The organism is Aneurinibacillus aneurinilyticus ATCC 12856 (assembly GCF_000466385.1).
GTDB classification, from domain to species: domain Bacteria; phylum Bacillota; class Bacilli; order Aneurinibacillales; family Aneurinibacillaceae; genus Aneurinibacillus; species Aneurinibacillus aneurinilyticus.
This window is the reverse complement of sequence record NZ_KE952728.1, coordinates 1-45,853: the sequence shown is the minus strand read 5'-3', so window position 1 is coordinate 45,853 and position 45,853 is coordinate 1. Positions and strand designations below refer to the sequence as shown.

Here is a 45,853-nt window from a genome sequence, read left to right as displayed (position 1 = left end):
ATCGACACATTTTTGTGGTGGGAGGTAAGAAAAGAAGGAAGGACGGGAGCTGTTGGAAAAAGACACGCTGGCCTTTCTTCTGCTGAAGCGCAGAGCGCATCTAACCTTTTCTCTTTTCCGAATCTTCTCCTTCCAACCACGTTACCCTGTTAAAATATCAAGTGTAATTTATATACATACTTGTAGATTACTTTTGTCGATATTTTATTGATTATATCATAGTCAGTGGAGACCGATCATTCGCAGAGGGAAGGTAGAGAATAGGAAGGGGCAGTTGCGGGCATAGCATCTGTGCCGCCAGTATGAGGAAGTCTGGCGGCACTCGTATAGGTTGTCTTATATCATAATACTTCCACAATCTGTACGTCCCGCTCTACATCTAGCTTCGTAAATGATCCTTTGTCTGTTTGAATGAGAGGGCGGAGTGGTTCCTGATGGTTGTACCGTACAATTACGCCTTCCTGACCGTTCGACAGCCGTACCTTTGAACCAATATATGATTCGATCATATACGTGACGAATGGTGTCACCACAGCTGGATTCATAAGTCCGGTGAACTGGGCATTCCAGAGCACGGCAGCCGCATCGAATGGAGATACCTTCTCCCGGTATACCCGATCGGATACGAGGGCATCGAATTTATCCGCTACGGACACAATTTGCACGGATAAAGGAATGTTTTCATGCCGTAGACCGAATGGATAGCCTGTTCCGTTTAGACGTTCATGATGCAATAGCGCCACATCAGCGAGTGACTTGGGGAGATTAGGGAATTTACGCAGCAATGCATATCCATACTGCGTATGCTTACGCATCATTTCCCGTTCTTCATTATTAAGCGTGGCCGGTTTATTCAGAATTTCATCGGGAATCTCCAGCTTGCCGATATCATGAAAGAGTCCGGCTTCGCCTACTTCTATGCACACTTCGTCAGGAAGCCCGAGCAGACGTGCAATGAGTGCTGATAGGAGACCAACGTTGATGCTGTGGCGGTATGTGTATTCGTCTTTTCCCTTAAGTGTATGGAGCGGATGGAAAACGTGGCGATGTTCTAAAGCATGCTTGATGAGAGGAAAGAATCGGGTGAGTATCTCCTGAATGTTCGCCTGTTCACCTTCTTGGATCTTACCTAATAAGTCTTTGATACCGGAGAGTGTTTCCTTATAGATAACGGCCATTTCTAGATCATAGTTCCATGCTTCGTCGATTTGATGCAGCAGCTCTGGTGCGATGTTGTCGATGGGCTTCATTTCATATGCGGTGCCTTTGACCGCAATTTCAAAAATCCGGTTGGTGAGCAGCGAATCGATGTCTTTGGCGGTCAGCATTTTCCCTGCGCCGAGCAGGAGCGTCCCTCGTTCATTGTATATGTCTGTGTATAGGATGCGCCCGATGAGTTCGTATGATGTGGATACCAGCCCCATGCGTTACCCTCCTTTTTTCAGAAAAAATATTCTTATTCCATTTATACCATATCCTGCCGTGTGATTTCGCCCTGAATTTCATCCTGTTTTTACCTTTAAAGCAAGCGGAGGCAGTGTTTTTGGAAACGAAGGAAATGTCACAAAAAGTTCGCAAAAGATGGTAAAAAAATGTTGGGCAAAGAAGGATTTTCAGCCGTGGAAGGGGAATATATAGATATAGATGAAAGGAGGAGTATTTATATGCAATACAACACCCGTGGTGAAAATATCGAAGTAACTCCTGCACTCCGAGACTATGTAGAGAAAAAAATCGGTCGCCTTGAGCGCTACTTTGAGAATACTTCCTCATTTTCCTGCAACGTTACGCTTCGCGTACTGCGAGGTGAACATACAGTGGAAGTGACTATTCCAATGCCGGGAGTTATCCTCCGAGCTGAAGATACGAACAGCGATATGTATGCGGCGATTGATCTGGTCGTTGAGAAATTAGAACGGCAAATCCGCAAGCATAAAACAAAAGTGAACCGCAAATACCGCCAGCAAGGCGCAGTGTTCGTGGAAGCCGATCCGTTAGCCGCCGACCACGAAGCGCAGGTGGAGGACGAAAGCGACCAGCTGGAAATTGTGAAGACAAAGCGCTTTAACCTGAAGCCGATGGATGCTGAAGAAGCCGTGCTGCAAATGGATATGCTGGGGCATAATTTCTTCGTATTCAGCAATGCGGAGACGGAAGAAGTGAACGTTGTGTACCGTCGCAAGGATGGCCGCTATGGACTGATTGAGCCGGAAAACGTGTAATCAAAATATATAAAACCGGAGAAGGCGCTCTTGAGCGCCTTTTTTGTATTGCGGTAGAAAAGGTTGCCATCTTATAGTATTTCCTATATTTCTTGTCAACCCCCTATGATACTGTTAAAATTAAAATTTAGAGCAGTCCTATTGCTCCACTAGCAAGAAGAGTGAAGATTGGAAGGGGATTGGATACCCGATGCTAGGAATAATCAAAAAAATTATAGGCGATTCCAATGAGCGTGACGTAAAAAAGCTGAATAAGCGCGTCGAAAAAATTAATGCTCTGGAACCGCAAATGCAGGCTTTAACAGACGAACAACTGCGAAATAAAACCGATGAATTCAAAGAACGGCTTGCCAAAGGCGAGACGCTGGATGATATCTTATATGAGGCGTTTGCGGTATGTCGCGAAGCCAGTCGCCGTGTTCACGGGATGCGTCACTATGACGTCCAGTTAATCGGTGGTATGGCGCTGCACGAAGGTAAAATCGCCGAGATGAGAACCGGTGAAGGGAAGACGCTCGTAGCAACGTTGCCATCGTATCTGAATGCACTCGCTGGCAAAGGCGTGCATGTTATCACGGTTAACGAATACTTAGCAGCACGCGATGCCGAAGAAATGGGACAGATCTACAATTTCCTCGGTTTGACCTGGGCGGTGAATTTGAACGGTATGTCGCCGGATGCCAAGCGTGAAGCATACGCGGCCGACATTACGTACGGAACGAACAATGAATTTGGCTTCGATTATTTGCGCGATAATATGGTGCTATATAAAGAGCAAATGGTACAGCGTCCGCTTAGCTATTGCATCGTCGATGAGGTGGACAGTATCCTGATTGATGAAGCGCGGACACCGTTGATTATCTCAGGTGAGGCAGAGAAATCGACCGAGCTTTATCATGTAGCAGCCCGTTTTGCTGTACGCTTGAAGGAAGAGGAACATTATACGATCGACATTAAGGCGAATTCCGTATCCTTGACAGAGAAAGGGGTCGCGGAAGTTGAACGTGCGTTCAATATCGAAAATTTGTATGACAATGATCATATTCTGTTGAATCACCATGTTAACATTGCGCTGAAAGCCCGTGCGCTGATGAAGCGAGATATCGATTATGTGGTGGACAACGGAGAAGTTGTCATCGTTGATGAATTTACCGGACGTCTTATGCAGGGACGCAGGTACAGCGACGGTTTGCATCAGGCGATTGAAGCGAAGGAAGGTCTGCAAGTACAGAACGAGAGCATGACGCTTGCGACGATCACTTTGCAGAATTATTTCCGCATGTATGAAAAGCTGGGCGGCATGACCGGTACAGCGAAGACAGAGGAAGAGGAGTTCCAGAAAATCTATGGCCTTCATGTGGTAGTTATCCCGACGAATAAGCCAGTTATTCGTGAGGATAAGCCAGATGCGATTTATAAAACAGAACGAGGCAAGTATCGTGCTGTAGTAGACGATGTGGAGATACATCATAAGGAAGGCCGTCCGGTGCTCGTAGGTACAACATCAATTGAGAAGTCGGAGCTTATCTCTGGCTTGTTGCGCAAAAAAGGCATCCGTCATGAAGTGCTGAACGCGAAGCAGCATGAACGTGAGGCGGAAATCGTTTCTTTGGCAGGGCAGCGTGGTGCGGTAACAATCGCAACCAACATGGCGGGCCGGGGTACGGACATTAAGCTGGGAGAAGGGGTAGCTGAAATCGGCGGCCTTCATATTATCGGTACGGAGCGTCATGAGAGCCGCCGGATCGATAACCAGTTGCGTGGACGTGCCGGCCGTCAAGGGGACCCGGGTTCCTCTCAATTTTTCATCTCATTGGAAGACGAGCTGATGCGCAAGTTCGGTTCCGAAAACATTATGGGTATGATGGATCGTCTAGGCATGGAAGAAGATATGCCGATCGAGAGCAAAATGGTGTCCCGGGCCATTGAATCGTCACAGAAGCGTGTGGAAGGTGCAAACTTCGACATGCGTCGTGTTGTTTTGCAATATGACGATGTGATGAATCAACAGCGTACGGTTATTTACAAACAACGTCGTGAAGTGCTTGAGTCTGAATCGCTGCGCGATGTGGTTATTGGTATGATTATGTCCCATGTTGAGCGCCTTATCGATGTTCATTGCCCTGATGAGGTTGTAGAGGAAGAGTGGGATCTTGAGGCGCTTATAAGTCATTGCAACGGTACATTCCTGCATGAAGGACAATTAGAAGCAAAAGATATTTGGGGCAAGGATCGCGAAGAAATCGTGGAAGTGTTCCGCGAGCTGGTTGAGCGTCTGTATGCCGAGCGTGAGCAATTAATGGATGAAGCGGAATTCCGTGAATTCGAGAAAGTTGTCGTATTGCGTGCGGTAGACAGCAAATGGATGGACCATATTGATGCGATGGATCAATTCCGTCAAGGTATCCATCTGCGGGCGTACGGTCAGACTGATCCGTTGCGTGAGTACCAGATGGAAGGCTATGAGATGTTCAATCAGATGATTGCAAGCATCGAGGAAGAGGTTGCGACATATATTATGAAAGCCAATATCGGCAACAATCTGCAGCGTCAAGAAGTAGCCAAGGGACAGGCAATTGCGCCGTCTGACTCCGGCGAACCAGCTCCGAAGAAGCCGGTCCGTCGCCAGGAACCGAAAATTGGGCGCAATGATCCGTGCTATTGCGGAAGCGGAAAAAAATATAAGAACTGCTGCGGTCAGGAGGAATAGAGCATGCCACTGACAGAAGCGAAACAGCATATGACAGCCATCGGCAAGCGATTGGCTGAAATTAGGGGGTCTCTTTGACCTCCCTGGCAAACAAAAACAAATTGCTGCGTTAGAAGAAAAGATGGCGATGCCGAATTTTTGGGACGATAACGAAGCCGCCCAGGCTGTTATCGGCGAGGTCAATGTGTTGAAAGATGCGGTTACTGCCATCCAGCAGATGGAGACGGCGTATGAGGATATCGAAGTAATGATGGACTTGTACGCCGAAGAGGAAGATGAATCACTCATCCCTGACATTGTGAAGGAGACAGAGGCATTGCAGGAGCGGTTGAACGAGTATGAGTTGCAGCTGCTGCTTAGCCAGCCGTACGACAGGAAGAATGCGATGCTTGAACTGCACCCTGGCGCAGGTGGTACAGAATCACAGGACTGGGCTGATATGCTGCTGCGCATGTATACTCGATGGGCTGAGAAGCAAGGCTTTAAGGTGGAAACGCTCGATTACTTGCCGGGTGAGGAAGCCGGGGTGAAAAGCGTCACCCTGTTAATCAAAGGACATAACGCTTATGGGTATTTAAAGGCGGAAAAAGGCGTTCACCGATTGGTGCGCATCTCTCCGTTTGACTCATCCGGACGTCGTCACACTTCGTTCGTATCGTGTGACGTCATGCCGGAGATTGACGACGATATCGAAATTGACATTAAGCCGGATGAATTGAAAATCGACACATACCGTTCCAGCGGTGCGGGCGGCCAGCACGTGAATACAACCGACTCCGCGGTACGGATTACGCATGTGCCGACAGGGGTTGTGGTGACTTGCCAAACGGAGCGCTCACAGATTAAGAACCGCGAGAGAGCGATGAAGATGCTTCGTTCCAAGCTGTATGAACGCAAAATTCAGGAGCAGGAGGAAGAGGCGGCTAAGCTGCGCGGCGAACAAAAAGAGATCGGCTGGGGCAGCCAGATTCGCTCCTACGTGTTCCATCCATACAGCATGGTGAAAGATCATCGCACAAACCACGAGACGGGAAATGTGCAGGCGGTAATGGATGGAGAGCTGACTCCGTTCATTGATGCCTATCTTCGTCAGCAGCTGGGACACACTGCACAATCATGATGGTGCGTAAGAAAAACTTGCGGGCATGTCGCCCATTGTGCGAAGCTTTCGCGCAGGCAACCGCCTTAGTTGCACTTATGCAGCTTTGTTTAGAAAAGCAACATTTGGCACATGCTTCGCAAGTTTTTTAAATAATATTCTCGGAAGAATAGATAAAAATGAATGGGTGAGTATGCGCTATTTAGACGGATAATAACGGTATACGAAACATTCGTGTTACCGTTATTTGTGCTGCTGATAGAAGGTTGGCAGACGAATGGCTCCGGCGCGGCTGGCGTATTCAATTTTACATATATCGTAAAACTTATGTTGTGGAGGAGAGGGAATGAGTACAGTTACAGAGGGAACACTCACAGAGCTTAAGCAGCACGCAAACAATATCCGTCAGGAAATCGTTAAGATGGTAGCAGCGGCCAATTCCGGACATCCTGGCGGTTCGCTGTCTGCGGCAGATATTCTGTCGGTTTTGTATTTCCATGAGATGAATGTGGGCCCGGATAAAGTCACTGATCCGGATCGTGATCGATTTGTGTTGAGTAAAGGACATGCGAGTCCGGTATTATATGCTTCACTGGCAGAGAAGGGCTACCTGCCCAAAGAGGAGCTGGCTACTTTCCGCAAAATCAATTCTCGTCTGCAAGGACACCCGAGCAAAAAGATGCTGCCAGGCGTGGAGCAGAGTACAGGTTCGCTCGGCCAGGGCCTATCGGCGGCGAACGGCATGGCATTAGCCGCACGTCTTGATAAGCGCGATTATCGTGTATATGCCCTGCTTGGTGATGGAGAAATTCAGGAAGGCATGGTGTGGGAAGCTGCTATGGCAGCCGGCCATTACAAGCTGGACAACCTGGTGGCGATTCTCGATTATAATCATCTGCAAATCGACGGTAATGTAGAAGACATCATGAATGTTGGGCCGGTTGCGGATAAATTCCGTGCGTTTAACTGGCATGTTATCGAAATCGACGGCCACAACCTGGAAGAGATTATTGCTGCTTTAGATGAAGCGAAATCAGTAAAAGGCATGCCGACATTCATCGTTGCCCATACGGTAAAAGGAAAAGGCGTATCATACATGGAGAATGCATGCGGATGGCACGGTACGGCACCGAATGCGGAGCAATTGGCACAGGCGCTTGAGGAACTGTGCGGGCAGGGGGGAGAGCAATAATGGAGAAAACAACGGTAAAAAAAATTGCGACACGTGATGCCTATGGCCAAGCTCTGGTAGAACTGGGACGTGAAAACCAGAATATCGTAGTATTGGATGCCGATTTGGCAAAATCGACGAAAACAGCGGATTTCGCTAAGGAATTTCCGGAGCGTTTTTTTGATGTGGGGATCGCCGAGGCGAATATGATTGGCATGGCGGCTGGTCTGGCAACCTGCGGCAAAATTCCATTCGCCAGCACGTTTGCTTTATTCGGTTCCTTGCGTGTAGCCGATATGATTCGCAACTCTGTATGCTATCCGAACCTGAACGTAAAAATTGCGGTCACGCATCAGGGATTGACGCTGGGCGAAGACGGCGCATCCCATCAAGCAGTAGAAGATATCGCGTTAATGCGTGCCATCCCGAATATGACGGTTATCGTTCCGGCAGATGCGACCGAAACGAAAAAGGCGATTCATGCAGCAGCGAACACATACGGTCCAATGTACATTCGGATGGGACGTCCGAGCGTACCGGTATTGTTCAGGGAGGATTATGAATTCGAGATCGGCAAAGGTGTACAAATCCGTGAAGGAAATGATGTGGCGATTATTGCGACCGGTGTTATGGTGCATATTGCTGTAGAAGCTGCTGAATTGCTGGCGCAAGAAGGTATTCAGGCACGTGTCATTAACATGGCCACCATTAAGCCAATCGATGAGGATATTATTGTAAAAGCTGCGCAGGAAACGAAAGGTATTGTGACGGCAGAAGAATGCAATATTTATGGTGGTCTTGGTGCTGCTGTGGCGGAAGTATTATGTGAGAAGCATCCGGCTAAGCTGCGCCGTGTCGGTGTAGAAGATACGTTCGGTGAGTCAGGTACGCCGGATGAGCTGCTGGAAAAATATGGTCTAACTGCCGAAAACATTGCCGCTAAAGCAAAAGAATTATTGTAATGCATAGGAAGCAGCTCCGTTGGTTTTGGCTTATGCAAGCTGATTAAAAATTGCCTCCCTTGATCATACTAAGCGTGTGACATGATTAAGGGAGGTTTTTCTTATGAAAAAATGGATGATGATAGTAAGCAGTATTCTGCTTGTGCTTGTACTGGCCGTAGGATGTGGCACAGCGAAGAAAGGAGAGGGCGGTGCAGCAGAAAAACCGGCACCGGCACAAAAGGGCGGGCAGGCTGGAGGTACGGCAGGCGGTGGAGGACAAGAAGCTCAAAAGGTCTTTCAGGCGAACTGCACTTCCTGTCATGGTCAAAATATGGAGGGCGGCGTTGGTCCAAATCTAACGAAAGTTGGTAGTAAATATAAGAGCGCTGATGAAATCAAAACGATTATCCTGAAGGGCCGGAACGGCATGCCGGGTGGGCTGGTTAGTGAAACAGACGCGAAAGCGTTAGCTGACTGGTTGATTACAAAAAAATAAGGAAAATTCACAGGCGCCTTCGCTTGTTTTTTCCACGAAAAAAGGACGTTTCTCTTGATGAAATAACAAGGGAGACGTCCTTTTATTGTTTTTTCTGGCGAAGTGCAAGAATTTAAATTCGTTCCTGAGCTTTACCGATGAGCAGTGTTTGTGCATCAAGACGCTCTTCTGACTGGATAAGCTCCTTTTTAGTAGCCATCGTATCTTTTATTTCTTTTACTTCACCATATACACTTTGTATATCACTAGACAATGCTTCGAGTCTTGCATCGGTTTCTTCCTGACAATCCAAGATAGCTTTCGTAATTTGTTGAAGCTCTTTTTGCCCGGATTCGAGTAGGTCTAGTCGCTGATTTATTTGTTTTTGTCCGGATTCGAGCGATTGCAGCTTATCTAGAATTAAATGAAGCGTTTTCTCCATCCCTTTTTTCTTCACCTTCTTTACTTGTATATATTCATTCTACCATGGCGTTTTTGACTTGTATATTCTGTTTGGGTGCAGGTTTCGAAAAATATCATTGAATTATTATTCCTTACATCGTATAATAATTCATAACTTAATTCAGACAGGAGCAAATGGAGGATTAAAACGTGAATATTTCCATTATTGGAGCAACAGGGTATAGCGGTGTGGAACTCGTTCGTCTGCTGTTAACCCACCCTGAAGCAAACATTGTAGCTGTATACTCTAATTCGCAAACCGGTAAAACGATGCAGGAAGTATATCCGCATCTCATGCATATTTTTACAGATGATCTGGCTGAAATTGATTGTGCACGTATCCGGGAAGAGGCGGACATCGTGTTCATCGCGACGCCGTCCGGTGTAAGCGGAAGGCTGGTACCGCAATTGCTCGATGGAAAGCTGAAGGTTATTGATGTATCCGGCGATTTTCGTCTTGCCACGCCAGATTTATATCAACAATGGTACGGAAAAGAGACGGCAGGGCAGGAATACATTGACAAGGCGGTTTACGGCCTTTCTGAATGGAATGCAGAAGCGATAAAAGAAACGAAGCTGCTTGCCAATCCGGGCTGTTATCCAACGGCGACGCTGTTAAGCCTGTTGCCGTTATTACAGGAAAATCTTATTGATGGCAAATCTATTATCGTAGACGCCAAATCGGGTGTCACTGGTGCGGGACGGGGCGCTTCTTTGGGCACGCATTTCTGTGAAGTGAACGAAAGCATCTCTGCCTATAAGGTTGGCAAACACCAGCATACACCGGAGATTGAACAGACGCTAACACAATTGACCGGACAGGATGTGCTACTCTCGTTTACTCCCCATCTTGTGCCGATGAATCGCGGCATTCTCACCACTTCATACGCTTCACTGAAAGACGGTGTAACCGTGGAAAAAATCGCTGGCGCTTATGCAAAGGCATATGAAGGCAAGCCGTTCGTACGGCTTCGTCCAGGAGAGTATCCAAAGACAAAAGAAGTGTATGGTTCTAATTATTGCGACATTGCCTGGCATGTTGATGAACGCACTGGTCGGGTTATCATACTTGCGGTTATCGACAATGTAGTGAAGGGAGCAGCCGGGCAGGCGGTACAAAATATGAACCTGATGTTTGGTCTTCCGGAGACAACAGGCCTTGCGTTTACACCGGTGTATCCTTAGACGACAGCCCGATGAAAAGGGGGAGAGAGAATGGAAAACCAGGTAGTTATTAAATGTGGTGGCAGTACACTGGAGGGCCTGCCAGCCTCTTTTTATACAGATATCAAGGAACTGCAAGATGAGGGAACAGCTGTTACGATTGTGCACGGCGGCGGTCCTGCTATCTCGGCGACACTGAAGCAAATGGGCATTGAGCCGCAATTTGTGGACGGATTGCGGGTGACGGATGCGGCGACATTGCAGGTGGCGCAAATGGTACTTATCGGCCAAACCAATAAGCAGATTGTCAGTCGTATTCAGGCAGCGGGGGGCCGGGCGGCTGGCATCAGTGGTATCGACGGGGCAACCATTCAGGTTGTACAGGGACCCGCACATCTTGGCTTCGTCGGAGATATTCATTGTGTGCATGGCGAGCTTATAGCAGCGCTTGGAGATGCCGGATTCATTCCTGTTATCGCCCCGCTTGGCATTGATGGTGACGGACAGATTTATAACATTAATGCAGATACAGCGGCAGGAGCAGTTGCAGGAGCAGCAGGTACAAAACGCCTGATTATGGTTACTGATGTACCTGGTGTTATGCAAGAGAAGGATGGCGTAAGGCAGGTACTGCCAGAACTTGATAAAGAAAAAATTGCGGAGCTAATTGCTGATGGAATCATTTACGGCGGTATGATTCCGAAAGTGAGGGCAGCGCTAGACGCGCTCGGTAATAACGTAGAGGAAGTATGGATTATTAACGGATATGAACCCGGCATTCTGAAAAAAGTAGCGGCCGGTGAAGCTGTAGGCACAAAAATTGTCAAGGAAGGCAAGGTGAATGCACAATGAGTCATCTGTTCCCCAATTACGGACGCTGGCCGATTCGCATCGTTAAGGGAAAGGGCAACTATTTGTGGGATGAAGCGGGCAATCGCTACCTCGATCTTGTTGCAGGCATCGCGGTTACCTCGCTTGGCAATGTGCCGTCCCAAGTAAAGGCGAAAGTACAGGAGCAGCTCGATACGCTATGGCATTGCTCGAACCTGTTTGAAATCCCGGTGCAAGAGCAAGCAGCGAAGAAGTTGACGTCATTGACATGCGGCAACCGGGCGTTTTTTTGCAACAGCGGTGCAGAGGCGAACGAAGCCGCAATTAAGCTGGCACGCAGATATATGCAGAAAATTAAACAGCAGCCCCGTTATGAAATCATTACGTTTGCGCAGTCGTTTCATGGGCGAACGTTAGCGACGCTGACCGCGACCGGTCAGGCGAAGGTAAAGGATGGATTCGATCCGCTGCCGGAAGGATTCATAACCGTACCATATAACGACAAGGAAGCACTGACGGCGGCTGTTACTGAGAAAACGTGCGCTATTATGCTGGAGCTCATACAGGGAGAAGGCGGTGTACATCCTGCATCAGTCGAGTTCGTTGACCATATTAAGGAAGCATGCGCAGAGCATGGCCTGCTGCTGATTGTCGACGAGGTGCAGACCGGTATAGGACGCACCGGCAAATGGTTCGCCTACCAGCATTATGATATTGAGCCGGATATTATTACGATGGCCAAGGGGCTTGGCAGCGGCTTTCCTATTGGCGCCATCGTCGGGAAAGAAGAGCTGGCCGAAGCGTTCGGTCCAGGCACGCATGGCACGACATTCGGCGGTAATCCGCTGGCGTGTGCGACAGCGCTGGCCACGCTGGAAACGATTGAAGATAATGACTATCTCGCCCGCGTAGAAGAGTTGGGTGCTTATTTCATAGAGAAATTGAACGGATTGGCGGAGCGCCGTGCAGACATTGTCAGCGTGCGCGGTAAAGGGCTAATGATAGGTGTAGAGCTTGTATCCGAAGCGGCACCTGTTGTTGAGAAAATGCGTGAGAGCCATATTCTACTGCTGCAGGCAGGGCCGAACGTATTGCGTCTGCTTCCGCCATTTACGATTGGGCAAGATGAGATAGACCATGCGATACAGACGCTTGAAGAAGCACTGGGTGCGGTAGCGCAGATGGTATAAGGACGGCATCCGACACAAAAGGAGTGGAAGCAATGAAAGGATATCTTGTGTTAAGTACGGGCGACGTATTTGAGGGAGAATGGTTTGGCAGCGTGCGGGACTGCACGGGAGAAGTCGTATTTAATACAGGAATGACAGGGTATCAGGAAGTTTTGTCCGACCCTTCGTATGCCGGCCAGATGATTACGTTTACGTATCCGCTTATCGGAAACTATGGAATAAATGAGCGCGATTTTGAAAGTATAAAGCCTGCATGCCGGGCATTATTAGTCGGCGATTTGTGCCAGAATCCGAGTCATTACGAATCAGATTATACTTTGTCAGAGGTTGCTGAAAGGTATGGCATCGGCGGCTTATCTGGTATTGATACGCGTGCGGTTACCCATATCGTACGTACCCATGGCGAAGTATACGGATTATTGACGACGGATCAGGAGAAGGTGGCATCATTCATCCCGCAACCGGTTCGGGATGTTGTACCAGGCGTTTCGGTAACAAGCGTTCAGGAATATGGACGAGAGGCGCAGGGGCCACATATCGTACTGATTGACTATGGCTATAAGAAATCGATATTACAAAGCCTGCTGGACGGTGGATGTCGCGTAACGGTGGTACCGTACAATGTCACACACAATCAGGTGCATGCCATCAGGCCAGACGGTGTGTTCCTGTCGAACGGTCCGGGAGATCCGAAAGAGATTACACCGTATTTAGGCGAGCTAAAAAAGATTGTAGAAAGCTATCCGACAATGGGGATCTGCCTCGGCCATCAGCTTATCTCGCTCATTTATGGCTGCGATACAGAGCGCTTGCCGTACGGTCACCGTGGCAGCAATCATCCGGTGAAAGACTTACGCACTGGGAAGGTATATATGACATCACAAAACCACGGATATGTAGTGAAAGAAGATTCCCTTTCCAAAACGCCACTTTTGCTTACGTTTAGTAACGTCAACGACAAATCTGTTGAAGGCGTGCGTCATAAGGAACTCCCTATCTGGTCCGTGCAATTCCATCCAGAAGCACATGCCGGCCCACAGGATACGGGACATTTGTTCACTGAGTTCATTCAACAATGCCAGGTTACAGGAGAGAAAAGCTATGCCTAAATTACCCGACATTACTAAAGTGCTTGTGCTCGGCTCCGGTCCGATTGTTATCGGGCAGGCGGCCGAATTCGATTACGCCGGTGCTCAGGCCTGCTTGGCCTTGCGCGAAGAGGGCGTAGAAGTTATTCTGGTCAACAATAATCCGGCTACCATCATGACGGATGATGAAGTGGCAGATCGCATATACATGGAGCCGCTGACAGTAGAGTCGGTGGAGAAAATCATTGCCAAGGAGCGTCCGGACGGTGTTCTGCCGACGCTTGGTGGTCAGACGGGGCTTAACCTGGCAGTTGAGCTATCTAAAGCAGGCGTGCTTGCGAAGTATAACGTGAAGCTGCTTGGCACACCGCTTGATACGATTATCCGGGGAGAGGACCGCGAAGAGTTCAAAAAGATGATGCAGGAAATCGGGGAGCCGATTCCAGAGAGTGAGACGGTGACGACTGTAGACGCCGCGGTCGCATTCGCAAATAAAATCGGCTATCCGGTTATCGTGCGTCCCGCCTATACGCTTGGCGGCGCTGGTGGGGGCTTCGCGAATAATGAAGAAGAACTGCGTATCGTAGCAAAGCGAGGTCTACACGCAAGCCCGATTAGCCAGGTATTAATTGAGAGAAGCATTAAAGGCTGGAAAGAGATTGAATATGAAGTTATGCGCGACGCGAATGATACGTGCATTATTGTATGCAATATGGAGAACTTCGATCCGGTTGGTGTGCATACAGGGGATTCTATCGTTGTAGCGCCTTCGCAGACATTGACGGATCGCCAGTATCAGATGCTGCGTTTTGTAGCCTGCAAGGTTATTCGTGCTCTTGGTGTCGTAGGCGGCTGTAATATTCAATATGCGCTTGACCCCTATAGCGACAAATACTACTTGATTGAAGTTAACCCGCGTGTAAGCCGTTCTTCGGCGCTTGCATCGAAAGCGACCGGTTATCCGATTGCACGTACGGCAGCCAAGCTGGCGCTCGGTTATCACCTTGATGAGGTAGTGAACCCGATTACCGGTTACACGTATGCCAGCTTTGAGCCGGCGATTGATTATGTCGTAGCCAAAATTCCACGCTGGCCGTTCGATAAATTCCCTCATGCAGACCGCAAGCTTGGTACGCAGATGAAAGCAACCGGTGAAGTGATGTCGATAGATCGTACGCTCGAAGGAGCGCTCTTGAAAGGCATTCGTTCCCTGGAAATCGGTGTGCAGCATCTGGAGCTGCCATATGTAAAAGATGCAAGTGAAGAAGAGATGGAAAACGAGCTTGTACAGGCGACCGATCAGCGTATTTTTTATATTGCCGAGGCGTTGCGTCGCGGCATGGGTGTAGAGGAGCTGCATAAGAAAACCGAAATCGACCGCTTCTTCCTCAATGCGCTGGCCCGGATTATCGAGCTTGAAAATATAATGAAGGAAGCGCGCTGGCGCAAGATGACGCCTGAATTATTAAAGGAAGCAAAGCTGCGCGGCTTCGCGGATAGTATGATTGCAAGCCTGTGTGGCGTAAGCTTCGAAGAAGTGCGTGCCCGTCTGAAGGAGTGGGGCATAAGCCCGGCTTATAAGCTAGTAGATACGTGTGCGGCCGAATTCGTCGCATCCACTCCTTATTATTATTCAACATGGCAGGGACGCGACGAGGTACCGGTTGCTATGGACGGCAAAAAAGTGCTTGTTCTTGGTTCCGGTCCGATCCGTATCGGTCAGGGAATCGAATTCGACTATTGTTCTGTTCACGCGGCAAAAGCGCTGCGCAAGCAGGGCATCTCTGCCGTTATCATTAACAACAATCCGGAGACAGTTTCTACGGACTACAATACGGCGGATCAACTGTACTTCGAGCCGCTGGCGTTAGAAGATGTATTAAATGTAATTGAAAAAGAGCAGGTAGATGGCGTTATGGTGCAGTTCGGCGGCCAGACTGCGATTAATCTGGCAGATAAGCTGAAGAAGGCCGGTGTGCATGTTTATGGTACATCGGTAGAGGCTATCGATATGGTAGAAGACCGCGAACTGTTCTATCAGATGCTGCGTAAGCTGAATATCCCGCACATTCCGGGAGAAGGGGTAAACAGTCAGCAAGGTACACACCTTGTCGCAGAAGAACTGGGCTATCCGGTGCTTATCCGTCCATCTTACGTTATTGGTGGACGTGGAATGGCAGTGATTCACAATCCGGAAGAGCTTGATCAGTATTTTGCGGACTGGAACCGATATACTTCATCAAGCGCGCTGTTTCCGTTATTAATTGACAAGTATGTATCCGGTATGGAAGTGGAAGTCGATGCGATTTGCGATGGTGAGGATATCCTCATACCGGGAATCTTCCAGCATATTGAGCGGGCTGGTGTGCATTCCGGTGATAGTATGGCGATTTTCCCATCGCCGCACCTGACCGATGCGCAGCGTGAGGAGATCGGGCATAGCGCCGCGTTGATTGCGAAAGAAATGAAGGCATGTGGGCTCATTAACATTCAGCTTGTTATTGATACGGAAGGCACCATTTATGTATTAGAGGTAAATCCGCGTGCGTCCCGTACGGTACCGATCGTTAGTAAAGTAACCGGAGTGCCGATGGTAGCACTGGCGACACGGGCACAAGTAGGTGAGAAGCTTAAGGATATGGGCTATGGTACCGGCATTTTGCCGCGTATTCCGTTCTATGCTGTAAAAGGTCCGGTATTCTCCACAATTAAGCTAAACGGTGTGGACCCTGCTCTTGGACCGGAGATGAAATCGACAGGCGAGGTCATCGGTTTGAGTTATTCGGTGGGAGAAGCGATTGCGAAGGCGATTGCCTGGAAGGAAGGTATATGCGATTGGCTAGAAGCGGGCGATACCATTCTGCTGTCGCTCTCTGAACAGGACAAGAAACAATTTATCCCGCATATTCAAGCGCTAAAAGAATTGGATATAAACATTATCGCTACACCGGGTACAGCAACGCTATTGCAAGAAAACGGAGTAAGTGTACAAGAGATTGTAGAAACGCAGGAGCGCGTAAAAGCGATCTGTGGGGAATGCGACGTAAAAGCGTTCGTGAATACGCCAACGCTTGGCAATAAGCGCGGAAGACTGGGCTTTGAACTCCGCCAACTGTCGCTATCGCTTAATATTCCATGTTTTACATTCCTGGATACCTTCGCTTCATACCTTGAGGTGCATGGCTATAAAGAAGGTGACGCGGTTGACCTGGGGGAATATCTGCTGGGGGCGAAACGAAAGGAGCTAGTTAAATAATGATAGCAGTAGATCAATTGAAGGGAAAAGATTTTCTTTGTCTCTCCGATTATTCAAAAGAAGAAATTCTGTATTTGCTCGATTTGGCTGCAAAGCTGAAAGAGGAGCAAAAACAGGGCATTCCACATCCGCACCTGCAAGGCAAAACCCTGGGAATGATTTTCGATAAAGCCTCGACCCGTACGCGTGTCTCCTTCGAAGTAGGAATGTACCAATTAGGTGGCATGGCAATGTTCATGAGTGGCCGTGACCTGCAAATTGGCCGTGGTGAACCGATTTCGGATACGGCGCAAGTACTGTCCCGCTATATTGACGGGATTATGATCCGTACGTTTTCGGATGCGATGGTGAAAGAACTGGCAGAATATGCATCGATTCCGATTATTAACGGATTGACCGACCTGCAACACCCATGTCAGGTTATGGCAGATTTCCAGACAATTATCGAACATAAGGGCAAACTGGAAGGGCTGAAGCTGGCATATGTAGGCGACGGCAACAACATGACGCATTCGCTTATGATCGGTGCCGCAAAAGTCGGTATGGAGGTAGCGGTAGCTTCACCGGAAGGCTATCAGCCGGACGCGGGTGTAACAGAGATGACGCGTGCATTTGCCGATGAGACCGGTGTGAATGTATTGGTGACGACCGACCCGGCGGAAGCGGTAGCGGAAGCCGACATTGTGTATACCGACGTATGGGCAAGCATGGGGCAGGAAGCAGAACAGCAGGAACGTTTGCAGAAGTTTGCCGGATTTGAAGTGAATGAGGCGCTAATGCGGAAGGCGAGACCAGATGCACTCTTTATGCACTGTCTTCCGGCGCATCGTGGAGAAGAAGTGTCTGCAGATGTTATTGATGGACCGCGTTCTGTTGTATTCGACCAATCGGAGAATCGCCTGCACGCGCAGAAAGCTATTCTGGTTGCGGTGATGAAATAATATAAAACATATAGAATCAGGGCACCCCCGTATTCGATAGAACAGGGGGTGCCCTGCTATTGTCCTGGCTTTTCGCTTTTGTAATGATGAACAGAATATTATTGAGGTGGACGAGGAACTTTTGTCGGTCTTTTAACGGCCTTCATTTCTTTTTTTACATTACTAAGCTCAATCTCAAAGTAATCAAGGCGATGATGCAGCGACTTCAACTCATCGAGCACTTCATGCAGCAGAGCGCGGTTTTCACGTTGATATTCCTCCTGAGGATCAAGGCGGGTCGGTACCCGTTCCATGCTATAACGTATGTGCGTTTTAACCTTTACTGCAAACGAAACGGCATACCTGTCCCCGGTTGTTTCCTCCATCGCGTCCTCGAGAACCTGCTTTAGGCGCGTTTCCAGCCATTGACGTGTAAATTCGTTTTCTGCATTAATCGTAATTGTTTTCTTTTTAGCATCGAACCGTTGAACGGTCAGGCCGTTAATCCATGTTTCAAAGCTGGAGCGGGACATCCTTTTTTGCAGCAGTTCCAGCGTATCCTTCCATATTTCTTCTATCGTTTTCATAAGCGTTTCGGCCTCGCTTCTGTTATTTTCTATACATATCGGTTGAAACCTCATTGTATTGAAAGAAAGTGAAGGAAAAGGTAGAAAAGTCGTGAGAAACAGAGTAAGACTTATCGATATTGTCCTATCCATATCTTTTATTGCGTCCATCCTTTTAGGTGCAGACAACTAATGGAAAGATTGTCTGGTCCTAGGCCTTTATATTTTTTTCTGGCCTTATATCTCTAGCATATGTCCGCCCATCAAATTCACATATGTTATAGAGGTTTTACATTTTTTTGGATATGATGAAATAAAGGTTGGATTATCATAAGACATACTTTGCCCATGCTGTAATAGAGTTGAAGAAAGGGATGAACAGCCATGTGGAAACCAATTCCAAACGAAGAACTTGAAAAGAGAAAAGTGCCGATAGCACAATTGCATGCCTCAACACCTCCTGAAGCCTTCCCGTGTGAAACGACGGAGCAGGTTGAACCACTGAAGGAAGGAATCATTGGACAAGACCGTGCTGTACATGCGATGGAATTTGGTCTGAAGATAAGAAAGGCAGGCTATAATTTGTATGTGGCAGGGCCTCCAGGTACCGGAAAGGCTACCTATACCCAGGCCAAAGCAAAGCAGGCGGCCAAGGGGAAACCGATGCCTGAGGACTGGTGCTATGTATATAATTTTTCGTATCCTGATCATCCGCTTGCGCTGTCATTTCCGGCAGGTGAGGGAAAAGAATTCAAGATGCGTATGGATACACTGTTGCAGGACATCGAACGGGAAATCAGGAAAACATTTGCTGGAGAAGAGTATCAGAAAAGCCGCCGCGAGCGGATGCAAGACTTTGAAAAGAAGGCCCAGGAACGGTGGAAGGAACTGGACGAGCTTGCACGTGAGCTGAATTTTTCGCTGGAGCGTACGGGCGAAGGCGGTATTGCGACGATTCCTCTGTTATTCGGTAAGCCAATTAGCAACGAAGAATTCAGTCGGTTGCCCGAGGTGTCGCGTCAGGAGATTAAAGAGAAGAGTAAACGTTTGGAACAACACGTTAGCGAATCTGTGAGACAGATTCAATTGTTGGAAAAAGAAGTTGAGCAGGAGATTACTCAGCTCGATAAGGAATCGGTCCGTCAGGCGCTGACCCCATTGTTTCAACCGATGATTGATGTCTATACAGATGAGAAGGTGCAAAAATATCTTCGAGAGTATGAAGAAGATGTGGCTCAGAATCATGGTTTTTTTAAAGAAGAAACTGGCGAAGTTAATCCAATGGCCCGTCTGCTGCAGCGTAATGAAGAGAATAATTTGTTGCGCTATAAAGTGAACCTGCTTGTAGATAATGATAAACTATCAGGAGCACCGGTTGTATTTGAGAGTAATCCTACGTATTACAATTTGTTCGGTCGAGTAGAATATCGCAGTACGTTTGGTACGATGACGACGGATTTCACGATGATTAAGCCGGGTGCGCTACACATGGCAAACGGTGGATACTTACTCGTACAGATTGCGGAGTTGTTGCGCAATCCCCTATCCTGGCATGTGCTGAAGCGGATGCTAAAAACCGGAAGCATACGTATTGAGAACGCATCGGAAGAGCACGGATTGGTTGCGACAAGCAGTCTGAAACCAGAAGCAATTCCGCTGGATGTAAAAGTTATTCTGCTTGGAAGCCCACATATTCATCATGTGTTGTCAGAATTGGATGAAGACTTTCCGAAGCTGTTTAAGGTAAAAGTTGAATTCGACACGGATATGAGGAAAGGTGAACGGCATTATCATGAATTTGCCGCATTCGTCCGAAGCTATTGCGAAAAAGAGAAGCTGCTTCCATTTCACCGTTCCGCCTTGGCAGCGCTACTGGACTATGGTACGCGACTGGCAGGCGATCAACGCAAGCTGACAACGAACTTTCATAATCTTTCTCGTTTGCTGGTGGAAGCGAGCTTCTGGGCGGAAGAAGCGAGCGCATCTATTGTGATGGCGGAGCATGTCCGCCAGGCGCTCGAAGAGCAGGAGTACCGTGCCAATCACATGGATGAGAAGCTGCGGGAACTTATCGAAGAAGGAACGATTATGGTCGATGTTGATGGAGAGAAGGTGGGCCAGATTAATGGATTAGCTGTGCTGCAGACAGGCGATTATGCATTTGGTCAGCCGCATCGAATTACCGCACGTACATTTATCGGACGCCAGGGGATTATTAATATTGAACGTGAAACATCGCTGAGTGGGCAGTTCCACCATAAGGGATTGCTTATTTTGAGCGGATATCTGGCAGGAAATTTTGCACAGGATAAGCCGTTGCCGTTGTCAGCAAGTATTACATTTGAACAGACGTACAGTCGAATTGATGGAGATAGCGCCTCCAGCACCGAATTGTATGCCCTTCTGTCTTCCCTTTCGGATATTCCGATTCGACAGGGGATTGCTGTTACAGGTTCAGTTAATCAGTTCGGTGAAATTCAGCCAATCGGTGGTGTAAATGAAAAGATCGAAGGCTTTTTCATGGTGTGCCAGGCGCTCGGCTTAAATGGGGAGCAGGGTGTTATCATTCCGCATCAAAACGTCAAAAACTTGATGTTGCGTCCAGAAGTCGTCGAAGCGGTTCGTGCCGGACAATTTCATATTTGGCAGGTGCGTACCATTGAGGAAGGGATTGAAATCTTGACCGGTGTGTGTGCCGGAACTTCCGACAAACGCGATGGGTATGAGCAGGGAACATTGTTTGGAGAAGTTAGCAGACGCCTTGCACAGATGTTCTCTTCCATTAAAGAAGACACAGCCGATCTGGTTATTGACGTGGACGCTCAGGCTATGCAGAAGCTTATCGAATCTGAAAAAGAAGAAAAGAGCTGATGGACCAGACGTAAGTTTTTCTCTGTCACACAATCTTTTTTTAAAAAAGGTATTGAATTTTTATTAATAAAGATGCATAATGTTGCATAGAAAATAAATTGTGTGCGAGACACGAAGGGAAGGATTTACATTATGGCAAAAGAAAAAGTGGTTTTGGCCTATTCAGGCGGTTTAGATACATCTGTAGCAATTAAATGGCTTCAAGAAACATATAATTATGACGTTATCGCGGTAGCGCTGGACGTCGGCGAAGGCAAAGACCTCGATTTTGTCCGCGATAAGGCTCTGCAAGTTGGAGCGATTAAATCATATGTAGTAGATGCCAAGGATTTGTTTGCTGATGAATTTGTTTTGCCAGCATTGAAAGCAAACGCTATGTACGAAGGCAAATATCCGGTTGTATCTGCGCTATCTCGACCACTAATCTCTAAAGTGCTCGTAGACATTGCACAAGAAGAGGGGGCTGTAGCTGTAGCGCATGGTTGCACGGGTAAAGGAAATGATCAGGTGCGTTTTGACGTTTCTATCACGGCGTTGAATCCGGATCTCAAAATCGTGGCACCAGTACGTGAATGGGGTATGAGCCGCGATGAAGAGATTAAATATGCGGAAGAACACAATATTCCAATCCCGGTTAATCTGGATAATCCGTATAGTATTGACCAGAACTTGTGGGGACGTGCATGTGAGTGTGGCGAGCTGGAAAATCCATGGAATGAACCGCCGAAGGGCGCGTATGACCTGACGAACCACCTTGAAGATACGCCGGATGTACCGGAAGAAATCGAAATCGAATTCGTTCAAGGTAAGCCGGTTGCGTTGAATGGTCAGCAAATGAAGCTATCGGAAATGATTCTTGAACTTAATGAAATCGCGGGCAAGCATGGAGTGGGCCGTATCGACCATGTGGAGAATCGTCTGGTCGGAATCAAATCGCGTGAAGTGTATGAAGCCCCAGGTGCCATTACGCTTATTCTGGCACATCGTGAGCTGGAGTTCTTAACACAGCCACGTGAAGTGGCGCAATTCAAGCCGATTGTAGAACAAAAAATCTCCCAGGTCATTTATGAAGGTCTGTGGTTCTCGCCTATTATGGATGCATTACACGCATTCGTGGAAGAAACGCAAAAGTTCGTAACAGGTACTATTCGCGTAAAGCTGTTCAAAGGCCATGCTATCGTAGTCGGAAGAAAATCGGCTTCGTCTCTGTATGATGAGAATCTGGCTACGTATGGAACAGAAGATACATTTGACCATCAAGCAGCTATCGGTTTTGTTAAGCTATGGGGTTTGCAGACAAAAGTTTTCGTACAAACGAACAAAGAACAGTTGGATCATACGCCAAAGGCGGTTGTAATTGATAAAAAAGAAGCGATCAAGCAAGCGTAATCGCATAGAACGGAAAAAGCAGTCAGAGAGGAGGGAGGCGTTCTCCTGTCCGGGATGCCGGAAGGGGGAACGCCTATATTCATGAAGTTATGGGGCGGCAGGTTCACCAAAGCAACGGATAAACTCGTAGAAGAATACACAGCATCCATCCAGTTCGATCAACAATTGTGGAGAGAGGACATTACCGGAAGTCTAGCGCATGTATCGATGCTCGGTAAGTGTGGCATCATTAGCGAAGAAGAAGCATCAACTATCGCGGACGGACTTAAGCGGGTCGCCGCTTTGATCGAAGCAGGAGATGTCGAGTTTACCATAGAAAATGAAGATGTACATATGAATGTTGAAAGATTGCTGCTTGAGCAGGTCGGGGCCGTCGGAGGCAAATTGCACACCGGACGTAGCCGTAATGATCAGGTAGCTACTGACATGCATTTGTATCTTCGAGCACGCGTCGTCGAAATCGTTGACCTGGTTGCCAAAGTGCAGGAAGCGCTATTGGAGCAAGCGCAAGCTAATACGGATACGATTCTCCCTGGCTATACGCATTTGCAACGTGCGCAGCCTATCCTGTTTGCCCATCATCTGATGGCTTACTACTCTATGTTGCAGCGTGATGCGGAACGGTTGATGGATAGCTGGAAACGCATCAATATTCTGCCGTTGGGCGCGGGCGCACTAGCAGGTACGACATTTCCAATCGATCGCGAATATGTAGCTGAATTACTTAAATTCGATGCGGTTTATACGAACAGCCTGGATGCGGTTAGTGACCGTGATTTTATTGTTGAATTCTTATCGAATGCATCGCTGCTCATGGCGCATCTATCACGTTTGTGTGAAGAGTTTATTCTGTGGATGAGCGATGAGTTTGACTTTGTGGAATTGGATGACGCATTTTGTACGGGTTCGAGCATTATGCCGCAGAAGAAAAATCCGGATGTTGCTGAGCTTGTTCGCGGCAAAACGGGACGTGTATATGGGAACCTTGTCGGCCTCTTGACCGTTCTGAAAGGTTTACCGCTGGCATATAACAAAGATATGCAAGAGGATAAAGAAGGTATGTTCGATACAGTTGCAACTTTGCATGGCGCATTGTCTTTGTTTGCACCGATGATCCGTACAATGAAGGTGAAGAAAGACAATATGCGTCAAGCTGTAGCGCGGGATTTCTCCAATGCAACCGATTTGGCAGACTATCTCGTCGGCAAAGGATTGCCGTTTCGTCAGGCGCATGAAGTGGTCGGAAAAAGCGTACTGTACTGTATTGAGCAAGGAAAATACCTACTTGATCTGAGCCTGGATGAATACAAACAGTTCTCCGAGCTGTTTGAAGCGGATATTTATACGGCTCTTGACCCCGAGAATGTCGTTAATGCCCGGAACGTACTGGGCGGTACGGCAAAAAATCAGGTGGAAATTCAGGTAGCGAATGCAGCTGTTTCGCTTACGCATACACAGCAATGGGTTGAAGATCACTTGCAAAGAATCGACGTTCACCTTCTGTAAAACGGAAAAAATGAAAGTATATGAGAGAAATAAAGATTATCATTGAGTTCATCCCCTTTTATAAAGAAGGGGATGTTTTTTTGCAGGAAAATTGTCGAAAATAATGTGCTATAATTCATGCGTTTTGCTCGACAAGTGGTATAATAGAAAAGGTGTTTATTGTTGAATGGTGTCATTTCCACGGAAATAATAGAAAAAAATTGTAGTTTGGGTGATGTGTTTGATAGAAATGCAGGATGTATGGAAAACGTATCCGAACGGAACCGTAGCACTCCAGGGAATTGACGTCCATATTAAAGGCGGCGAATTCGTTTATGTCGTCGGTCCAAGCGGTGCCGGAAAATCGACGTTTATTAAGTTGATGTACCGCGAAGAGAAGCCGACGAAAGGAGAAATCGTTATCAATGGCTCTCACATTAGCCGATTGAAAGAGCGATACATTCCTCATATGCGACGTAAGATTGGTGTCGTATTTCAGGACTTTAAGCTGCTTCCGAAGCTCACAGTCTATGAAAACGTCGCATTTGCTATGGAAGTTATCGAAGCGTCAAAGAAGGAGATCAAGCCGCGTGTAATGGAAGTGCTTGAGCTTGTAAGGCTTAAACATAAAGCACGTTCGTTACCGGACCAGCTATCTGGCGGGGAGCAACAACGCGTGGCAATTGCCCGTGCGATTGTAAACAATCCGGATTTAATTATTGCGGATGAGCCAACCGGTAATCTGGACCCGGAAACATCGATGGATATTATGGAAACGTTGCTTGATATCAACAAGCGGGGTACGACCGTTATTATGGCAACCCATAACAAAGAAATCGTAAACAATGTTCGCAAGCGCGTAATTGCCATTGAAGCGGGACGGATCGCACGGGACGAGCAGAAGGGGGAATACGGCTATGAAGACTAGCACGATTACCCGTCATCTGCGAGAAGGGTTCAAGAATCTGGGCCGGAACGGCTGGATGACATTTGCTTCAGTGAGTGCAGTTACGATTACGCTGTTAATTCTCGGCGTCTTTTTATTGTTGGCAATGAATATTCAGCACCTTGTCCAGACCGTAGAGAAGCAGGTTGAGATTCGCGTTTCACTTGACGTAACGGCTGATCAGGCTACGGTGAAAAAGGTAGAAGGCGAGCTTAAAAAATTGTCTGATGCGGCTGAAGTGACGTTTATTCCCAAAGCGGAAGGTCTTCAGAACTTGAAAAAAAGCTTTGGTGAGAAAGGCGTATTGTTCAATGGACTGGAAAAAGAGAATCCGTTGCCTGACTCGTTTATCGTCAAGGCAAAAACGCCTCAGCAAACCGGATCATTGGCTCAAAAGATTCAGAAAGTCAACGGTGTGAAGAAGGTTAACTACGCTGAGCAGACAACGAAAAAACTATTTGCGATAACCGATGTTGTCCGTTTGGTTATCATTGCATTTATTATCGCATTGGCGTTTACTGCTATGTTCTTAATTGCCAACACGATTAAACTGACGATCGTAGCGCGTCGCCATGAAATTGAGATTATGAAGCTGGTCGGTGCAACCAATGGATTTATCCGTTGGCCTTTCTTTGTTGAGGGTGCTTTGATGGGGATTCTTGGTGCATTATTACCGATCGCCATTTTAACTTTTGGATACGCATATTTAACAGATTTCGTCGAGCAGCAGCTCGCGCTCTACTTCTTAAATCTGTTACCGATGTATCCACTTGCCTTACAGATTTCCCTTATACTTCTTGGCATTGGTGCGTTCATCGGTGTGTGGGGAAGTTTAATGTCCGTACGACGGTTTTTGCGCATATAAAGTAAAACTCCTATCAGCGGGGGCTTTACCCCTCGTTGATGGTTAGTTTTACTTATCGGGGTCTTAGGGGCAGTTATTCCCCAAGTAATGCACTTGAAGCAAGGGGCTTACTGCCCGTTGGACCGGGATAAAGTAAAAATTATAGAACCTGGGGAGGAAAAGATGGCGAAGAAGTTCCTGATTCCGCTGGCAGCCACCATTCTTTTTACCGGACTGACTCCGGCAGTCGGCCAAGCCGATCAAGTTGCCAATGTACAGAAGGAAATTGAAAGAATTAAAAAAGAAAGTCAGGCGGCAAAAGGTAAAATTGGTGCAATTAATCAGCAAATCAGCAGTATTCAAGCTCAGCAGCAATCGACCAAAGAAGATATTATGAGCATTGACCTCAAGATGAACGAAACGCAGGCAAAAATTCAAGAACTTGATAAAAAAATCGAAGAAACAACCGCTAGTTTAAAAGAAGCGGCAAAACAGCTTCAGGAGGCAATCACGCGTGTAGAAAAGCGAGACAAATTGTTGAAAACACGTGTTTCAGCCATCTATGAAGCTGGTGATATCTCTTATCTTGAAGTTCTGCTCGGTTCGCAAGATTTTAGTGATTTCCTCGAACGCTTGGATGCCGTGAAATCTATCGTGGATCAAGATGTGACTATTTTAGAAGACAATAAACGTGATCGTGATATTATTGCAGAGAAGAAGAAACAAATTGAAGAACAATTGAAAAGCTTAAAAGCAATGCAGGCAGAAGCCCAACAGCTGGCAGCTCAATTGGATGCACAAAAGCAGGAGCGGGAACGCATTCTTAAAGAGCTGCAGGAACAAGAAGGGGAACTGCTAGAGATTAAGGAAGAGCAGGAAAAAGCTTCACTTGAGCTTGTCAATCAATTGCAGGCAAAAATTGAAGAACAGCGCCGTGCAGAAGAGGAACGCCGGCGGGCTTCTTCATCGGATGCAGGAAGCTGGAATCCACCGCCGGTCCATTCCGGGGGGCAATTCGTGCAGCCAGTTAGCGGACGCATTTCTTCTCCGTTTGGATATCGGATACATCCGATCCTTCATACACGCAAGTTCCATGATGGTACGGACTTCGCAGCTCCACAAGGAACGCCGATTTATGCGGCTGCGGAAGGCGTTGTAGCATCCGCCGGTTATATGAATGGCTATGGTAATACGGTTGTTATTTATCATGGAAATGGATTGAGTACATTGTATGGCCATATTCGCAATGGTGGCATTGTAGTATCCGAGGGACAATCGGTAAGCGCAGGACAGAAAATTGCAGAAGTTGGTGCTACAGGTCGTGCTACAGGACCTCACCTGCACTTTACAGTTATCAAAAACGGTCAAAAAGTTGACCCAATGTCATACTTGCGTTAATTTTGATATGGCGGATATATCTTGGATATATCCGCCATATACTATATAAGGGCGAAAAAGTGCTAGAATAGAAAAAGTAAGAAAGCAGAAGTGGCTAAAGGCTGTTCTTATTGTGTCTTTCTTACTTTCTTCTCTTAATGTTCTCTTTTATTTAATACACAAAGGTGGTGCTTGCATTTGTATATAAAACGCCGCACATTTTTTATTATCACACTGGTGCTTGTATTCTCTACGAGCATTGTGACGCTTGCGGCCGCGAAATTTTTCGGACAGGCTTCCGGCACGCGCGGGAGTATGCCGCCGGGCGATGATGCCCAGCAACAGGTATCAAGCCAGAATCCCGATATGGCGAAAATTTATGAGGCTTACCAATTAATAGAGAATACAGCGCTTGAAAAACAAGATAAGACGAAACTGATAGACGGAGCGATTGAAGGGATGGTCAAAACGCTGGATGATCCGTTTTCGGATTATATGAATCAGAAAGAGACCAAAGACTTCAATTCTTCGCTGCAGTCCACATTTGAAGGCATTGGTGCGGAAGTAACACTCAAGAATGAGAAGGTCACGATTGTTTCTCCATTTAAAGGTTCACCTGCAGAGAAAGCCGGATTGCGCCCGGAAGATCAAGTCCTGAAAGTAAACGGTAAAAGCTTGCAGGGGTTGAGTTTAAGCGATGCTGTTATGCATATTCGTGGCCCGAAAGGAACAAAGGCAGAGCTTGAGATTATGCGTCCGGGATTATCAGATCCGCTTCATGTAACCGTCATACGAGATGATATTCCGGTAGAGACAGTATATAGCGAAACAGTAGAACGAAATGGCAAAAAGTACGGAAAGCTGGAGATTACACAATTCTCTCAAGACACAGCCAAGCATTTTACTACAGAGTTGAACAAGTTGGAGAAGCAGGGGATTAGCGGACTCATTGTTGATGTGCGTGGCAATCCAGGCGGCCTGCTGGATTCGGTAGTAGAAATCGGCAACCTGCTTATACCGAATAAAGGCGTTATTTTACAGGTGCAATATAGCGATGGCAAGAAGGAAGTATTTCGTTCCGAGAAGGGTGAAGCCAAGTATCCGATTGTTGTATTAACTGACAAAGGCAGCGCAAGCGCTTCGGAGATTCTTGCTGGAGCTTTGCAAGGAAGCGGCTATAAAGTAATCGGTACTCAATCATTTGGAAAAGGTACTGTACAGAATACAATGCCACTTGAAGATGATAGTCAGTTGAAAATCACGGTTGCCAAATGGCTGACTCCAGACGGAACGTGGATTCATAAAAAGGGAATCGCACCAGATGTAAAAATTGAGCAGCCTGATTATTTTAGAGCAGCTCCGCTGCCGGATAAGGTAGAATTGAAACGTGATATGAACGGCTCTGATGTGAAGAATCTACAATTGATTCTCAACGGACTGGGACAATCGCCGGGAAGATTGGATGGATATTTTGATAATCGAACCGAAATGGCAGTGAAGACATTCCAGAGCCTGCATCAGATGCCTGTGACGGGCAAGGTGGATAAGGAGACCGCAGGTGCTATGCAGGAAGAGTTAATCAAGCGGATTCAAGATCCGAAAAATGATTTGCAGCTTCAGGCAGCAATTGAAGTTATATCCAAGGAAGCAAATTAAGAATTAGGCAGGGTTCGTCCCGTCGTTTGTAGAATTGTACAACCACGGCCTTTATGTCGTGGTTTTTTCTTTCTATAATAGAGTAAAGGAAAGCAAAGGTTTTTGCCGAATGATAAAAAGAGAAAACAGGCGTATTTGTTGCTCGATTTTAGATTCGGAGGATAGGAAATGGATGATTGGTCAGGATTGATTCTCGATTTGTTGATACAAATCCCACAGTTTTTAATAAGCCCTGCTCTTTATATATTTGCATTGCTGTTATTCTGGGCGTATCGCAAGCAAATTGTGCAGGAGCGAAAGCTGTTTCATGCACGGGTAACTTCGGGCACGGGTGAGCTGGTGCGTGCGCTGCTGTTCGGTGCAGTAGCTGGTCTGGGTGTCTCTATTGTGCTTCTTGTACTTGGAGTGACGCCCTCATATCATGATATTGTTTTATTATGGGTGTTGAGTGGTGTGCTTGCGCTGCTGAACATTCGCTTTTTGTCCTTTGCGTACAGCGGAGGTCTGCTGTCTGTACTATCCGTGTTGGCCCGATTCATTTCTGTGGATGGTCTGAACGGCTGGGGCAAGACTATACTTGTTTGGGTGCAAGAGGTGAATATTCCAGCGATTCTGGCGCTGGTCGCCGTTCTACACATTGCGGAAGGTATTCTTGTACGTACCATACCGAAACAGGGACTGTCGCCTGTATTGGTTAAAAGCGAGCGTGGCCGTGTTGTCGGGGCGTATGAGATTCAGAAATACTGGCTTGTTCCGCTTGTCTTGTTTGTAACGGGCGATGCATCTGGCGCGTATGTACCGAATGAGACGGGATGGTGGCCGCTGTTCTATGCGGGTGCAGCAGTATTAAGTCTGCTCCCGGTTCCGGCCGTGACTGGATATGCGGATTTGGCTGTGTTGTCCACGCCACAGGATAAAACAAGGAAGACCGGTAAAATGATTGCCTGGTTTGGTCTGGCGCTGCTCGCATTGGCATACCTGGGAACATGGTGGCTTCCTATTGCGGTATTTGGCAGCATTCTGTCGCTTGTGGGGCATGAAGCGCTGCGTATTTATGGAGAATGGAAGCGTCGTATCCATACACCCCTGTATATTCAATTGAAGCAGGGCGTGCGGGTGCTCGCGGTTGTGCCGGGAAGTCCTGCAGACGAGATGGAGATCGTAACAGGTGATGTAATTGTTCGGGTGAATGGAAACGAAATCAACAATAAAGAAGAAATTTACCCGGCATTGCAGCAGCAGTCTGCTTTTTGTAAAATGGAGGTAATGAACAAAGAAGGGCATATCAAATACGTTCAGCGTTCCGTGTATCAGGGAGATCATCATCAATTGGGGCTTATCGTGGCACCAGATGCTTCGGCGGACGAGTATGTGGAACAAGGGTACAGGCGGCTGTTCGGCTTGTTCCGCAGGATACGGACACACCATAACGCTGAAACGACTGAGATGCCTCTTGAGCAGGGAAAGGATGTATCATTATGATTTTGGAATACGTTATTGCGTTGATTGTTCCATTTATTCTCGCTGCTGTCATCTCACGCGTATCGCTGAATATATGGGTAGGGGCTATCGCAACGCTTGGCATTATGATGGCTGCCTTTAATGGTCCGTATCAACCGCTCCCCGTCATCCTTCTTGGCGTAATTAGCGGACTTTCTGGTACATATGCCGGATACCGGTGGATTCGCGGAATTAGTTTAACGAAATAAGAAAGTGCAAAAATGTAAATAGCAAAGTAGAAGCTGCCGATATGTTGACTCGGCAGCTTTTTCTTTCCTGCTTTTTACCTATATACATCTGATTTGATAAATCGACAGATTTTATGGTGGGAGGTAAGAAAAGAAGGAAAGGCGGTGGGCACACCCACCCTCTTCTTTTTTCCGAATTTCCTACTTCCAACCACGTTATCATGTCAAAATATCAAGTGTAACTTATATAGATAAAAGGCTTGTATAAGCCTCACGAACCTACGTTCGAAAAAATTTTTGGAAAGCATATGTTCGTATATCCAATTGTGATATAATGAAATGCAGCATTAATAACGAAGGAATGGTGAAACCTTGGAAAAGCTGAAGAAAAAGTTCGAGCTTGTCTCCGAGTATCAACCACAGGGGGACCAGCCTACAGCCATAGAGAAGTTGTCAGACGGAATTTTGAATGGTAAGAAGCATCAAACATTGCTTGGGGCAACAGGAACGGGGAAGACGTTCACCATGGCCCACGTTATCAATAAAGTTCAAAAACCCACGCTTATCATTGCCCACAACAAGACACTCGCAGCACAGCTTACCAGCGAGTTCAAGGAATTTTTCCCAAATAACGAGGTCGGATACTTCGTAAGTTATTATGATTACTATCAGCCTGAAGCCTATATTCCCCAATCAGATACGTACATCGAGAAGGATGCCAGCATCAATGAAGAGATTGACAAACTCCGCCACTCCGCCACCAGTGCGTTGTTCGAGCGCGAGGATGTTATTATTGTTGCGAGTGTGTCTTGCATTTATGGTTTGGGATCACCGCAGGAATATGGTTCGCTATTATTGTCCCTGCGCCGTGGTATGGAGAGGAATCGTGACGATATACTGCGCAAGCTGATTGATATTCAATATGACAGAAACGACATTAACTTTACACGTGGCACATTCCGGGTGCGTGGCGATGTTGTGGAGATTTTTCCAGCATCCAATAGCGAACATGCAGTTCGTGTAGAGTTTTTTGGTGATGAGATTGACCGGATTACCGAAATTGATGCCTTGACTGGTGAGGTATTGGGCGAACGCGAACATGTTGCCATTTTCCCGGCGTCCCACTACGTTACGGGACAGGACAAAATGCAGCGGGCCATTAAGAGTATCGAAGCAGAATTGGAAGAGCAATTGGCCCATTTTAAAGCGGAGGGCAAGTTGCTAGAAGCACAGCGCCTAGAGCAGCGGACACGCTATGATATCGAGATGATGCAGGAGATGGGCTACTGCTCTGGTGTTGAGAACTACTCGCGTCATTTGACCGGACTGTCAGCAGGGGCAACGCCCTATACGCTGCTCGATTATTTTCCAGATGATTTTCTTATCATGGTTGACGAGTCGCACATTACATTGCCGCAGGTTCGGGGTATGTACAATGGCGACAAGGCCCGCAAAGAAATGTTGATTAACCACGGCTTCAGGCTGCCGTCTGCAGCGGATAACCGCCCGCTTAAATTTGAGGAATTCGAGAAGCACGTCAAACAGATTGTATACGTATCGGCAACTCCGGGTCCATATGAGATGGAGAAGACGCCGGAGGTTGTAGAGCAGGTCATCCGCCCGACCGGTCTGCTCGACCCGACAATTGATATCCGTCCGTCTAAAGGGCAGATTGATGATTTGCTTGGTGAAATCAACGATCGGATTGCCAAGGGAGAGCGTGTACTTGTAACGACGCTCACAAAGAAGATGTCCGAGGACCTGACTGACTATCTGAAAGAAGTCGGCATCAAAGTTCGCTATTTGCATTCCGACATCAAAACAATTGAACGAATGCAGATTATCCGTGATCTTAGGGTAGGAACATTTGATGTATTGATTGGAATTAACCTTTTGCGGGAAGGGTTAGATATACCGGAAGTTTCTCTTGTCGCGATATTGGATGCTGACAAGGAAGGCTTTTTGCGTAATGAACGCTCACTGATTCAAACAATTGGGCGTGCCGCCCGGAATGCGAATGGCCACGTTATTATGTATGCTGATAAGATGACCCACTCGATTGAACGTGCTGTCGAAGAGACGAACCGCCGCCGTGAACGTCAGATAGCATACAACGAAGAGTATGGTATTACACCGCAAACGATTCGCAAAGCGGTTCGGGAAGTTATCGAGGCGACGAAAGCTGCTGAAGAACAGGCAGAATACTTACCTCAGAAGGCGTACAGTAAGCTGAGCAAAAAAGAGAAGCAGGAAGTTGTTGCGCGTCTGGAGGACGAAATGAAAGAAGCAGCCCGTGGATTGAACTTCGAACGTGCGGCTGAGCTGCGCGATTTAATTCTTGAGATAAAGGCGGAAGGGTGAAAAGCGAATGAGCCGCGAAAATATTATTATTAAGGGCGCTCGTGCCCATAATCTGAAAGATATAGATATCACCATCCCGCGCGATAAATTCGTCGTGCTGACAGGTTTGTCCGGTTCGGGAAAATCTTCGCTTGCATTTGATACGATTTATGCGGAGGGACAGCGACGTTATGTCGAGTCGCTGTCCGCGTATGCGCGCCAATTTCTAGGCCAGATGGACAAGCCGGACGTTGATTCGATTGACGGTCTATCTCCCGCGATTTCTATTGATCAGAAAACGACGAGTCGAAACCCGCGTTCTACAGTAGGAACTGTTACGGAGATTTATGACTATCTTCGCCTTCTTTTTGCCCGTATTGGACGTCCGCATTGCCCGGAGCATGGTGTGGAAATTACCGCCCAAACGGTTGAACAGATGGTAGATCGCATTCTTGGATATCCAGAGCGGACACGCTTGCAGATTCTTGCTCCGCTCGTGCAGGGGCGTAAAGGTGAACATGTGAAACTGCTGGATGAGATTCGAGGGCAAGGATATGTCCGGGTACGTGTAGATGGAGAAGTACGGGATTTATCGGAAGAAATTAAGCTGGAGAAAAACAAGAAGCATTCCATTGAAGTAGTCATTGACCGCATTGTCGTAAAGGATGGCATACAAAGTCGACTTGCAGACTCATTGGAAACTGCCCTTCGCTTGGCGGAAGGACGGGTGTTGGTCGATATTCTTGATCAAGAGGAACTGTTATTCAGCCAGAATTTGGCCTGCCCGGTCTGCGGGTTCAGTATGCCGGACCTGGAGCCGCGGATGTTTTCCTTTAACAGCCCGTTCGGTGCCTGCTCGAAGTGTGATGGATTAGGCAATCAGCTGGAGGTTGATCCGGATTTGATTGTGCCGGACCCGTCCAAGAGCGTTAATGAAGGTGCTCTGGAACCATGGAACAGCTCCACATCGAATTATTATGAGCAGATTTTGACATGCGTCGCCAAGCATTATGATATCGACATGGATAAGCCGTTCGAAGAATTGACAGAAAAACAGCGGAATGTATTGTTGTTTGGCAGCGGTACAGAAAAGTTGCATTTCCGCTACAAAAGTGATTTTAGTACAACCGTGCGCGACACGTATACGACATTTGAAGGTGTAGTGAATAACGTAGCGCGCCGCTATCGCGAAACAGGCTCTGACTATGTGCGTCAGCAGCTTGAGTTGTATATGAGCCAGAAGAAATGTCCATCCTGCAAGGGGCACCGTTTGCGCCCCGAGGCGCTTGCGGTGTTGATTAACGAGAAAACGATTGCGTATGTTACTGATTTGTCAGTGGCGGAAGCACACGAGTTTTTCGGTAGCCTTGAACTGACTGAAAAAGAAATGCAGATAGCTCGTTTAATTCTAAAGGAAATTCAGGCACGCCTGCAATTTCTAATTGATGTTGGCCTTGATTATCTGACGATGAGTCGTTCCGCCGGTACGTTGTCTGGCGGGGAAGCGCAGCGGATTCGTCTGGCGACGCAAATCGGCTCAAGTCTGATGGGTGTGCTGTATATTCTTGATGAGCCGAGCATTGGCTTGCATCAGCGGGATAATGCCCGATTGATTAAAACGCTTGAACATATGCGAAACCTTGGTAATACGCTTATCGTTGTAGAACATGATGAAGATACGATGCTTGCAGCTGATCATATTATTGATATCGGACCGGGTGCGGGCATTCACGGAGGCCAGGTTGTGTCACAGGGAACGCCGCAGGAAGTGATGGAAGATGAGAATTCATTGACCGGTCAGTACTTGAGCGGACGCAAGTTCATCCCGGTACCGCTTGAGCGCCGTAAGTCGAACGGCAAGTGGATTAAGGTGCTTGGTGCAAAAGAGAACAATTTGCGTAATGTTACGTTGAAAGTACCGCTTGGTGTTTTTACATGTGTTACAGGGGTATCCGGATCGGGAAAATCGACGCTTATTAACGAAATTCTGCACAAAGCGCTTGCCCGGGAATTACACAAGTCCAAACAGAAGCCAGGTTCTTTCCGAAAAATTGAAGGAATCGAGCATCTGGATAAAGTCATCGACATTGATCAGTCGCCGATCGGGCGCACGCCGCGTTCGAATCCGGCTACGTATACAGGTGTATTTGATGATATTCGAGACTTATTCGCGCAGACAAATGAGGCAAAGATGCGTGGCTACCAAAAAGGTCGCTTCAGCTTTAACGTCAAAGGTGGAAGATGCGAAGCGTGCCGGGGTGACGGGATTATTAAGATTGAGATGCACTTTTTGCCAGATGTATACGTGCCTTGCGAAGTGTGTCATGGCAAACGGTATAATCGTGAAACGCTGGAGGTGCGCTATAAAGGAAAAAACATTTCGGATGTGCTTGAGATGACGGTGGAGGATGCGTTGGAATTCTTCAAGAACATTCCGCGTATTCATCGCAAGCTTCAAACCTTGTATGATGTTGGCCTTGGTTACATTACCTTGGGACAGCCGGCAACTACATTATCAGGCGGAGAAGCGCAGCGTGTTAAATTGGCGTCTGAACTGTATCGTCGCAGTAACGGCAAGACATTGTATATTCTTGATGAGCCAACGACCGGTCTTCATATCGATGATATTGACCGTTTGTTGAAGGTGCTACAGCGTCTTGTAGATGCTGGAGACAGCGTGCTGGTTATCGAGCATAACCTTGATGTTATTAAAACTGCTGACCATATTATTGATTTAGGTCCAGATGGCGGCAGCCGCGGCGGTATGATCGTTGCAGAAGGTACACCGGAAGCTGTCGTTACAGTGGAAGAGTCTTATACCGGACAGTTTCTTGCTCCGGTGCTTACGCGTGATCGCAAGCGCTCCGAGGCTCGCTTACAGATACAATCATAGTTTGGAAACTGGGGCGGCAATAAGCTGTCCCAGTTTTTTGTTAATGGATTTTTCGTGCTGTGCACTTTCCTTCGGCTCTTTTTTCAACTTGAAGGTGGCAGTGTGATACAATAGGATATTATTCGGGAAAGAAAGGGTGGCACGCTTGAAGAAAACCCATGTGCGCGATATTGTGAACCACTTCCAATTAAAAGTGGTAAGCGGGGAAAAGGGACTGCGTCGTGAAATTACCGTAAGCGACATTAGCCGTCCTGGCCTGGAAATCGCAGGATACTTTGAATTTTACGCCTCTGAACGTGTACAATTGCTTGGCAAGACGGAGCTTAGCTTCTATGAGGCATTAGGAGAAGCAGACCGTAAGGAGAGAATTGATAAACTGCTTCTTGATTCGACGCCGTGTGTATGCGTAGCTCACGGATGTGAGATACCGGAACAATTAATTCGTCTATCGGAAGAACGGAGCATTCCGGTCTTGACCTCTCCGTTGCCGACTACCAAGCTATCGAGCAAATTGACAACGTATTTAGAGGGACGCCTGGCACCGACGACTACCATGCATGGTGTTCTGGTCGATGTGTACGGAGTAGGTGTCCTGCTGGTAGGACAAAGCTCCATTGGAAAGAGTGAAACCGCGCTGGAATTGGTCAAACGCGGTCATCGGCTTGTTGCGGACGATGCGGTAGAGATTCGTCAGACACAGGAGAACCAGTTAATTGGTAGTGCACCGGAGCTGATCCAGCATCTGCTGGAGATTCGCGGTGTCGGCATTATTAATGTAATGACACTGTTCGGTGCCGGTGCCATCCGCAATTATAAGCGAATTTCGCTTGTGATTCAGTTAGAAATCTGGGATCCGAGCAAAATGTATGACCGTCTTGGTTTGGATGAGGAAAAGATGAAAATCATGGATACCGAGGTGCCGCAGATTACCATTCCGGTACGTCCTGGTCGTAACCTTGCTGTTATCGTAGAAGTGGCGTCGATGAATTTCCGCCTGAAGCGTATGGGCTATAATGCGGCAGTCGTATTCAGCAAAAAACTAACTGACACGATTGAAGATGCGGTCGAAGACATCTAGAAGAGGAAGGACGGGAGAGAATGCCAAAGGCGATTGACCCGGTTGCATTCCAACTGGGACCCTTATCTGTACACTGGTATGGAATTATTCTTGGTACAGCTGCGCTCGTCGGCTTATTGCTGGCGTTGCGCGAAGCAAAACGGGTAGGTATGGACCCTGAGACGATTATGGACGTAGTAATGTATGCAGTACCAGCGGCCATTATCGGTGCGCGTATCTACTATGTTATTTTCCGATGGAATGAGTACTATAGCTCGCATCCCGCAGAGATTATTGCTGTATGGCATGGTGGTATCGCCATTCATGGTGCACTAATCGCTTCCATTTTGACAGCGTATATTTATTCGCGCATAAAAAAAGTTTCGTTCTGGCGACTGGCTGATGTTGTGGCACCAAGCTTAATTATTGGACAGGCCATCGGACGCTGGGGTAACTTTATGAATCAGGAGGCTCATGGCGGGCCGGTTAGTTTGGAGTTCCTTCAAAGTCTCCATCTGCCGCAGTTTATTATCGATCAGATGTATATCCTGGATCCGTTAACGAATACATATTCTTACTATCACCCAACATTTCTATACGAATCGCTTTGGAATTTACTTGGGTTCATTTTATTGATTACGATTCGGCGTATCGTGCGGCTACGGCGCGGTGATTTATTCCTCACGTACGTAGCCTGGTATTCGATTGGACGATTCTTCGTAGAGGGCCTGCGTACCGACAGTCTTATGCTGACGGATACGCTGCGCATCGCGCAGGTCATCAGTCTCGTACTCATTGCATTTGCTCTTATCATGATGATGATATTGCGAAAAACGGGCTATGCTGCCAAACGTTACGGGGAAGAATAGAATCAGTATGACTTTTTGGAAAGAAGGGTTGGAATGTATCGCTATCAATATGTATTGTTTGATCTTGATGGGACGTTAATTGATACAAATAATCTAATTTTGACTTCATTCATGTACACTCTGGAAAAATTTTACCCCGGTAAATATACACGGGAAGACTTGATTCCTCATATGGGAAAACCGTTGTACGATCAGATGGAATTATTCGGTCCCGAGCGGTCGGAAGAATTGGTACAGGTGTATCGCGAACATAATGAACGGGTGCATGACGAGCTGGTAGAAGAATTTCCAAATGTACTGGACACGATCGAGCAGCTTGCCAAGATGGGGATTAAAATGGGGATCGTGACGACGAAGCAGCGAAAGACAGCTGAGATGGGCTTACGCCTGTTTGGCCTCGATAAATATATGGATACATTCATCAGCTATCAGGATACGGAAAAGCATAAGCCGCATCCAGAGCCGGTGCACAAAGCTATGCAGGCTTTGGGAGCTGATCCGGCCCGTACGCTTATGGTGGGTGATAGCCAGTATGATATTCAGGCGGGGCAGAATGCGGGAATCGCTTCTGCCGGTGTGGCCTGGAGCCTAAAAGGTGCGTCGTTTTTATCATCATTCAACCCGACATACTTGCTGAATGATATGAGCGATATTATTCAAATCGTGAAGCAGCCGACCCGCCAGTTATAAGAGGTGGCTAATGGCAAGAAGACAGACTGAACGTTATCCGGTTCAGGGGCCGAATTCTCTCTGGCAGCTGTACAAAACAGTGAGCTTTTGGAAGGTAGCTAAGTGCTTTATTGTTGTACAGGTTGCCCGTTATACGCCCTGGATGCCGGTGAAGAATTGGATGTACCGTACGTTCCTTGGGATGGACATTGGTGAGAATACAGCCGTCGCACTTATGGTCATGATGGATACGATGTTTCCTGAACGAATTTCAATTGGAGCTAACAGTATTATTGGTTATAATACGACAATCCTTGCCCATGAGTATCTGATTGATGAATATCGTCTCGGTGATGTGAAAGTCGGTGCACATGTTATGGTGGGTGCTAATTCGACGATTCTTCCGGGAGTAACCATTGGTGACGGTGCGGTTGTTTCTGCTGCTACCTTAGTTAATGCCGATGTACCTCCCGGTGCCTTTGTGGGAGGCAATCCGATGCGTATCATTCGGCAACCAAAAATAGAAAAAAAAGAATGTGCAGGCGAATCGGAGTAATCCGGTTCGCTTTTTTGATTGGATAAGAAGGCAACACCTACATTCTTCCGATCATAGTACTGGAAAAACGTACGAATTTCTGTTGTGGATAGCGCTTACATTTATGAAAGCCTATTATACATGGTTGACGGATAGAAATGAGAGTGTTAGACTACATTCAATAAGAAAATCCTTTAGTTCTCTACCATACTAAAGTAACGGATAAGGAGTGGGAAGCAGGATGTCAAAACCGTTAGGATTCGAGAAGCCACTTGGCATGCGGGATATACTTCCTGATGTGCTGGAGAAGCAACGGTGGCTAGAACACCAGGTCAAAGCCTGCATGAAACAGTGGGGATACCGTGAAATAGGCACCCCTACACTTGAGTATTATGACACCGTCGGCGGTGCGAGTGCAACGCTTGATCATAAATTATTTAAATTGTTGGACAGCGAAGGGAAGACGGTCGTGCTACGTCCAGACATGACGGCGCCAATTGCGCGGGTCGCGTCCTCACTGCTAAAGGAGGAGCCGCTGCCGCTGCGTCTCATGTATACGGCCAATGTATTTCGGGCCCAGAAGAATGAAGCGGGTCGAAATGCCGAATTTCCACAACTTGGAATAGAATGCGTTGGCTCGTCTTCTGTTGATGCGGATGCTGAAGCGATTGCGCTCGCTGTCTCCGTATTAAAAGAAGCTGATGTTCCTGTGTTTAAAATCGCAGTGGGACACATTGGTTTTCTGGAAGGATTGCTTGAAGAGATTATAGAAGAAAAAGAAGATCGCGAAAAACTAAAGGAATTTTTATATCATCGAGATTATGTGGGATTTCGCCATTATGCAAAAGGGCTAGCGCTCCCGGAAGGGAATGAGGCACGCTTGTACGAACTGTTGAGGCTACGCGGCGGCAAAGAATTACTTGAGCGAGCGGAAGCTATTACAGTTAACGGACAGGCCCGCAAGGCTGTTAATAACCTGCGGGAGCTATGGGAAGCGCTGGAAGCATACCAGGTTGAGGAGTATGTGCTGCTGGATTTGAATCTTTTAAGAAGCCTTGATTATTATACGGGAATTCTGTTCGAGGGGTATGCGGCCAATCAAGGATTTTCTATTTGTGCAGGCGGTCGTTATGATAGCTTAATGGCACAGTTTGGACGTCCATGTCCGGCGACCGGCTTCGCGGTGCAGATGGACAGTCTACTCGAAGCGGTTAATTATCAGCCTGTACAAGCTAATAAGTTTCTTATTCTTTATCATGCGAACCAACGAACGGAAGCGTTAGCGAGAGCGAGAGCGCTGCGTACTGAGGAAAAAGCGGTAGTTATTACCCAGCGCAAAGAAGAGTGGGCACAGACAGACTTTTCGCAATATACGGAAGTGATTGACTTGACCGGGGAGGAAGCGATATGAATGCAAAGGAAAAGCTAATCGTAGCGATGCCGAAAGGAAGAATTTTTGAAGAAGCGGCTGACCTGCTTCGAAGAGCCGGTGTTCCGCTTCCTCCGGAATTTGATGATTCACGCAAGCTCATCGTTCCGGTACCGAAGGCTAACCTTGATTTTATCCTAGCCAAACCGACTGATGTTCCAACATATGTCGAATATGGTGTAGCCGATATCGGCGTAGTGGGTAAGGACGTACTGCTCGAAGAAAACCGTGACGTGTATGAGCTGTTGGATTTACAGATTAGCCGCTGTCGCATTTCTGTCGCGGGGCTTCCTGGATGGAGGCCTTCCGGCAGTTCCGCTCCTCGCGTCGCTACCAAATATCCGCATGTGGCATCCAAGTATTTTCGTGAGCAAGGCCAGCAGGTGGAAGTAATTAAACTGAATGGCTCCATTGAATTAGCACCGTTAATTGGCCTGGCCGATCGAATTGTCGATATTGTCTCAACTGGACGTACACTCAAAGAGAATGGATTAGTGGAGCTTGAAGAGATTATGCCAATAACAACGCGCTTGATCGCTAATCGGGTCAGCTACCGGATGAAGAGCGAAGCAGTGGATTATATATATGAGAAGTTCGCTTCGATTGTGGAGGAGAGGTAAGGGATGATGAAGATTGTTGATGCCGCAAATTTTTCTACCCGGCGCGATGTGGAAACAGGAACAGAAACACAGCGCGCGGCAGTACTTGATATTTTACAAGCAGTAAAGCAAGAAGGTGATGCGGCAGTGCGCCGTTTCACCGAACAATTTGACCGCATACAACTCCCAGAAATGCGAGTGACTGAAGATGAGTTTAAGGAAGCTTTGTGTGCTATTAATCCGGAAGTAAGGGATGCGATTCGTGAGGCAGCCGTTAACATCCGTGACTACCATAGTCGTCAGATGCGTCAATCCTGGATGACGACTCACGAGTCCGGAACGGTATTGGGACAGCTCATCCGTCCGCTGCAACGTGTCGGACTTTATGTTCCGGGCGGTACGGCGGCATATCCGTCATCCGTACTCATGAATGCTATTCCGGCACAGGTGGCTGGTGTTGAGGAGATCGCAATGGTTACACCTCCGGGGAAGGACGGAAAGGTAAACCCAGGGGTGCTGGTCGCCGCTTATGAGCTGGGGGTGAATGAGATATATAAGGTAGGCGGTGCACAGGCGATTGCGGCGCTTACATATGGAACGGAAACATTAAAACCAGTGGATAAAATCGTTGGACCCGGTAACATTTATGTGGCTTTGGCAAAGCGTGAAGTGTTCGGTTTGGTCGATATTGATATGGTGGCTGGGCCAAGTGAGATCGTTGTACTTGCCGATAGCACGGCTAATCCGGCTTATGTGGCAGCTGACCTGCTGTCGCAGGCGGAGCACGATGTTATGGCTTCAGCGGTGCTTGTGACAACATGCCGTGAGCTGGCACAGGCTGTGCAGCAGGAAGTAGAAACGCAGGTAGCTGTACTTCCGCGCAAAGAAATTGCTCAGGCGTCTATTCAAGATTATGGCGCAATATGCGTAGTGGATAGTATGGAAGAGGGCTTGGATGTAGTAAACCGTTTAGCACCAGAGCATTTAGAATTAATGATAGAGGAGCCAATGGCCTACGTAGGACAGATTAAAAATGCAGGAGCCATTTTTCTTGGACCTTATAGTTCCGAGCCTGTGGGCGATTATTTTGCCGGAACGAATCATGTGCTGCCTACGAACGGAACGGCACGATTTTCTTCTCCACTGAATGTAGACGACTTTCTTAAAAAATCAAGCTTAATTTCATATAGTCGCCAGGATTTGCTGACACATGGTCAAAAAATCGTGGCACTTGCCCGTCAGGAAGGACTAGAAGCGCATGCCAGGGCTATTCAAATACGGTTGGACAACGAAGGGAAATAGGAGGGATTTCAACGATGAGACAGGCATCTATCGAACGTAAGACAAGTGAAACAAATATTGCACTTCAATTCAACATAGATGGAGAAGGAAAAACGGAGCTTAAAACAGACGTTCCTTTTCTTGATCATATGCTTGATTTGTTTACGAAGCATGGTCAATTCGATTTAGCCGTACAGGCTAAAGGTGATATTGAAATTGACTACCACCATACGGTAGAAGATATCGCGATTTGTTTGGGCCAGGCATTTCGCGAAGCGCTTGGGGATAAGAAAGGCATTAAGCGCTACAGCAGTGTTTTTGTGCCGATGGATGAGGCGCTCGGTCAAGTTATCGTTGATATTAGCAATCGTCCGCACCTTGAGTATCGGGCCGAATTCCCTTCGGCTAATGTAGGAGCATTTCCGGTAGAGCTTTTCCATGAGTTCTTCTGGAAACTGGCGCTTGAAGCGCGTATTACACTTCATATCATCGTACATTACGGGCACAATACTCACCATATGATTGAGGCGGTATTTAAAGCGCTTGGCCGTGCATTAGATGAAGCGACTACGATTGATCCGCGGGTGAAGGGAGTCCCGTCAACGAAAGGAATGTTATAGATGATTGCGATTATCGATTATGGCATGGGCAATCTTCATAGTGTAAGCAAGGCAGTAGAGCGTCTAGGGCATGAATATACATTTGTATCAGATGCTCAAGAATTGATGAAGGCAGAAGGAGCTATACTCCCCGGCGTAGGGGCGTTTGGCGATGCGATGAAGAATCTGCGGGAGTATGGACTTATTGAAGCAATTCGCCAATTTGCGGCGAGTGGAAAACCGTTGCTCGGTATTTGCTTAGGTATGCAAATCTTATTTGATAGCAGTACAGAACATGGGAAAGGTGAAGGTCTTGGTATTTTGCCCGGGAACGTAGACCGTTTTCATGGTACCTACAAAATTCCGCATATGGGCTGGAATAAACTTGAGTTTTTACAGGATAATTCGATTTTTAATGGTGTGGAAGAAGGATATGTTTATTTTGTACATTCCTACTTTTTGCAGCCGACGGATGAGAGCAGGGCGGTGCTGCTGGCCACGACCGATTATTACCAGGAGGTACCGGCCGTTGTTGGTAAAAACAATGTGTACGGGATGCAGTTCCATCCAGAGAAAAGTGGTACAGTCGGCATGAAACTGCTTGAGAATTTTACATCATTATGCCAAACGATTCGTACCAAATAAATGAGCAACAGAGGGGGAGTAGAGAGATGAGTTTCATTATTTATCCGGCGATTGATATTCGCGGGGGCAAATGCGTACGCTTGCTACAGGGAGATTATAACCAAGAGACCGTATATGGCGATTCGCCGACAGAAATGGCAAAACAATGGGCATCTCAAGGAGCGGAATGGATTCACCTTGTTGATTTGGATGGAGCAAAAGCCGGACAGCCAATGAATGACGAAATTGTGCTTGAAATTGCCCGGACGCTGGATGTTCCCGTGCAAATCGGCGGCGGCTTGCGGCGTATGGAAGATATCGACCGATATATTGAAGGTGGGGTAAGTCGTATTATTCTTGGTACGGCGGCGATTCAGGATCAGCCTTTTACCGAAAGAGTGCTGGATGCATACGGCGATAAAGTTGCGATCGGTATTGATGCAAGGGATGGCTATGTGGCAACACATGGATGGTTGGAAACATCCGAGGTAACTGCGGAACAATTGGCTAAAGTGTTAATTGCTAAGGGAGCGGAGACGTTTATCTATACGGATATTTCACGTGATGGTACGCTGGAAGGGCCGAATACGGAAGCTATTGTACAGCTGGCGCGTGCAACCGGAAAAAATGTTATCGCATCCGGTGGCGTAAGCGTGGAACAGGATTTGCTGGAACTTGCCCAATATGCAGGCGACGGCGTCGGTGGAGCCATTGTCGGAAAAGCGTTATATACCGAGCGAGTAAACCTGCCACAAGCATTGAAACGGATCAGGGAGGATGTCTAATATGTTGACTAAACGAATTATCCCTTGTCTGGATGTTAAAGAAGGCAGAGTGGTAAAAGGAGTAAGCTTCGTAAATTTGCGCGATGCAGGCGATCCTGTTGAATTGGCGAAACGCTATAGCGAAGAAGGAGCAGATGAGTTAGTATTCCTCGATATTTCAGCTTCGCATGAAGGACGGGAAACAATGGTTGAGGTGGTTGAGAATACGGCCGCTAATGTGACGATTCCGTTTACGGTAGGAGGCGGTATCAATGCAGTAGAGGATATGCGTCGTATTTTGCGAGCGGGTGCTGACAAGGTGTCCGTTAATACTGCAGCCGTCAAGCGTCCAGAATTAGTGAAAGAAGGAGTGGAAGTATTTGGAAGTCAGTGTATTGTCGTAGCCATTGATGCCAAAGCACGTGAGGATGGAAACGGATGGGAAGTATACACGCATGGTGGTCGTCAATCTACTGGCATGGATGCGGTAGATTGGGCCAAGCGGGTGGAAGAGTTGGGAGCAGGAGAAATTCTGTTAACGAGCATGGACAGCGATGGACAGAAAAACGGCTTTGCGCTTGCGCTTACCCAGGCGGTTTCCGAAGCCGTTCGCATTCCTGTCATTGCATCTGGCGGCGCTGGCGCGAAGGAACATTTCTACGATGCCTTTGTAGAAGGAAAAGCGGATGCTGCGTTAGCGGCTTCGATTTTTCATTATAAAGAGACATCCATTAAAGAAGTGAAACAGTATCTGTATGAGCGTAACATCGAGATGCGTATGACAGAGGAGACGGTATAAATGAATAGAAAGAATATCAAATTTGATGAAAATGGCTTAGTATCGGCAATTGTACAGGATGCACAAAGTAAGGAAGTGCTTACTTTGGCATACATGAATGAGGAGTCGCTGGCCAGGACGTTGGAGACGCGTGAGACGTGGTTTTGGAGCCGATCACGCCAGGAACTTTGGCACAAAGGCGCAACATCGGGTAATGTGCAACAAGTAGTTGATATTCTATATGATTGCGATAGTGATGCACTTATTGTTAAAGTGATTCCGACAGGGCCAGCCTGTCATAAAAATGTATACTCCTGCTTTGCAGATTCTTTGTTAGAAGAAGGGAAAGACAGTACTTTCGGAAATCCGTCAGCGAATAATAAGGAAGTGCAAAATCGCTTTGGGATTTTCAATCGTTTAGAAGCGCTTATTGCTAAACGTGAAGCAGAAATGCCTGAGGGTTCGTATACGACCTATTTGTTTACGGAGGGTGTAGATAAAATCCTTAAGAAAGTGGGCGAAGAGGCGAGCGAGGTAATTATCGCGGCGAAAAACCGCAGTCATGATGAATTGCGTTATGAGGCAGCCGATTTGCTTTTCCACTTACTTGTGCTATTGAGGGAGCAAAAACTGCCGTTTGATGCAGTGCTTCAGGAGCTGGAAAAAAGGCATGTGAAATAAAGTGAAGCTTCACGCAGTGAAGGGGGCATATTCTTCACTGTGTGTTAGTTGAACATATTGGATCTTTAGGGACAGTAATTCCCCACCTAGACATCCACGACTTTTTCGAGTCTTGAGGTGGGATAATTGATTTGCGTTATGCATAAAGTGCAGGCAGCACAGTTTGAATTGATTGTGCTGCCTGTACTTGTTGGCCGAAGGTATATTTTCTATTGTATAAACACGCCTGTTGATTATCCATAAGGCGAAAGAAAAGATGCACGCGTCGGCGTGTTCCCTCGTCTTTTTCTTACAAGGAAGAGACACGGCCGCTTTGTGGCGTCAGGGCTGGACCGGCAAAACATCTTGGCCTCTCGGTGTGGGAGACAGTTGCCGGTCCAT

The 45,853-nt window shown here is 47.3% G+C and carries 38 protein-coding genes; 35 read left to right on the top strand and 3 right to left on the bottom strand.

Annotated features, from left to right (window positions below; translation table 11 throughout):
* Positions 1-341: 341 nt before the first annotated feature.
* Positions 342-1,424, bottom strand: coding sequence for an HD-GYP domain-containing protein (locus HMPREF0083_RS06430; RefSeq protein ID WP_021620346.1), 1,083 nt, complete (start codon positions 1,422-1,424; stop codon positions 342-344).
* Positions 1,425-1,664: 240 nt separating this feature from the next.
* On the opposite strand from HMPREF0083_RS06430, the gene hpf reads away from it, so the two are divergent.
* The 6 genes from hpf to HMPREF0083_RS06400 all read left to right on the top strand — a co-directional run bounded on the left by hpf (position 1,665) and on the right by HMPREF0083_RS06400 (position 8,642).
* Positions 1,665-2,222 (top strand): ribosome hibernation-promoting factor, HPF/YfiA family, encoded by a 558-nt coding sequence (hpf, locus tag HMPREF0083_RS06425; RefSeq protein WP_040301735.1) that lies wholly within the window; start codon positions 1,665-1,667, stop codon positions 2,220-2,222.
* A gap of 190 nt (positions 2,223-2,412) precedes the next feature.
* Positions 2,413-4,932 carry a preprotein translocase subunit SecA gene (gene secA, locus HMPREF0083_RS06420; RefSeq protein WP_021620343.1) on the top strand — a complete coding sequence of 840 codons (2,520 nt, stop codon included), beginning with the start codon at positions 2,413-2,415 and terminating at the stop codon, positions 4,930-4,932.
* 3 nt (positions 4,933-4,935) lie between these two features.
* Positions 4,936-6,052 (top strand): peptide chain release factor 2 gene (gene prfB / locus HMPREF0083_RS06415; RefSeq protein WP_187374790.1). Its coding sequence is split into 2 segments (ribosomal slippage): positions 4,936-5,007 and positions 5,009-6,052, totalling 1,116 coding nucleotides; the frame shifts between segments, so codons are not numbered across the junction.
* Positions 6,053-6,377: 325 nt separating this feature from the next.
* Positions 6,378-7,223 carry a transketolase gene (locus tag HMPREF0083_RS06410; RefSeq protein WP_021620340.1) on the top strand — a complete coding sequence of 282 codons (846 nt, stop codon included), beginning with the start codon at positions 6,378-6,380 and terminating at the stop codon, positions 7,221-7,223.
* Positions 7,223-8,164, top strand: coding sequence for a transketolase family protein (locus tag HMPREF0083_RS06405; protein ID WP_021620339.1), 942 nt, complete (start codon positions 7,223-7,225; stop codon positions 8,162-8,164). The genes HMPREF0083_RS06410 and HMPREF0083_RS06405 overlap by 1 nt, the downstream gene beginning before the upstream one ends.
* Positions 8,165-8,267: 103 nt before the next feature.
* The gene (locus HMPREF0083_RS06400) at positions 8,268-8,642 is read left to right on the top strand and encodes a c-type cytochrome (RefSeq protein ID WP_021620338.1); all 375 of its coding nucleotides are present in this window, start codon (positions 8,268-8,270) and stop codon (positions 8,640-8,642) included.
* A 112-nt stretch (positions 8,643-8,754) separates the two neighbouring features.
* Here HMPREF0083_RS06400 and HMPREF0083_RS06395 read toward each other — a convergent pair whose 3' ends face one another.
* Positions 8,755-9,063, bottom strand: coding sequence for a hypothetical protein (locus tag HMPREF0083_RS06395; RefSeq protein WP_040301714.1), 309 nt, complete (start codon positions 9,061-9,063; stop codon positions 8,755-8,757).
* 170 nt (positions 9,064-9,233) lie between these two features.
* Here HMPREF0083_RS06395 and argC point away from each other — a divergent pair, with 170 nt between their 5' ends.
* From argC to argF, 6 genes are read left to right on the top strand one after another with little or no spacing between them, the layout of a single operon-like run.
* Positions 9,234-10,268, top strand: a complete 1,035-nt coding sequence (argC, locus tag HMPREF0083_RS06390; protein WP_021620335.1) for an N-acetyl-gamma-glutamyl-phosphate reductase — start codon at positions 9,234-9,236, stop codon at positions 10,266-10,268.
* A gap of 30 nt (positions 10,269-10,298) precedes the next feature.
* Positions 10,299-11,099: an acetylglutamate kinase gene (argB, locus tag HMPREF0083_RS06385; RefSeq protein WP_021620334.1), complete on the top strand. Its 801-nt coding sequence runs from the start codon at positions 10,299-10,301 to the stop codon at positions 11,097-11,099.
* Positions 11,096-12,268, top strand: coding sequence for an acetylornithine transaminase (locus HMPREF0083_RS06380; RefSeq protein ID WP_021620333.1), 1,173 nt, complete (start codon positions 11,096-11,098; stop codon positions 12,266-12,268). The genes argB and HMPREF0083_RS06380 overlap by 4 nt, the downstream gene beginning before the upstream one ends.
* A 32-nt stretch (positions 12,269-12,300) precedes the next feature.
* Positions 12,301-13,377, top strand: a complete 1,077-nt coding sequence (locus HMPREF0083_RS06375) for a carbamoyl phosphate synthase small subunit (RefSeq protein ID WP_021620332.1) — start codon at positions 12,301-12,303, stop codon at positions 13,375-13,377.
* Positions 13,370-16,612, top strand: a complete 3,243-nt coding sequence (gene carB, locus HMPREF0083_RS06370; RefSeq protein WP_021620331.1) for a carbamoyl-phosphate synthase (glutamine-hydrolyzing) large subunit — start codon at positions 13,370-13,372, stop codon at positions 16,610-16,612. The genes HMPREF0083_RS06375 and carB overlap by 8 nt, the downstream gene beginning before the upstream one ends.
* Positions 16,612-17,553: an ornithine carbamoyltransferase gene (argF, locus tag HMPREF0083_RS06365; RefSeq protein WP_021620330.1), complete on the top strand. Its 942-nt coding sequence runs from the start codon at positions 16,612-16,614 to the stop codon at positions 17,551-17,553. The genes carB and argF overlap by 1 nt, the downstream gene beginning before the upstream one ends.
* 98 nt (positions 17,554-17,651) lie before the next feature.
* Here argF and HMPREF0083_RS06360 read toward each other — a convergent pair whose 3' ends face one another.
* Positions 17,652-18,119, bottom strand: coding sequence for a DnaA N-terminal domain-containing protein (locus HMPREF0083_RS06360; protein WP_040301712.1), 468 nt, complete (start codon positions 18,117-18,119; stop codon positions 17,652-17,654).
* Positions 18,120-18,482: 363 nt separating this feature from the next.
* Here HMPREF0083_RS06360 and HMPREF0083_RS06355 point away from each other — a divergent pair, with 363 nt between their 5' ends.
* From HMPREF0083_RS06355 to hisIE, 23 genes are all read left to right on the top strand, one after another.
* Entirely contained in the window at positions 18,483-20,969 is a 2,487-nt protein-coding gene (locus HMPREF0083_RS06355; RefSeq protein WP_021620327.1) for a Lon protease family protein, read from the top strand.
* A 132-nt stretch (positions 20,970-21,101) separates the two neighbouring features.
* The gene (locus HMPREF0083_RS06350; RefSeq protein ID WP_021620326.1) at positions 21,102-22,358 is read left to right on the top strand and encodes an argininosuccinate synthase; all 1,257 of its coding nucleotides are present in this window, start codon (positions 21,102-21,104) and stop codon (positions 22,356-22,358) included.
* A gap of 81 nt (positions 22,359-22,439) precedes the next feature.
* Positions 22,440-23,864, top strand: a complete 1,425-nt coding sequence (argH, locus tag HMPREF0083_RS06345) for an argininosuccinate lyase (protein ID WP_040301731.1) — start codon at positions 22,440-22,442, stop codon at positions 23,862-23,864.
* 220 nt (positions 23,865-24,084) lie between these two features.
* Positions 24,085-24,771, top strand: coding sequence for a cell division ATP-binding protein FtsE (gene ftsE, locus HMPREF0083_RS06340; RefSeq protein WP_040301710.1), 687 nt, complete (start codon positions 24,085-24,087; stop codon positions 24,769-24,771).
* Positions 24,761-25,654: a permease-like cell division protein FtsX gene (ftsX, locus tag HMPREF0083_RS06335; protein ID WP_021620322.1), complete on the top strand. Its 894-nt coding sequence runs from the start codon at positions 24,761-24,763 to the stop codon at positions 25,652-25,654. Before ftsE ends, ftsX begins: the two co-directional genes overlap by 11 nt.
* Before the next feature lie 162 nt (positions 25,655-25,816).
* A complete protein-coding gene (locus tag HMPREF0083_RS06330; protein ID WP_040301730.1) occupies positions 25,817-27,031 on the top strand; it encodes a murein hydrolase activator EnvC family protein in 1,215 nt (404 codons plus the stop codon).
* Positions 27,032-27,208: 177 nt separating this feature from the next.
* The gene (locus HMPREF0083_RS06325; protein ID WP_051354557.1) at positions 27,209-28,666 is read left to right on the top strand and encodes a S41 family peptidase; all 1,458 of its coding nucleotides are present in this window, start codon (positions 27,209-27,211) and stop codon (positions 28,664-28,666) included.
* 168 nt (positions 28,667-28,834) lie between these two features.
* On the top strand, positions 28,835-30,148 hold the full coding sequence (locus HMPREF0083_RS06320; protein WP_021620318.1) for a PDZ domain-containing protein: 1,314 nt from the start codon (positions 28,835-28,837) through the stop codon (positions 30,146-30,148).
* Positions 30,145-30,375: a DUF2198 family protein gene (locus HMPREF0083_RS06315; RefSeq protein WP_021620317.1), complete on the top strand. Its 231-nt coding sequence runs from the start codon at positions 30,145-30,147 to the stop codon at positions 30,373-30,375. The genes HMPREF0083_RS06320 and HMPREF0083_RS06315 overlap by 4 nt, the downstream gene beginning before the upstream one ends.
* Positions 30,376-30,735: 360 nt before the next feature.
* Positions 30,736-32,715, top strand: coding sequence for an excinuclease ABC subunit UvrB (gene uvrB / locus HMPREF0083_RS06310; RefSeq protein ID WP_040301726.1), 1,980 nt, complete (start codon positions 30,736-30,738; stop codon positions 32,713-32,715).
* 7 nt (positions 32,716-32,722) lie between these two features.
* Positions 32,723-35,587, top strand: a complete 2,865-nt coding sequence (gene uvrA / locus HMPREF0083_RS06305; protein ID WP_021620314.1) for an excinuclease ABC subunit UvrA — start codon at positions 32,723-32,725, stop codon at positions 35,585-35,587.
* A 145-nt stretch (positions 35,588-35,732) separates the two neighbouring features.
* Positions 35,733-36,665, top strand: a complete 933-nt coding sequence (gene hprK / locus HMPREF0083_RS06300; protein WP_040301725.1) for an HPr(Ser) kinase/phosphatase — start codon at positions 35,733-35,735, stop codon at positions 36,663-36,665.
* Positions 36,666-36,685: 20 nt separating this feature from the next.
* Positions 36,686-37,513 (top strand): prolipoprotein diacylglyceryl transferase, encoded by an 828-nt coding sequence (gene lgt / locus HMPREF0083_RS06295; protein ID WP_021620312.1) that lies wholly within the window; start codon positions 36,686-36,688, stop codon positions 37,511-37,513.
* A 33-nt stretch (positions 37,514-37,546) separates the two neighbouring features.
* Entirely contained in the window at positions 37,547-38,203 is a 657-nt protein-coding gene (ppaX, locus tag HMPREF0083_RS06290) for a pyrophosphatase PpaX (protein ID WP_021620311.1), read from the top strand.
* A gap of 10 nt (positions 38,204-38,213) precedes the next feature.
* Entirely contained in the window at positions 38,214-38,738 is a 525-nt protein-coding gene (locus HMPREF0083_RS06285; protein WP_021620310.1) for an acyltransferase, read from the top strand.
* Between the two features lie 220 nt (positions 38,739-38,958).
* Complete coding sequence (locus HMPREF0083_RS06280) at positions 38,959-40,128, top strand: ATP phosphoribosyltransferase regulatory subunit (protein WP_021620309.1); 1,170 nt, start codon at positions 38,959-38,961, stop codon at positions 40,126-40,128.
* Complete coding sequence (gene hisG, locus HMPREF0083_RS06275) at positions 40,125-40,766, top strand: ATP phosphoribosyltransferase (protein ID WP_021620308.1); 642 nt, start codon at positions 40,125-40,127, stop codon at positions 40,764-40,766. Before HMPREF0083_RS06280 ends, hisG begins: the two co-directional genes overlap by 4 nt.
* 6 nt (positions 40,767-40,772) lie before the next feature.
* On the top strand, positions 40,773-42,047 hold the full coding sequence (hisD, locus tag HMPREF0083_RS06270) for a histidinol dehydrogenase (RefSeq protein WP_040301723.1): 1,275 nt from the start codon (positions 40,773-40,775) through the stop codon (positions 42,045-42,047).
* 14 nt (positions 42,048-42,061) lie between these two features.
* Entirely contained in the window at positions 42,062-42,646 is a 585-nt protein-coding gene (gene hisB / locus HMPREF0083_RS06265; RefSeq protein ID WP_021620306.1) for an imidazoleglycerol-phosphate dehydratase HisB, read from the top strand.
* Positions 42,647-43,270, top strand: a complete 624-nt coding sequence (gene hisH / locus HMPREF0083_RS06260; RefSeq protein WP_021620305.1) for an imidazole glycerol phosphate synthase subunit HisH — start codon at positions 42,647-42,649, stop codon at positions 43,268-43,270.
* A gap of 26 nt (positions 43,271-43,296) precedes the next feature.
* Complete coding sequence (hisA, locus tag HMPREF0083_RS06255; protein WP_040301706.1) at positions 43,297-44,034, top strand: 1-(5-phosphoribosyl)-5-[(5-phosphoribosylamino)methylideneamino]imidazole-4-carboxamide isomerase; 738 nt, start codon at positions 43,297-43,299, stop codon at positions 44,032-44,034.
* 1 nt (position 44,035) lies between these two features.
* Positions 44,036-44,812, top strand: coding sequence for an imidazole glycerol phosphate synthase subunit HisF (gene hisF / locus HMPREF0083_RS06250; protein ID WP_040301704.1), 777 nt, complete (start codon positions 44,036-44,038; stop codon positions 44,810-44,812).
* Positions 44,813-45,472 (top strand): bifunctional phosphoribosyl-AMP cyclohydrolase/phosphoribosyl-ATP diphosphatase HisIE, encoded by a 660-nt coding sequence (gene hisIE, locus HMPREF0083_RS06245; RefSeq protein ID WP_021620302.1) that lies wholly within the window; start codon positions 44,813-44,815, stop codon positions 45,470-45,472.
* Positions 45,473-45,853: the final 381 nt, after the last annotated feature.

Excerpts from the sequence above, each read along its gene's own strand:
- HMPREF0083_RS06430 (WP_021620346.1), bottom strand. The coding sequence starts at position 1,424 with ATGGGGCTGGTATCCACATCATACGAACTCATCGGGCGCATCCTATAC.
- hpf (WP_040301735.1), top strand. The coding sequence starts at position 1,665 with ATGCAATACAACACCCGTGGTGAAAATATCGAAGTAACTCCTGCACTC.
- secA (WP_021620343.1), top strand. The coding sequence starts at position 2,413 with ATGCTAGGAATAATCAAAAAAATTATAGGCGATTCCAATGAGCGTGAC.
- HMPREF0083_RS06410 (WP_021620340.1), top strand. The coding sequence starts at position 6,378 with ATGAGTACAGTTACAGAGGGAACACTCACAGAGCTTAAGCAGCACGCA.
- HMPREF0083_RS06405 (WP_021620339.1), top strand. The coding sequence starts at position 7,223 with ATGGAGAAAACAACGGTAAAAAAAATTGCGACACGTGATGCCTATGGC.
- HMPREF0083_RS06400 (WP_021620338.1), top strand. The coding sequence starts at position 8,268 with ATGAAAAAATGGATGATGATAGTAAGCAGTATTCTGCTTGTGCTTGTA.
- HMPREF0083_RS06395 (WP_040301714.1), bottom strand. The coding sequence starts at position 9,063 with ATGGAGAAAACGCTTCATTTAATTCTAGATAAGCTGCAATCGCTCGAA.
- argB (WP_021620334.1), top strand. The coding sequence starts at position 10,299 with ATGGAAAACCAGGTAGTTATTAAATGTGGTGGCAGTACACTGGAGGGC.
- HMPREF0083_RS06380 (WP_021620333.1), top strand. The coding sequence starts at position 11,096 with ATGAGTCATCTGTTCCCCAATTACGGACGCTGGCCGATTCGCATCGTT.
- HMPREF0083_RS06375 (WP_021620332.1), top strand. The coding sequence starts at position 12,301 with ATGAAAGGATATCTTGTGTTAAGTACGGGCGACGTATTTGAGGGAGAA.
- carB (WP_021620331.1), top strand. The coding sequence starts at position 13,370 with ATGCCTAAATTACCCGACATTACTAAAGTGCTTGTGCTCGGCTCCGGT.
- argF (WP_021620330.1), top strand. The coding sequence starts at position 16,612 with ATGATAGCAGTAGATCAATTGAAGGGAAAAGATTTTCTTTGTCTCTCC.
- HMPREF0083_RS06360 (WP_040301712.1), bottom strand. The coding sequence starts at position 18,119 with ATGAAAACGATAGAAGAAATATGGAAGGATACGCTGGAACTGCTGCAA.
- HMPREF0083_RS06355 (WP_021620327.1), top strand. The coding sequence starts at position 18,483 with ATGTGGAAACCAATTCCAAACGAAGAACTTGAAAAGAGAAAAGTGCCG.
- HMPREF0083_RS06350 (WP_021620326.1), top strand. The coding sequence starts at position 21,102 with ATGGCAAAAGAAAAAGTGGTTTTGGCCTATTCAGGCGGTTTAGATACA.
- argH (WP_040301731.1), top strand. The coding sequence starts at position 22,440 with ATGAAGTTATGGGGCGGCAGGTTCACCAAAGCAACGGATAAACTCGTA.
- ftsX (WP_021620322.1), top strand. The coding sequence starts at position 24,761 with ATGAAGACTAGCACGATTACCCGTCATCTGCGAGAAGGGTTCAAGAAT.
- HMPREF0083_RS06330 (WP_040301730.1), top strand. The coding sequence starts at position 25,817 with ATGGCGAAGAAGTTCCTGATTCCGCTGGCAGCCACCATTCTTTTTACC.
- HMPREF0083_RS06320 (WP_021620318.1), top strand. The coding sequence starts at position 28,835 with ATGGATGATTGGTCAGGATTGATTCTCGATTTGTTGATACAAATCCCA.
- HMPREF0083_RS06315 (WP_021620317.1), top strand. The coding sequence starts at position 30,145 with ATGATTTTGGAATACGTTATTGCGTTGATTGTTCCATTTATTCTCGCT.
- uvrA (WP_021620314.1), top strand. The coding sequence starts at position 32,723 with ATGAGCCGCGAAAATATTATTATTAAGGGCGCTCGTGCCCATAATCTG.
- lgt (WP_021620312.1), top strand. The coding sequence starts at position 36,686 with ATGCCAAAGGCGATTGACCCGGTTGCATTCCAACTGGGACCCTTATCT.
- ppaX (WP_021620311.1), top strand. The coding sequence starts at position 37,547 with ATGTATCGCTATCAATATGTATTGTTTGATCTTGATGGGACGTTAATT.
- HMPREF0083_RS06285 (WP_021620310.1), top strand. The coding sequence starts at position 38,214 with ATGGCAAGAAGACAGACTGAACGTTATCCGGTTCAGGGGCCGAATTCT.
- HMPREF0083_RS06280 (WP_021620309.1), top strand. The coding sequence starts at position 38,959 with ATGTCAAAACCGTTAGGATTCGAGAAGCCACTTGGCATGCGGGATATA.
- hisG (WP_021620308.1), top strand. The coding sequence starts at position 40,125 with ATGAATGCAAAGGAAAAGCTAATCGTAGCGATGCCGAAAGGAAGAATT.
- hisD (WP_040301723.1), top strand. The coding sequence starts at position 40,773 with ATGAAGATTGTTGATGCCGCAAATTTTTCTACCCGGCGCGATGTGGAA.
- hisB (WP_021620306.1), top strand. The coding sequence starts at position 42,062 with ATGAGACAGGCATCTATCGAACGTAAGACAAGTGAAACAAATATTGCA.
- hisH (WP_021620305.1), top strand. The coding sequence starts at position 42,647 with ATGATTGCGATTATCGATTATGGCATGGGCAATCTTCATAGTGTAAGC.
- hisA (WP_040301706.1), top strand. The coding sequence starts at position 43,297 with ATGAGTTTCATTATTTATCCGGCGATTGATATTCGCGGGGGCAAATGC.
- hisF (WP_040301704.1), top strand. The coding sequence starts at position 44,036 with ATGTTGACTAAACGAATTATCCCTTGTCTGGATGTTAAAGAAGGCAGA.
- hisIE (WP_021620302.1), top strand. The coding sequence starts at position 44,813 with ATGAATAGAAAGAATATCAAATTTGATGAAAATGGCTTAGTATCGGCA.